Raw genomic sequence first — 57223 nt, forward strand, 5'->3', positions numbered from 1 at the left:
TTCGTTGCCAATCTGCAACGGTTCCCCACCGCCTGAAGCCGGACAAAAGAAACTCCCATTCCGGCCACGAACCGCTCTCACAACGCCGTGAGACCAGCAGGGGAAATACGATGCGTGCACAGCGCGTTTGGAAAGTGAATGGGGCCGCCAGCATCGGGCAGCTCCAGTCGAGACTGGACGAGCTGAACAAGCGGCTCGGCCAGCTCGAAAGCCAGCATCCCGAGAGCTGGAAGATCGAGGAGCTGAGATCGAGCGCGCTCAGCCTGTCGCGCGAGATCGACGACATCCGCTGCGCCGAGGCGACGGCCGCCCTGAGCGAGCTGCTGCGCAAGTAATCAGGGCAAGTCATCAGGCCTTTCGCGATTCGCGCGTGCCGCAAGGAACCAACCTCGCGCACCACCATTTCCATGCTGAACATGGAGCAAGATCATGACCAGGCACCTGACGCGGGCCCATCTTGCGCGCGGCGTCACCGGCGCGATTTCCACGCTGGTCCTATGCGCGGCGGCTGCATTCACCATCGCGCGCCACTTCGCGCCGTGAGGGATTTCGCATGACGTCCGACCCCGAGGAGTCGGTGAGGCTGCAAGGCTATGGCGAGATGACGTTGCGCACCGCGATCGCGACGCTGATGGCGCTCGCGCCGCGCGACCGATCCGACGCCGCCATCTTCCGCGTCCGCGACGGCTCGCGCCTGGCCACACGCGAGATCACCGACCTCGCCTCGGAATGGGGCATGACGCCGCTGGCCGACGTCAGGTCGCCAAGTCTCGTCCCGGCCCCGCACTGGCCCGACATCGTCCGCGGCATGGTGCGCGAGGCGCCGCTGCCGTCGCTGATGGTGGCGTTTTTGGTCGGCGTGCTGGTGGCGCGGCGGTGATCTCGCTGTGTCTTGCGGCCCAGGCCGTTGCCGTGGGCGACGCGGGCCAAATTGCCGAAACAGGCGGCCGGTCAACCAACCCAACCATTGGCGCGCAGCCAGAGCACCGACCTCACGCCGCGGCGCGGCCCGATTTCGCGCGTTGCTCCAGCGCGTTTATCGTCGACACGAGATTCTCACGTCGCGCGCGAAGGTTCATCGCGAGCAACGGATAGGACGGGTCCTTCACGTCAAACACCCCGGCCTTGGCCTCTTCTTCGAGGATATCGGAGTTCATGAGCTGAACGCGCCACCACAGATCCGCAATCAGCGCGCTGAGCCGAAGCTCTCCATTGGAGCCGAAACGGGACACTTCTTTCATTGTTTTGCCTCAACCTGAAACAGTCCCTCCGCTAGGGGCTGCCTTTGGTCATGACTGAGCAAACGGAGTGCCAGGGCTGCGGGCCGGTCAGATGCGCCAACCTGCGCGACCTCGTCGACCGCAATCGGCGTGGACGGAAAACGCCTTGATCCGCGCGAGCCATGCCACGCGCACAGACGTCCCTGCTTGGGCCAAATCGGCCGTGGACCCGCCTCGAAAATCGTTGCAAAAAGGCGCTCCCGAGGCGCCGGCGGCCGGTCTGCCAAGCCTCTGGGAATACGTCGACTTTTGGAAGAATGGTCGGAGTGGCAGGATTCGAACCTGCGACCCCTGCGTCCCGAACGTAAATAGCGGCCGAAAAGATCAACAAAAACAATGAAAATTGCTCGCGATTGACCACCTTTATCGCCGTTTGTTCCCGTCGTTTCGATGGTCAATCGGTGGTCAGATCCCGATCTCCTCTCACGCGACCATCTCGCCCTTGTCGACCGGTCGGGGGTTCGAGTCACAGCGGGGGTATGTCGACGCCCGAGCATCGCAATTTGCTTGGCACGAGCCACGCCGGCCCGCTGTGCGAGCCGGACTTCGACTTCCTGAGCCAATTTGCTCCGGGCGTTCCAATCATTCTGTATCGGCACGCATGAGCCAATCAGTGAGCGTCGAACAGGCAATGCTGGTCGCGAAATCTGCCTAGCCGCCAGGAGCCCCCCAGCCGGCTGCAGGAGCCTGCGACGGGCATAAAGGCAGGCGGCGTTGGGCTGCTGCTTGGCGTCGGGGCGGCGCGGCAGACTCCGATTGAAGCGGAAAGATTCATATACTCTTCGTATCCTTGGAGCTATCGCCGGCAAACCAGCATTCCTTTGACCTTCAACCGCGCGACTTTTGCGGGCGCTTCATAGTCAGAAGGTTCGTCACATCATGCAGATCATCTGCCGATGCGACGGCAATCGTTAGCCATTTTCCGTCGATGTATGTTTTCGCGTCATCGTAGAGTTTGATCAATTGCGGGTGCCAAACATAGCGCCGCTCCTCAAACTTTTCTTGCTCTGCTCTACCCATGACCACCACAGCTGAAACTCGTCGGAATTCCGGCACCAGGTGGCAGAACGCCTTGGTCTTCTTGTAACGCAGGGACCAACCGCGGTTCTTTCCACCGTAGAGCCAATCCGGCGCGAAAACTTCGGGGTAGGATTCATCGATCCAGGACCGCAGCTTGGCCCAGTATTCGAAGCCATCTGCTCCGATCCAGTCGCGAACGCTGCTTTCATCGGGCGATGCTGATTTGTCGGTGATCCTGTCGCCGATTTGCGGAAGCGTACTAATCATCGGAAGACCTCGTGTTGATAGTCCCGCGGGGGCCGGAGGTTAAACGGGCGCTTGTCAAGGCTGGCCATGGGCCCTCAGAATGCCGCTGGTGCGACTTTGTCCAGAGCACGGAGAGCATTGCGATACGGTCTGGCGATACTCGAGAGCACGGCTGATCAAGCAGCGACGTCTCGAAGCTCTCGCACGACTGTCAAGTCGATACCGTCAATTGCCTTCTCGCTCGCTAGCGAAGCTTGGCCCTCTTCAATAAACGCGGTGGCCTGCAGCGGAAGGAATTGCAGCGTCTTTAGCCCAATAGAGTTCAGTGCCAGCGTCAGATAGAGCGCGAGAAAATCAGGCTGATTTCCTCGCGCTGCGGTAAAGACGCCGCCGGAAGCGACGCCGATAAAAACCGGACGATCCGGAAGCATTCCCACCTTCCCGACGGGCGTTGACTCCATTGTGCGGCCGACGCGCAGGACCTGGTCGATCCACGCTTTAAGAACCGAAGGGATAGTGAAGTTGTGCATTGGCGTTCCAATGACAATCACATCAGCCGCCTCGACTTCCCGAATGAGTGTTTCGGCAAGCTGCCTGATGCTCGCATCCGGCGCAACCTGAAGAAGCTTCTTGACGATCGCCGCCGAAAGCTCACGGCTATGAGATTTCGGGCGAGGACTGCTATCAATATGGAGGATATTCATGCGAGGGATCCAAATGGCTAGGAAGCTCTTGCATCAACCGCCTCCATAGCTCCTTGGAGGCGGTTGATACCACTGGCAGGCTCAGATCGAGCCGGCCGGTGCGACTGCGGGGAAGTCCTTGTCGGGATTGAACATGTTGTTGAAGAAGTTCGTCAGCGAGTACATGGCCACGAGCGCGACGATCTCCATGATATTCGCATCCGTGTAGCCAGCATCGCGGACGGCTTGCAGATCGGCGTCTGTGACATGGCCTCGGCTCTCGATGATCTTGCGTGCAAACTGGACGGCGGCATCCCGCTTCGGGTCGGTTGCGTGACCCTTTCGGGCGAGAACAATGTCCTCCGCCGGCAGCTTGGCCATATGCTCCGCCGTGAAGCTATGCACCGTCAGGCAGTAGTTGCAGCCGTTCACTTCGGAGACGGCAAGGCCGATGCTGTCGCGGGTCTTGACGTCGAGTGCCTTGCTCAAGGAGCCGAGCAGAGCGGCCCATGCGTTGAACGCGATCGGGCTTTGCGCGAAGGTCGCAAGCATGTTTGGCGTGAACCCGATGTTCTTGGTGAACATATCGAGGGTCGGTTTCGAATCGGCCGGAACGTGGTCCGGCTTCACAGCGACAGCTCTGGCCATGATATTTCTCCTTGGATAGTTGATTTCAGAGTTGGTTATGCGAAGTGCAGCACGTCGGCCACGGGCAGACGCGGCTTCTGCGGCCAGTTGCCGGGCCGCTCCGGCCCGACGGTCAACAGCATGACCGGGATTTCGTGTTCGGCCAGGCCGAACTCTTTGTGCACGGCTTCTGCATCGAAGCCGATCATCGGTGTCGAACTCAGGCCTAGCGAGCGGGCTGCATAGATGATGGCTGCGGCGCCGAAGGTAGCGGAGCGTACAGCCTCGTCGCGCTGGCGCTGCGGATGATTGTCGTAAAGACCGCGGGCGGGCCCCTCCCATTCCGGGACCATTTGTGCCGGCATGATTCCCGCTTCCACGACTGGCGCCAGACGGTCAGGGACGGTGCTGGCATCGGCCAACTGGCCGACCATGATGAAGGTGACGGCTGCTTCGGTAATTGCGGGCTGATTCCAGGCAATCGGAAGCAGCCGAGCCTTTGCTTCGGGTGAGCGCACGGCGATGAAGCGCCAGTTCTGCAGATGGAAGGATGTCGGCGCTGACGTGCCGATCCGCACGAGGTCGCGGATCTGATCGTCGCTGAGGACGGCCGTCGAGTCGTAATACTTCGCAGCACTGCGGCTCAGAATAGTTTCGATCACGGCGTTTGTCGGCAGCGGCTGCCCAAGTGAACGGCAGGGCTCCGGATCGGCAGCGGCAACAGTTGTAGCGGCTTGGTTCATTGGGTTGCTCCGTTATCAAGTGACGGAGCCCAATTTACCGTGGGACGTGATCTTTTCTAGCCTCTATTGGCTCAAATTGGCGCTCAAAAGGATCATTCTGGCGAAGGTTCGGACTCATCGCCATTGTGCGCCAGTCGGCGCCATTCGCCTGGTGTCATCCCCATCCTCTCCGCAAATACACGCCGGAAGGCCGAAACCGATTGATACCCGACCGTCTCAGCCACAGCCTCCGTACTGATCCTAAGCTTCTTGAGCTCGTTGGCGGCCATGCTCATGCGCAGATCGGTCAACAGGTCGAGGGCGGAGCGACCTAACTTGTCCTGAAACTGGCGCATGAATGTCGCGCGTGACATGCCGCATAGATCGGCCAGATCGGGAAGCTTCCAAGGTCGCGCCGGATCAGCGAACATCGCCGCAATGGCCGGCGCCAATCTCGGATGGCCAGCAAGGGCCAACAAGCCTTCGGTGGATTTTCCAGATTCGCTCGCGGCGCGGAGAACGAGAGTGAACAAGATCGAAGAAAGCGCGTTCAGAATGGCGCGTCCTCCCGCTCTATCCTCAGCGGACTCCATTCGCATTAAGCTGACGAGTCCGGAAAGTTGACTCGATGCCGACGCGATGTCCTCTTCCCCGTGGTTTTTCAGAGCCCGCACGACCAGATTTGCTGGCAGGTAGTTGCGGACTAATCGATCATGGGGTGGCACGACGAAAAATCGTCCGCACAGCAGATCTAGTTGCTCACCCGGTCCATTGTTCTCGCTCAACATCCATCCTGCGGAGCCCCTGCTTTCGTGCGTGTTGATCGGCGCTTGGCCGCTACCGTCGTGCAGCACATGCGCCGAACCGTGAGGGAGCAGCACGATATCCCCGCTCCCAAGCTCCTGCACCGTTCTCGATTCAGGGTCCTCGAAAATGGCACGGCCCTTGACTATGACATGGTAGGGGATCTCGTTCGCCGCCGCCCTCGGCCAGATAATACGCCATGGTGCGCCGTAGGCGCAGCGGACCTCAAGCTGGCCGGTAACGGTGATGATTTGCAGGAGATGACTCAACCAGTCGATTTGAGACATAAAACCTCAAGAACCTGAATTGCCACGCAGCATACTGTATTGCGCCGAGCGCGCTTCTGATTACTACGGCCCGGAGATTAGCTCGTATTTTCCACGATATGTGTTCCTGATCTCTTCCTGGCCCGATAGGAGACGAAGCCAGTGCGCGTCGGAGGCTCCAAACAAGGAGGAGATGGTTGCGTGTCGACCGCCGTGGGAGTCAGCCTTGACCTTTGATCTTTGGAGGTCAGCAAAAATTCTGCTTGGTCAATCGGGGGCGACCGGTAGCTGCAGATCGGACGGAGAACACAGAAGCACCGCTCCACGCCGGCCGAAGATCAACGCTTTCGGTTAACGTAGATGACACAGCCGCGGCTAAGCAACTTGCCTTGATCTAAGAACGGGATTGAGGACTGTCGCCGCACAATTCCCCCCGCTATGGAAACCATAAGTACTGGCTATTGGAAACTTTCGAGCCGCGCTGCGACCTTGACAGCCACTCAGTCGAATAACGACCAGGACAACCGTTTCAGCCAACACGAGCAGGAAACCCCTGATGTCCGGACCCAATCCGCTCGCTTCCAAACCCGAAAACATTCTGACGTCGCTGCTCGAGCGTTTTCACTCCGAAGGTCGGCGCGATGATGCCAATGTATGACCCAAAGCCCGTCTTCATTACGAGTGACGGACGAACTACTACCACCGAAATCGCCGCTCGACTCGAGTGCGATCTCAAGTACGGTTTGCCGCTCAAGGCCAGCGCGCGTCATGTGTACGTTGACGGCGATTTCGCGCTGATCGGGCTGGATCGGTCAATTGATGGCAACGGTCTAAGTCGCAAACCCGTTGAAGGCTCAGCGAGCGGCGTCGTACGCCGCGCGGATCGACGATGGCAGTACCTGATCGACAATATCCAAAGGACGGATGTGGCAGCTCTCAGCGATGGGGCCACTCGTCAGCTTGGCACCAATATCACCGCCACCTAGTGAAGCAAACCAACCGGAGAACTCGGATCTGCGCGCCCGATTTCTTTGGAAGACGATCGATTCGCTACTCGATGCAAAACTTGCCACCAGTGATCAGCAAGTCTTACAGGAGCGGAATGCTCCCGCTGGCATTTTTATCAGCGGTAGTTTCCTTGGTGGTCTCATTCGCCGCTGCGGCCGCTCCGATCCCCCTTTACAACACCTACCGGACAGAAGACGGGTTCACTAACGCCGGTATTTCGATGGCCGTCGTTGCGTACGCCGTCGGCACCATATCCGCACTGTTGGTACTGGGACGGCTGTCCAATCATCTGGGCCGCCGGGTCACTGCGATCACTAGCCTCGGTCTTCTCCTGCTGGGGTGTCTGCTGTTGCTGAATGTGCATGACATCGACACTCTGCTGGCCGGTCGGCTCCTCGTCGGCCTCGGCACCGGGTTGGCTGGCAGCAGTCTGACCTCCTACATCGTCGATGCGGCACCCAGCAGACCGGAATGGTTGGCGTCCGTTGTCACTAGTCAAGGACCGATGCTCGGCGTCGCTATCGGCGCCATAGCATCCGGCGCGCTTGTTGAGTTCGGCCCCTGGCCGCGCGAACTCATCTATCTCGTCTGCGTTTGCTTCCTATTACTGTCTGTTGCACTCGTCGCAATCAGTCCGGAAACAGCAACTCCGACTCCGGGCGCTTGGCGATCGCTGTTACCCCAGGTCAGCGTACCGGCGCGGGTCAGGCATCTGCTCCCTGTCGCGGCGGCGGTGTTTCTGGCTACTTGGGCCAGCGGGGGCTTCTACCAAGCGTTCATGCCTGCGCTTGTACAAGATGAACTCCACACCCGCAGCCCGTTGATCCTCGGGCTAGCGTTCGCTGCCTATATGACCCCCAGCGTTCTCGGCGCTCCCATTGGTGGCTGGTTCACATCCGCGGTAGCCCAACGCGTCGGTATGATCACCTTCGTGGCCGGAATGATCGGCATCAGCACTGCAATCTTAGCCGGCGCACTGGCGTTGTTCATCACCGCGACCATGGTTGCCGGTGCCGGCCAGGGCATCGCCATCAGCGCCGCCACACGCGGCTTGCTGCACGGGAGCACTCTCGCCGAACGGGCACCAATCTTCAGCGCGATCTACCTTCTCTGCTACAGCGGCGCCGCCTTCCCGAGCCTCATCTCCGGGCAACTTTCCAGCCTGTTCTCGCTTCCGCAGATCACGCTCGGATACGGCGGACTTGCCGTCGTCGCCACCCTATTCACCCTTCTCGGTGCGCGCAATCCGCACATCGACAGGACCGGGAAGAGCACGTCCGACGGCTCGACCGCTAGCGGTTCACCAGTACAGGGAACAGTGTCATGAGAATCGTCGCTATTCTGGGCGCCGCTTTATCCGGATTGAAGCGCAGATCATACCCAGCAATGAGACAAATGAGAGGAGATCATTCCCATGAAAGCGATCGTTGTAACGGACCAGGCTGCGGGAACGGCGGGGATGAAGCTGGTGGAGCGACCCGAGCCGCAGGCAGCGATAAATGACGTCGTCGTTCAGGTTCATGCGTCTGGATTCACCTCGGGCGAGCTGACGTGGCCTTCGACCTGGACCGATCGTCTCGACCGTGACCGGTCGCCAACGATTCCCGGCCAGGAGCTGGCAGGTATTGTCACCGCTCTCGGCTATGGCACGACCGGACTGTCGGTAGGACAACGGGTGTTCGGTCTCTCGGACTCGTATCGCGGCGGCACTCTGGCCGAGTATGTGGCAGTGGAGGCACGCAATCTCGCACCGCTGCCAGGAGACGTCGAGTTCTCGGTGGGGGCGGCCGTGGCGATGCCGGGCCTGACTGCTTGGCAGGGACTGTTCGTGCACGGTCGCCTTCAGGCGGGGCAGAGCGTTCTCGTGCACGGCGCGGCCGGCGCGGTCGGCTCGATGGTGACACAGCTCGCACGAGAGGCCGGTGCCTACGTCATCGGCACGGGACGTGCCGCCGACCGTCAGAAAGCGATCGACTTCGGCGCGCAGGAGTTCGTCGACCTCGAGAACGACGATCTCGAAGGCGCCGGCGGTGTCCATCTGGTTTTCGACGTCATCGGGGACGAGATCGGTAAGCGGTCCGCCGGCCTGGTTCGAACCGGAGGAACGTTGGTAACCATCGCCGGGCCGACCGAAGCGCGGCCCGCCGACGGCTTGGCGATCGACTTTGTTCTGGTGTCCGATCGCGCGCAACTGGGTGAGATCGTCCAGCGGGTACGGGACGGACGACTGCGTACAAACATCGGAAACATCGCGCCCCTTGATGAGGCTGTCGCCGCTTTCAATCCGACGCGACGGATCAGCGGGAAAACGATCATCCGAGTTCGTCCGTGAGGAAGCAGCGAAGGCGAGCGGTTATCCCCTCCCCCATGGATTGTCAGCGCTTCCCCGCGGGCCTGTGCGTGGGGCAGGCTGTGCCCATCCATCCCGTCGTCTCTCAGCTGATTTCCAAGGTCGTGCCCGGATACCCATGCCATACCGCGGCCGTATCGTTGCCTGCTTTTCTGGATGCACCAGCGGGCGAGCTCGGCTCGCATCCTGGCGGAGAATTCGCCTTTGCCCCGGCCCGGCGCGGCCCGCTTATCTGGGAGGAAGAAAGTGACCGTCGATCATCCAATTTTTGCGCGCTGGCCGGCGCAGTATCCCGATCGGCTGCAACTCTTTTCCACTTCCACGCCCAACGGAGTGAAAGTCGGCATCATGCTTGAGGAAACGAGCCTTCCTTACGAGCCGCACCGGATCGACATCATGGCGAACGAAACCCACGACCCGGCGTTTCTCGCGCTCAACCCCAACGGAAAGATTCCCGCAATCTACGACCCTGATGGGCCTAGCGGAACACCGCTCGCGCTGTTCGAATCGGGCGCGATTCTCCTCTACCTTGCCGACAAGACCGGACAATTCATCTCGGCCGATCCAAACACCCGCTATGAAACGATCCAGTGGGTGATGTGGCAGATGGGCGGAGTGGGGCCGATGTTCGGCCAGGTCGGGTTCTTCAACAAATTCGCCGGTAAGGCCTATGAAGACAAGCGCCCGCGCGACCGCTACGCGAACGAATCAGCGCGGCTGCTCGGTGTCCTGGACCAACGGCTCGCGGACCGGGACTGGGTGATGGGGGCCGACTACAGCATCGCCGACATTTCGCTGCTCGGCTGGGTGCGCAATTTGATCGGCTTCTACGAAGCACGCGATCTCGTCGGCTTCGACCGCTTTCTTCATGTGCAGGCGTGGCTCACCCGTGGCCTCGCGCGGCCGGCGGTGCAACGCGGGCTGCAAGTGACAGCTGGCTAGAAGCGCTCGCGAAGAGCAAGGAGATGGTATCTATGATTGAAATCACTGCCGACATGGAGGCAATCATCAAACAAGCGATATTGTCGTTTGTGGCGACAGTCAACGAGGATGGAACGCCAAATCTTTCCCCGAAGGCGTCTTTGACGGTGAGAACCGGCATTCTATACTTCGCCGACATCGCCTCGCCTCGGACGATATTGAACTTGAAGCGCAATCCCGCTGTCGAAATTAACGTAGTCGACATCTTCCAGAGGCGCGGCTACCGATTCAAGGGCCGTGCGTTGATACTGCCGCCAGAAGATGGCGAGTCCTTAATGATCGCCGACTGGGTTCGGGCGACGAATGGCCTAGAGTATCCTGTCGATCACGTTGTCAAAATCGAAACCACTTCAATCAGCCCGTTGCTATCTCCAGCCCATGTCTTCGCCCGCCCTCCTCGAAGTCAGGACGAAATCAGGAGTACCTACTATCAAAAGTACGGTGTGAAGCCCATCGGGGCATAAGTGCCGGCTCCGAAAAAAGGCTGGTAGATACCCAGAGGTAGAAAGTCCGCGAAGATCCGAACCATTATCTCGACCGCCGCGTAGCGCAGCCTTTATCGATGGCCGCCCCACGCTGATGTGAGTTCAGGCGCGAGGCTGCTCGCTGTCTACTGCCTCGACACCAATGACAAGGCGCTTACCGCGCTCATCAAATAACCCCCTTAGGACTTAAGAGGAGCGAGGGTCTTTCGTCGTAGGGCGGAAGCGGTCCATGCCATCGAATTTACCCGCGACGCCTCAACCGCGACGGTGGGAGCTTCCATGGGCGCGTTTACGAAGTTTGTTTTCTTTACTTTCTACTGGACGTGCCAGGAAGAGCCTGCAGCTCCTCGGTGGAGTATCGAAACAATGTGAACGTCCCGCGACCGTCGAAGGAAAGTAACCTGTGGAGATAGTGATCGGCGGCACAGGCATCATTAGCTCGAAGATCGTTCCACTCCAGGGGGCATGACATCGTCGCGGCGTCGTGTGCATCAACATCGTCACTGGAGATGGCCAAAGAGCCACGGCCGGCGCACAGGTGGTGATCGACGTCTGTCGCTGACGTGACCGGTTAGCTGCCGCCTACGGCGAATACTTCACTCCGATCAGAAAATTGATCATGACCGCCTTGGTCGAGCTCGGCCGCGCTTATCTCATCCCAGTCCTGGCGGATTTCCTCATGCCCGCCTGGACCCAAGCAAATTGACTCCTCGCTGATCGAGCGCGGAGTCGCGGAACCTATTTGAGGAGCAAAATCGGCCCGGGGACCCTAAGCGCCCCTGCCATCCTTTTTGCCGAGCACGCAGCGCCATGCCGCGAGGCGCTCGGTCGGATGCTGATTCATCCAGTCGGCAAGCTGCGGTGCCCCCATCAGGCAGGACTGCATCGAGATGTCAGCGAAGTTCGAGGTGGTGACGGTCTGCTCGTGGCAATTTGCTGGAGAAGAAAGGCTGCAGAGTACGGCGATGATCGCGATCATGATACGCCCCCATCGCCGCGATCGATGTCTGCGCCCACGCGCATGTGGCTTGCGCATGCATTGTCCGACTGGTCGCAGGCGAATTCAGACGGCGGGAAGACGCTGTCATAGATTGCTCGAGCTTCTCGAACAAGGCGAGCTCGCTCTCGCTCTGACTTTGGTGCAAATCGAATGATCTCACCCACGTTTCACTCCTATCATGGCACATTATCGTACTATTTAGCGATTAAGGTTCGTTGACGTCGATTTGGGCACCCGTGCAGTTAGCAAACGAGGGGGTAAGAACAAGTAACGGATCGGATGTTGTAGGCGTCAGTCGTTCGGCCCGGTCGAGTTAGTACGCTATAGAGCGGCTTCCCACCGTGCGCCCCGAGCGATCGGCATAGATGTAGAGCGGACGCGCCGTGCCTTCCACGACCTCGCGGGAGATCACCACCTCTTCCACGCCTTCCAGGCCCGGCAGGTCGAACATGGTCTCGAGCAGGATCGCCTCGAGGATCGAGCGCAATCCGCGCGCGCCGGTCTTGCACTCGGTCGCCTTGCGGGCGACCGCGCCAAGCGCCTCGTCGGCGAAGGTCAGCTCGATGTTCTCCATCTCGAACAAGCGCTGGTACTGTTTCACCAGCGCGTTCTTCGGCTCGGTCAGGATCTTCTTCAGCGAGGTCTCGTCCAGATCCTCGAGCGTCGCCACGACTGGCAAACGACCGACGAATTCGGGGATGAGGCCGTACTTCAAGAGATCCTCTGGCTCGACGTGACGGAAGATCTCGCCGGTCCGGCGGTCTTCCGGCGCCATCACCTGGGCGGCGAAACCGATCGAGGTGGACCGGCCACGCGCCGAGATGATCTTCTCGAGGCCGGCGAACGCACCGCCGCAGATGAACAGGATGTTGGTGGTATCCACCTGCAGGAATTCCTGCTGGGGATGCTTGCGGCCGCCCTGCGGCGGGACCGAAGCCACCGTGCCTTCCATGATCTTCAGCAGCGCCTGCTGGACGCCCTCACCCGACACGTCGCGCGTGATCGAGGGATTGTCGGACTTGCGGCTGATCTTGTCGATTTCGTCGATATAGACGATGCCGCGCTGGGCGCGCTCGACATTGTAGTCGGCGGCCTGCAGCAGCTTCAGGATGATGTTCTCGACGTCCTCGCCGACATAGCCGGCTTCGGTCAGCGTGGTCGCATCCGCCATCGTGAACGGCACGTCCAGGACGCGGGCGAGCGTCTGCGCGAGCAGCGTCTTGCCCGAACCGGTCGGACCGATCAGCAGGATGTTCGACTTCGCGAGCTCGACGTCGTTGTGCTTGGTCTGGTGGTTGAGGCGCTTGTAGTGGTTGTGCACCGCGACCGACAGGACCTTCTTCGCATGGCTCTGGCCGATGACGTAATCGTCCAGCACCTTGCAGATTTCCTTCGGCGTCGGAATGCCGTCGCGCGACTTGACCAGCGAGGACTTGTTCTCCTCGCGGATGACGTCCCTGCAGAGCTCGACGCACTCGTCGCAGATAAAGATCGTGGGACCTGCGACCAAATTGTGGAGTGTAGTGTTGGAGATTGAGTGAATTGCCATGGCGGTCTCAAACCATATCCAGGTGGTTGTAAACGGGAATACGATCATCTGCGGCCCCGCGCCCATTGGTCATTGTCAGAGAACAGTGAGGGTCAACCGCCGCATTTCGGCGCCAACAGATCGTTGAAAATATTGATCACGGAATCGAGCGCAGTTAACACCCTCGCGCCGTCGACGCCGCCAGCAGCGGCTTGCCGCAGCATCGCGGACTGATAGAATGAGGCGAGGTAGACGCGGCAAGCCTCGTCTTTGTCGGCCGCATTGGCGGGTTTGCTGTGCACCGTCGCCAAGGCCGCGCGAGCGGCGATAACATCCTTGTTTAAGTTGGACTCTGCGGCAGGCCCGGCATTAGTAGATGCAATGATCAGAGCCGAGGCGACGAGAACAGTGATTCTTCTCATGATCAGGCTCCAGAATGGCAGGTGTTGCGAGGGACTTACATTTCGGCCGGGCGATAACGCATCCAGGTCTTTCTTTGATCTCCGTTGCGCCAAGTTAAGGCGATTGTCACGAGCGGCTCAATTGAGCGCCGGTTGAGCTCGGGCACCCAAAAGGGCGTGGGACGACGATCCGAAGGTTTAATGCACTCGAACAAATCGTAGAGTTCGTCCGCTTCGAACCGGCGGACGCCACAATCCCTGCGGGATTTGCTTCGCAATCAGGCTCGCACCTTCACGCGAAACCGATTTTCGGCCCGTACACGATGAGCGGGCGATGCTAGGTTCTATATTTTTCGATGAGGCCGGTTGAAAGAAAACTATATTTCGTCTTGGAGTTGCCGGCCGACCGTCGCTGGGAGGACTGAGGCTCGCCTTGCCGCGGGAAGAGGGCGCACTCGTCGATGAGGATCGGCTCGACGGAACTTTCGGATCAGATTCGTGACGCGGATTTTCGCCCTTGAGCTGCGGTCGCCGTGGTGAGTATGGCGGGCAAATCCCTCATTCTTGCTAAAATGAAGAAGGGTCAATCATACAGCTTCCGAGGGTACTGTGGCCCCTCCGGACTACCTACGAGAGGACGGCGCGCCCGACACGCTCTCGGACCTCGCGCACCACTCGGTGATCGTCAGTCCGGCGCACTCATCGCCGACCTTCTCCTTACGCAAAAGACGGCCGTATCACCTCCGAGCGCGTTGAGAGTCAGCTCGCGATCACCACCAGCGAAGGAGCCACAGCAAGCGCCGTCGCCGGGCTAGGGATTGCCGCGTCGGGCGAAATCAGCGTGCGGGCAGAGCTGGAGACTGGGCAGCTCGTGCGGGTGCTGCCTGAATGGGATTTCGGCTCGATAGAACTGAATGCGCTTTTCGTGAGGGGTTTGCCGATTTCCTCGTCAGGGAGCTCCGCCCACCTCGCTGCGCACTAGCCCAGCTCTCAGAGCCTCCAGAAAGCGTGTCCGTGCGTCCAAACCAATAGACTGAGCCGTTCCAACGTGTGCATGCAAGTGGCATCCATATGCCGTCATTTCGGCGGCCCCCCGTCACGGCGTCAAGTGCATAGACAGGAGCAAGTTATCGGAGACCCATGGAGCTTCATCAAGTTCGCTATTTCCTCGCGGTCGCGTCCACGCTTAACTTCACCCGCGCGGCCGAGCAGTGCAATGTAACACAGCCCGCTTTGACCAAGGGGATCCAGAAGCTGGAGCAGGCACTTGGGGGCCCGTTAATTTATCGTGAGCGCCAGCTGACGCAGCTCACCGACCTCGGGAAGGAGGTTCTTCCGATGCTGGCGCGCACACTGGCCTCGGCAGAAACGGCACGTCGCAGAGCTAAAGAATTTCAACGCAAGGAGATCGCGCCACTCAAGATCGGCCTCGCCCCCTCTATTTCGGCTTCGCTCATTGTCGATCTGATCACTGAGATTGCAAAGTTCGTCGCAGGACTTAATGTCGAGCTGCGCGAGGGCACGGCGGAGAAGCTCATCGACCTGCTGCTTGAGGGGGAGATCAGCGCCGCAATCGTCGGGGACGTGCAGGACATACCCGCCCGCATCGACGACTGGTTGCTCTTCGAAGAGCGCTACGTCGCGGTTCTGGCGCCGACACACCAGCTCGCAAATCGCCCCTCGATCGGAATTGACGACCTCCGCGAGACCGTCTTGCTGGAGCGCGTCGGATGCGACGTCGCCCCAAAGATTCAACGGTCGTATTTCCCCAAGGAACCGCCGCATCTGGGCCACTGCAGCGGTCACGACTTGCACCTCCAGTACCTGGCCGCCGCTGGCTTCGGCGTGGTACTCGCGCCCGAGCACATGCCATGCCTTCCGACGCTCAAGACTATTCCGCTCGAAGGCGACCCGATTTCGCGGGAGGTGCGGCTGCTGGCCGTGCAGGGGCGCCGCTACTCGCCGGCGCTGGACGCTTTTATCAAAGTCGCGCGGTTTCGAGACTGGTCGATCGAAGCCCCCCAGAAGGAAATGCCGCACGAAAGGCTCCCGGAGATGGCGAGCGCGCCCGCGCCGGCGAGCACGCAGAGGGCGAGCGGCTTCCAGCGCATCGATCTCATGGCCCGAGGGCTTACGCGGTGCAAACGAGCTAAGACGCTCGCCTGAATCCGCACCGAGCCTCGACTGGATGCGCGATGCAGCCGTGGCGTCAACTCGTTGAAGGTCGGGATTCCGCAGAATTCGTTCTACGAGATGCCGGAGCCAGCTCCACGAGCAGCGCGCCGCCTGAGATGTCGACGCTTAGCTCGCGCCCCGACCCGAGAGGGCACTGAGTTGATCGAGCTCGGGTGTCATCACAAGGCCGCAATGAGCTCGCCGGCGGCGGCGCCAACGCTCTTGCGGACGAAATTCTCACGCGGCATCGGATTGCTCGATCGCATCCTCAGTTGGAGCAGACCTTGAGGACCGTGCGCTCTGCGCTTTGGAGCGGTATTCTGAAGGGTCGCTGCCGTAGTACCGACGAAAACTGCGCGTAAAGCTGCTCCGGCTCTGGTAGCCGACGTTTAGGGCGACCTGGTCGATCGATAGCGCGTTGGCTGAGAGCAGGTCAGCAGCGAGGCGCATCCTAAGGCGGCGCAGGAGAGACATGGGCGCCTCACCGAAGGCAGTTGAGAAGCGCGCCATGAAAGCTGAGCGGCTGAGACCGACGGCCTGGGATAGACTTTGTACGGTGTGCGGAAAGGAGGGGCGCGAGGCCATCTCGGCGAAAGCTCGTGCGATCGGCGGGTCGCTTAAGATCGCGAAGCGCTCGACCCACGCTTTCGTCGAGACTAGGCAACGTCGAAGCAACGCGAGCAACACGAGCTTCAGCAGCGCCGCCGACATTGGCCCCACACCGACGTCCTGGGCCGCGAGCTCGGCTATTGCGCAGGCTATCACTTGGTCGAGTTGGTCATGTACGTCGAACGTCTCGACAATGGGCGTTGCAAGGGATGCGAACAAGTCCAGTGCTGGGCCGTAGGTGGCTCGAAACATGCCGCACGCAAGCACCAGTGTCGGCTCGCCATCGCCGATGGTGTGCCGGTACGTCGAGCCGGGCACGAAGAGGCAGTCGCCGCCCTTGCCGACCTTCCGTAGTGCGGTCGGGCGCTCCGTGGCGACAATTGTCATTGCTCGTCCAGGCGGGACTATCACCAGTGTATGCGGCGTCAGGCGGATGGGCGTTTCACCCTCCAGGAGAATGAACCCGACGCCTCGAAGACAGTAGTGGATGGTGGTGGCATCCGCGCAGGCGACGGCCAGGTGAGCCCCCGTCGCAAGCACGCATTGCGATAGTCTGACGAAGGTGACGTCCAATGTGGTCATCAACTTGTCGAGGTCTTGTCGCGATATACGCCAGAATGGCTCACCTGCCACGTCCAAAACGCCTCTATGTTACTCAGGTTCATGAGCTCAGCGCGGGCGGCGAGAGGACGCATCTCGCAAGCAGCCAATCTCGCAACCGAGCGAAGGGTCCTTCCGCGCCTTAACTTGATCTGGGATTTTGATTGGTTCGGTCTTCGTTGCCTCCGACTAAACACGCAGGACAAATAGCCACTTGCGGCTGACCCAGTAGTGGTGACAGCCGAATTAGATATATTCAGCTGTAACATGAATGAGCCCGCTGAGCGTCTCAACGACTTGGGAACTTTATGAATTCGCGTGAACGCACGCCGACGCGCGTCAGCAACAGCTGGCTTCGTCACGGACCGATCGTAGGCACGGGTGTCGGACCCGCAGGTCGTGATGTGACCGCGGACTGCTCGCCCCCCTAGCAACTCGTATGCGACGAATCGTAAGGCGGGGGATGGGCACGTTCCAGATCAAAAGCCGCGCGCAGGTGAGTATTACCGCGGTTCAAGCCGCGCACTTGTCGCGATCTCGTCGTTTCGGTCGCGATCGTCACGCCGAAGTCAATCCGGGCCGATTTGGTGCTTCCCTACCTGTTTCCCCGCGAAGCGCTGGAGCCGGATCCAGGCTCGAGCTGGAAGGAGTGCTCGCGCATGACGTTTCGAAGCAACCCAACGGGAAAGAGTGATCACGAATTGCCCTTTTTGTGTCGTCCTACGCCACGCCCACAGGCCTCTTGGACGATATCTCACGCCTATCGAATGCATGTCCAAAAGGAATTTCTCATTTTGTCCCCTGTATCCGATCTTTCGGTGTGGCGGGCGGTCGAGCGCACGCGGCCGTCCCGTTAAGGACTGAAACTATCGCGCGATTCGCCGTGACGCGCGCGGCCAGCGAAGGATGCGCGATGAAAGTACCAATGTAGGGCCCGGCTGTAGCCGCGCGGATCTGGTCTGCTCGGCGCACCCGCCTCGACTCGGAGACGATCTCAACGATTTCGCGCAGCCGCGCCACCTCTGATCCCGATAAAAAAGGATGTTCGTAATGAACAGCGCAGGAACACTTCGTGCGATTCTCGCGGCGCTCTTGTTTGCGGGAGCCGCCGCCAATCCAGGCCACGCGCAGGACGCCGCGCACGGAAAGACCATCTTCCAAGCTTGCGCAACGTGCCACGCTACGGATCAGGCCAATCGTGTGGGGCCTGGCCTGGGAGGAATCGTCGGCAGAAAGGCGGGTACGGCTCCCGGGTTCCCCTACAGTGACGCGATGAAGAAGTCCGATATTGTCTGGGATACGAAGATCCTCGATGCGTATTTGGAATCGCCCCAGAAGGTAGTTCCCGGAAACAAGATGCCCTACGCAGGGCTGAAGAACCCGACGGACCGGGCTGACCTCGATGCCTATCTTGCGACGTTGAAGTAGCGGATCGTTGGGCGAGACCTTGGCAGGGCACGGCTCAGTTGAACGTCTAAGCATCTTTTTACTGCCGCCTCGTCTGCGCAGGCATCCGAATTGCCTGATCCCGTGTCTGATGAGCGAACGTGGAAAGAAAAATCCGGAACAAGCGGCCTGAGCCGCGCAGCCGCCGACATGATCTGGGCGGACTGACAGTAGCCGCACTGCGCCACCTCCAGCTCCAGCCATGCCTTCTGTAAGGCTGCACCCTGCGGCGCCTGGCCGATCGCCTCGATCGTGGTGGCCGCGCTATCGCCAATGCTGTCGACCAGTGTTTGGCAGGAGCGGACCGGCTGGCCGTCGACATGCACGGTGCAGGCGCCGCACAGCGCCTGGCCGCAGCCGAACTTGGTCCCGGTCATACAGAGCACATCGCGGAGCACCACAGCAGCGGGGTGTCGCCGTCGACATCGACCTCATGGGGTGTGCCGTTGATCTTTAACGTGAAAACCATGGATGCCTCGTGGTGGCTAGGGCTGATAAGACGCAGGCGGTCGACCCGGACCGCGCCGGCCGACTGCATGCATCAAGGGGCACGGGTCCCTACGGACGAACGCGGATGATAGTCTTCCCCTTGCGTCGCTCGGTCCGGTTGAAAGAAGCGACGGCATCGTCGAGGGTCGCGATGTTGCCAACGTTCGTCCGCAGTCGCCCGTCCCGTACCCGCTGGACGATCTCACGCAGTTGGGCACGATCGGACTCGACGACGAAATCGACTGCCAAGCCGTTGGCGGGCCGTTCCTCGCTTGGCCCGACGATTGAAACAAGGGTTCCTCCGGCTCGAACCAGCCGCACCGACCGCTTTCCGATGTCGCCGCCGAAGACATCGAAAACCAGATCGATTTGGCCGACGTCTTCCAAAACATCGTTCTCGAGGTCGACGAACTCCTGAGCGCCGAAGTCGAGCGCCTTCTGACGGTCGGCAGCGCGTCCGGTGCCGATGACATAGGCGCCGGCCTCTCGCGCGAGCTGGCTCACCATCGAACCGACTACGCCAGCCGCACCGTGCGCCAGGACGCTCTGCCCCGCCTGAAGGCGGCCGTGCTCGAACAGTCCCTGCCACGCGGTCAGGCCCGGCATCGGCAGGCTCGCACCCACGGTGAAATCGACGTCGCCCGGGAGCGCCGCGAGGTTGCGCGCCTCGACCGCGACATACTCAGCCAGTGTTCCGTCGCGATACCAGTCCGTGAGGCCGAAAACCCGCTGTCCCACCGACAGCCCCGTCGTGCCATAGCCGAGCGCGGTGACCACTCCGGCCAACTCGTGCCCAGGGATCGACGGTGTTCGGTCATGATCGAAGCGATCGGTCCAGGTCGGTGGCCACGTCAGCTCATCCCACGTGAAACCCGACGCACGAACCTGAACGACGACGTCGTTTATCGCTGCCTGTGGCTCGGGCTGCTCCACCAGCTTCATACCGGCCGTTCCCGCAGCCCGGTCCGTCACAATGATCGCCTTCATGGGAATTCTCTCCTCGGTAATTTGCCTCTTCGGCGGCGGCCGTTCTGGCTTCATCTCGGCGTAACCGCGACTCACTCCGCCGCGGCGGCCATCGCGTGGGTCGGCTTGCCCTCATCCGCTCCTTCCGCGAGGTTGCGCACGACCATGTAGAAGATCGGCGTGAAGATTAGGCCGAACAGCGTAACTCCGAGCATACCGAAGAACACGGCGACGCCGACGGCCTGGCGCATCTCCGATCCGGGTCCGGTGGAGACGACGAGCGGCAGCACGCCGAGGATGAAGGCGAACGAGGTCATCAGGATCGGCCGCAGTCGCAACCGGCAAGCCTCGATCACCGCCTCCAGGCGCGGTTTACCCTCAAGCTCGATGTCCCGCGCGAACTCGACGATCAGGATCGCGTTTTTGGCCGCAAGTCCCACCAGCACCACGAAGCCGATCTGGGTCAGGATGTTAATGTCCTCGCCCATGATGCGCACGCCGATGATGGCCGCGAAGAGGCACATCGGCACGATCAGGATCACCGCGAGTGGTAGCGTCCAACTGCCGTACTGCGCCGCCAGCACCAGATAGACGAACAGCACACAGATCGGGAACACATAGAGCCCGGCATTGCCACCCGTCACCTGTTGATAGGACAGATCGGTCCATTCGAAAGAAAAACCGCTCGGTAATGTTTTGTCGGCCAATAGCTTGATGGTGTTGAGCGCGGTCTTCGAGCTCACGCCTGGCGCCGGCTCGCCCTGCAGCTCGGATGCTGAGTAGAGATTGTAGCGCGCGACACGATCGGGCCCGGAGATATCCTTGAAGTCTACTACGCTCCCCAGCATAACCATGTCACCGGCCGCGTTGCGGGTACGCAGCCGCGCCAAATCAGAGGCCTCTCTTCGGAATGGCAGATCGGCCTGCGCGGTGACATGATAGGTGCGCCCAAACAGGTTGAAATCGTTGACATAGGTAGAACCGAAGTAGGTTTGGATCGTATCGTTAATGCTGGCGATGGGAACACCGAGCTTCTGCGCCCTCACGCGATCGATGTCGACGAATAGCTGCGGCGTATTCGCCGTGAACGGCGAGAACACCGACGTTAGGTTTGGCGACTTCCGCGCGGCGGCCACGAGTTCGTCCGTGGCAGCTCCGAGCAACTCGGGACCGCGCCCCTGTCGATCCTGGATGCGGATGGCGAAGCCGCCGCCGGTGCCGATGCCTGGCACCGCAGGCGGTGGGATGACGATGATGAAGGCGCCCTGGATCGCCGACAACCGCTTTCGCAGATCCGCAGTGATCACGCTGGCAGTCAGGCCCTTCCTAACTCGCGCCTCGGGGTCGTCGAAGACGGGGAACAGTGCCGCGGCGTTGCCCGCCTGCGTGCGGGTCGCGCCGGAGAAGCCAGCAAACGCCGCGACACGGATGACCCCTGGCGTATCCAGCGCAATTCGCTCGATCTCCCGCACCACCGCGGTGGTCCGCACCAGCGACGCGGCGCCCGGCAATTGCACCGAGATGATCAGATAACCACGATCCTGCGCCGGGATGAAGCCCTGAGAAGTGGTGGCGAGCAGCCAGCCAGCACCGCCGATCAGCGCGAGGTAGATTGCCAGCATCACCACCGTGTGTCGGATCACGAAGGCGGTGGCGGCCGCGTAGCCATGCGCTAGGCGCTCGAAGATGCAATTGAAAAGCGCGGTGAAGCCGTCCCAACCCCGTGCAACGATGTTCCAGCGCGCCGTTGGACGTTTCTGCTCATGCGGAGTAAGAATTCGGGAGGCCAGTGCTGGCGACAGCGTTAGCGAACAGAAGCAAGAGATCGCGGTCGCGACCGCGATTGTGACGGCGAATTGCTGGAAGAATCGCCCGGAAATGCCGCCGAGGAACGCGGTCGGCACGAACACCGCGCAGAGCACGAGGGCGATCGAGACCAGCGCGCCGCCGACCTCCTCCATCGTCTTGAGAGCCGCCTCGCGCCGGCTCATACCTGCCTGGAGATGTCGCTCGACATTCTCCACAACCACGATGGCGTCGTCTACCACGATGCCGACCGCAAGTACGAGGCCGAATAGCGTAAGGTTATTGATGCCGAAGCCGAGCACCGCCATCGCTGCAAATGTGCCGACCAGCGACACCGGGATCGCAACAATTGGGATGATCGCAGGCCGCCAACCTTGAAGGAACGCCAGCACCACGATGACCACGAGCGCCATCGCCTCGTAAATCGTCTTGATCAGCTCATGAACCGACTGGGCGATGAATTCGGTCGGATTGTAGCCGATATTGTAGTCGAGCCCCTTTGGGAAGCTCGTCTTGAGCTGCACCATCGTGTCGGAGATATGTTTCGCGGTGGCGAGCGCGTTCGATCCGGGCCGCTGCGTCACCACCATCGCAACGGCTGACTTTCGTAGTATGAAGCTGTTGGTAGTGTAGGCCAGCGCGCCAAGCTCGATCCGCGCAACGTCGCGCAGCCGTACGGTACGGCCGTCGGAACCAGCCTTCACCACGATGTCCTCGAATTGCCTGATATCCTTGAGGCGCCCAGTGAAGACCAGGTTCGGCTGGAATGCGCGATCCGCAATCGGTGGCTCTGCGATCTGGCCGCCCGCGATCTGCAGGTTTTGGGCCCGGACCGCGGCAATGACGTCGCTTGAGGTCATACCGAGATTGGCGATCCGGTCAGGATCGAGCCACAACCGCATCGAATAGTCGCGCGCGCCAAACATCTGGATGTCGCCAATGCCATCGAGCCGCAGAAGCTGGTCGCGCACCTGCAACAGCGTATAATTCGATATGTAGAGCTGGTCGAAGCTATCGTCGGGCGACAGCATGAACACGACCATCAGGATGTCGGGTGAGTTCTTACGGGTGACTACGCCGTTGCGCTGCACCTCCTCCGGCAGCCGCGGCTGCGCGATCGCGACGCGGTTCTGCACCAGCACTTGGGCCTTGTCGAGATCGGTGCCAAGCTTGAAAGTCACGGTTATCGTGAGCTGGCCGTTGGAGGTCGCCTGGCTGTACAAGTACAGCATGTCCTCGACCCCATTGATCTCCTGCTCGATGGGAGCTGCGACCGTATCGGACACAGTCTGTGCCGAGGCGCCGGGGTATTGCGTGGTGACCGTAACCGTAGGCGGCACTACCTGCGGATATTCAGAGACGGGCAGCGTCTGGTACGCGATCGCGCCCACAATCAAGAGCACGATCGACAGCACCATCGCCAGAATGGGCTGATTGACGGAATGACGTCCGAGATTCATGACTTACTGCCGCTGATCTCGACGCTGCGCGGGCTCACCTTAGCGCCAACGCGTGCTCGCTGGAGGCCGTCGATGATGACACGATCCTCCGGCTTCAGGCCTGTGCGAACAACGCGCAGTCCCTGATCCAACGGACCGAGTTCAACCGCACGCGCTTCCACAGTGTTGTCATCCTTGACCACGAACACGATCTTGCGCGACTGATCGGTCGCGATCGCTACATCTGGCAAAAGAAGCGCTTCATAGGGCGAGGAGCCAATTAGCCGCACGCGGCCGAACTGGCCGGGCAGGATGGATAGATCGTGGTTCGGGATGATCGCGCGGCTGCGAAGCGTGCCGGTGGAGACGTCGAGCCGGTTGTCGATGAAATCCATATGGCCGTCGTGCGATGGTTTGGTCTCGCCGGTCAGCGCCACCTGCACTGGATTAGGCGTATCGCGTGAGCTCGGCCGCTTACCCTCGAACCACAGTTTGTTGTTCTTAAGATAGGTCGCCTCGTCAACGTCGAAATATACGTACATTGGGTCCATTGAAACAATCGTGGTAAGTAGCGTCGAGCCGCCGTTGTCGCTCCCCTGCACGAGGTTGCCGACGCTCACAAAATGGCGGCTGACGCGGCCGGTTATCGGTGCCACCACATGCGTGAATTCGACATTAAGCTGGGCGGCCTTTAGCGCGCCTTCGGCAATAGTCTCAGCGGCGTGAGCGGCCTCCAATGCCGCGCGACGCTGGTCGACGACTTGCTCGGAGACAGCACTGGTCTTTACGAGGGTGAGCCCGCGCTCAAGCTCGCGCTTGGCCAGCTCTGTCTTGGCGCGCGCATCGGCGAGCTGACCGTCCGCTTGGGTCGCCACCGCCTCGAACGGGCGAGGGTCGATGATGTAGAGCAGATCGCCGGCGTGCACCATGTCGCCGTCTTTGAACTCGACACTGGTGACAAAGCCACCGACGCGGGCACGGACTTGCACCTCCTGGATCGCTTCGAACCTGCCGGTGAACTCGTCCCAGTCGGTGACGGTGCGTTTGACCGGTTGCGCCACCGTAACGGACGGCGGAGGCGCGACCACCTGCGATTGCGCCTTCTCGTTGCAGCCCGCGAGCGTAAGCGCAAGTAGCATGCAGATCGATGCGCCAACGCATCTGCGAAAGCGACGAAACGGACGTCCGATGAACTGGATCGCCACAGCCATTCTTTCAGCTGCGCTCACTTCCGGCTCTCCCAAGCGAGCTAGAACGCCGCATTGACTGAGACAGGTATCTTGCGGCCTTGCGAAGTTTGCGGTCATGTTCGATCGATACAAAGGCAATTACCGCACGAACGGCAGCAATGTCTTGGAAGTAGATAACTTGGCTGACGGCACCGCCAAGAGACGCGACAGCCTCAATTGCGCCGCTGCATTGCATGTCGACTCTCCAATAGCATCGTGTTCCGCGTGTCGGTTCAGCGTTGAACGTTACGACACGAAGATGCTTTAGAGAGTGACCCTGCAGCACGGCGAAGGGAAATTACAATTCGACATCGACTTGATAAACGATGGTTATTGCTGCTTTCCGATTAGCATGATTATGTAGTCGAAATGCACGACCACACCGCACGCTGAGCCCGGCGCTTCGTTTCAGCAAAGACTCCTGAGCCGCGTTGAGGCGCAATGAACGGCGTCACGACACGCACACCGTTGCCGCGACTTCGGTCGCGAGCTCGAAGAGACGCTCATCAGTAACCTGCGCGAGCGACACGCACTACGAACAGTAAAGGTGAGCCATTCATGATGCGCATGAATAACTCAAATACATTTTAGCCGGCTAGCGGCTCATAGGCGAATTGGGCAGCTGGTGTGCTAAGATCCGCCATTCTATCAGGACATTACTTGCCTTCGGCGGAAGCTTCGACTGACGCTACCTTGTCTTGCTATGACACCGGTCGAACATTCAAAAGCACAATGAAGACGGTGATTGATCGAAAGAGACACTCCACCCAGCAATGAACGATTGATCGGAACACCGATGCGCGACGCAGACAATACTCGAAGGCCCGCCTATCTCGGAAGTCGTCTCGAACCCGGTTTCTTAACCGTGACTCTGTAGGGTGGATGATGGACGCAATTGTTCACGGGCAAAATCGCAGTAGGCGTCTCGAGAAGCGCGATGGCTATGTCGCTCTTGCGCCGGCGGCGGCGGCGATTTGTTATCCATTTCTGCTCAATGCTTTCCATGCTATCGTCGGCACGCAAGCCGCAAGCCTGCCACCCGTCGCAATCGCCTGCGCGACCAGTGTTTTGGTCGTTGCGTTCGTGGTGCCGTTCCTCGGAATCGCTCTAGCTTGTCGACCAACGTCCGATCCCGGTTCAAGACGCCTCGCCTATGCGAGCGTTGTGTCGCCGACGCTCTATGTTTTTCTCGGCGTTGTGCAAGCCCTAATCAAGAGCCCTATTCCCGATGAGGTGATCTGGTGCGCGATCTGGCTCGCAATCGCGAAATGGTCGCAGTCTGCACGAGGTCCGGCTGAATCAGCTGAGCCTGTGGTCGGAGGTTGGCGGGTTGTCCATGGAGTAACGGCCGTGGTCCTGAGCCTATATGTGGTGTTTCATCTAGCGAACCATCTGTTCGGCTTGATAGGTCCTGATGCGCACGCCGCAGTGATGAAGATCGGACGCGTGGTTTATCGCTCTGCCGTAGGTGAACCCTTGTTGGTTGCAACCATGCTTTTCCAGATAGGGACCGGCCTCCTTCTGGCGTGGCGGTGGAGCGCCTCGGCGCATGACTTCCAGAGGACCTATCAGGTCGCTTCGGGCGCCTATCTCTCAGTCTTCATTCTCGGCCACATGAATTCGGTCTTCGTCTACGCACGAAGCTTTCTCGGCATACCCACGGATTGGAACTTCGCGATCGGAGCTCCGACTGGGCTCATTCATGACGCTTGGAACATCCGTCTGCTCCCTCACTACGCGCTCGGCGTCTTCTTTGTCTTGAGCCACCTCGCTTCAGGATTAAGGGTGGTGCTGATCGCACACGGTGTCGATCAACGTACTGCCGGTCGACTTTGGGGTGTCTGCATCGCTATAAGCGCCGTCGTAGCATCAGCGATAATCGCCGGAATGTCTGGAATCAGAATCGGTGCATTCGCTTCGTGAGTTTCGACCACAAAACTGCCTGGCATACGCCTTTTTCAGCGAGGCCCGTGGAAACCATACGTCTCATCGTATGGCGCTGCCAAGCGATGACTACGATCCGGCGATCGCCGATGGGACCTGGCGGAGAAGTCCCGACCCGCTTCCGTTTACGCTCCATCGCCCAGGTCATCGGCACTTGCGGTGCTGCAGCTATCCTATAGCCAATCTAAGGCGTGCTCTCGCATTCTCCTACTGACGAGACGACCCGCTTCGGAAGATAGTGAAGAAAGGCAGTCGGTGGTATTTTCATTAACTGCCGGAAGGCAAACGAGAACGCGGCAACGCTGCTGAAGCCGACATCTGCCGCGGCGCGCGAGATTGAACGCCCGACCGAGAGTTGATCGATCGCAAAAGCTATTCTTGCTCTTTGTCGCCAAGCCTTGAGGATCAATCCAGTTTCCATTGAGAAAATGCCGCTCATCCTGCTCAAGAAGGATCAATCGAACGACAAGCTCGGCTTTCTCGGACGGTATATCGGGCGTAAGGCGGTGAGCATCAATTATGAGTTAGCCCTTTGTGGGTGTCGGCTTCGGCCTTTTCTAGACCCCGAACAAACACTGCGATGATGACGGCTGGATCCATAGAACGTAGCGCAGCTGCAAGTGGGATGAATGCTGCGGCTCGCTACGTCGGATGGTCGCTGGGTTCCGCCTTGGTTTCGCTGATCTTCGGCCTAGCTAGGCGGAGATCATAGCGCGATCTTTTGTTTGGTTGCAGGAATGACCTTCGGCCTGATGGGAGCTGCTACCAGCAACGTTCGCCAACTTAGATAGCTTGCAAAACCGGAATGCCAGCACTTAGTCGAAAGTGTTGCGGTTATCTGACTAGGTGAGCCGCTGCAGACGTCGTGGCCGAACCCTAGCCAACCACGCAAAACATTCCTGAATCATGTCCTTGGCCAAGCGCCATCCAGACACGTGCGCCATCCATCGATCTCCCAGCTAATCCCCCGCTGCTTTGCTGCTTTCAATTTCTTGCAAAAAATTTGAGGTGGCGGACAAAACCGAGCACATCGTCGGGCATCAGACGGCCGATCGCGCGGGTCGAATAGACGGCCGTCACCACTTGGCCTTCGGGGTTCAGGACGAAACCGGTTGCCTGGAGACAGACGGGATCGTCATTAACGAAGGCGCCGGTCACCGCGGAAACCGCTCGCGCGTCAGCACCGTAAGCGACGGGGAAACCGATTTTGTGCTTTTCGACGAGCATCTCCGACTTTTCCCGGTCGTCTACCGATACCGAGACGACCTTGATGCCTTCATCGACAAATTTGTCTGCCGCTCGCGCGAAAGCGGCGAGCTGAGCGTTGCAGTACGGGCACCAGGAGCCACGATGGAATAAAACCACGCCGAACCAACCTGCAAGATCGGCAGGCAGGCTGATTTTTCCGCCCCCGACGCGAGCGAAAGTAAGAGATGGAAAGGTGTCGCCGTTTTGCAGCATCATAATCGGCCTCACTGTTTGAACCGCAAGGCGCTCAAACCGCCCGCGGCTTCCTCAAGAATGGCCCCGCATCCGGTGACCAGGTCTCCTCGCTGATCCCCATCTCCGGAAGGCGCGCCGATACGATGAGGTCGTTGCTTCGCATTATCGAGCCGCCTAGCTTCTCAAGCCGACATTGTATGTCGGTCGCAGGATCGAATTATACGACGTTAGCTCGGAGATTGACCAAAGGACGTCGGCAACGCAAAATTGATTGTCGCCATAAAATCAATAAACGATAGTTATAGTCACTCGCGCAGTGCGCCCCCGAGCCAGATGCCAGTGGCCGCGTCTGCAGAAACCCGCCGCCTCGGCAATCGATCAACGTCCCAGCCTGCGGCAAACGGCCGCCTATCCACTCCTGGACTGACATTGCATGGCGCCAATGACGTCATGTGTAGCGTTGACGTGGCACACCTAATTCTCCAGGTGCGTGCGGCACGCGGGCTCGTCTCGCGTCGGACCTCATCAGCACAATGGACGCGTTGGAATAAAAACCATAACAGTCAGACATTTTCCCGTGAGGTGACGTCAGCTTAGCATCGCTCAAGCGAGCCCAACGTTCCACCACGAGTTTCAGATAACATTTGAAATAGCCAGTCTCGTGACGACCTCTTCCCGCCCGTTATAACGGATATGATCGTGATTTTCCCATCGAGGATCATCATCTTTCCGACTTGTTTCTCAAAAGGACAAAGCCCATGAAGATCCAAACCATTATCGTCCTCAGCGCCGCTCTCGCCTTCTCGATGACCGGCCCTATTTGCGCCCATGATAGCGGGGCGGAAACCGTCACGAAGAACTTCGAGGCGGCTATTCCCAATATCCCTGGCAAGTCGCTGATTGCTGTGGAAGTCGATTACGCACCGGGCGCGGCCTCTCCGCCCCACACCCACGCGAACTCTGCTTTTATCTATGCATATGTGATCTCTGGCGCGATCGAGTCGAAGGTAAATGATAGCGAGACGCGCATCTATCGGGCCGGCGAGAGCTGGTCTGAATCTCCGGGTTCGCTCCACTCGATCAGCCGCAACGCGAGCAAGACCGAGCCGGCGAAGCTGCTCGCCCTGTTCGTCCTTGACACCAATGACAGCCCGCTCACCACTCCTGCCAACTGACGCTTCAGACGCAGTGAGCAACGAACGTCCTCAAGGAGCTAACGATAGACGAGTACAATGCGTTCACTCGGTTCGCCGGGCCTGCACCGCATCGAACGGATCTTAACCACGCTCGCTAGCACATTCTACGACAAGCCAACTGCCCGCGCCGTCGAGGCTGTTTGCGGCAGGATCGGCAACCCCAACGCAGATCTTCACGCGCTACGATTGCGCAAACTACTTGCGCGACGTCGAACAAACGCGCCTCAATGTCGCTAGACTTGATTGGGTAATCGGCAATTCGGCGACTCAAATTGCACCAGCTAAAACCGGTCGAGGGCGACCTCGGCTTCCTGCAGGAGGCACGGACTTTGACACCATCTACCGTATTTGTGTCAGTGCGCTGTCGCGACGAACTCCTGTCAGTTGGAGCGGCAGCGCATGAGATTCAGTGAATTTTGCAAGCAAACATCGCCAATTTCAGAGGGAATACGGCTCTTCGCGGTACTCGGGCTGATCATTCATGCGCCGGGAATCATCGACTGAAACACTTCATCACGCAGATAAAAGTAGTGGAAGAGGGCCGCGGCTGTATGCACGCCGGCAACCCAGAGGATGGCGTTACCTAGCGTGGCATGTATTTCCATCATCAGATGACCCAGACCATGCGCTTTCGTGATCTGCGGAGCGATGTCGAATCCGGGAAGAGTGACGGGAATCCCCTCGAGCCAGGTACCAAGCACGGCCGTTGTTGGAATCGCAATGAGGAACACATAAAGCACGAAGTGGACGAGCTGCGCGATCAGGGTCATCCATCGCGGCGTCGGCTGCTTCGCTGGCGCGCTGTCGATCAGCCTCCATACCAACCGCAGTACGACGACACTGAAAACAAAAATTCCGAGCGTCTCGTGAATCCTCCGGAGCCCGTCCGCGGAGGCGGAATAGAGAGAGTAGCCATCGCCACTGCTCAGCACATAAGCGACAAGAACCAGCATGACCGTCAGCCAATGGAACAATCGGGCGCCGGCGCCGTAGCGAGAAGAAGTGCTGCGCAAAGCGATTACCTAACTTGGAAATTCACCACCGCCGCTTCGCCTCTGGCTCCGGGCAGCGTCACCCTGAAGGTGATTTCGACGAGCTGTTCAGGAAAGGCCAGTCTCGCCACACCGACCAGGTTGCTGGCGCATCGAGGCGTGCCGCACGCCTGCCTGCGCACGTTGCCCGCCGCGGCGAGTGCGGCGACGACGAGGACATGAAGCCTCTCCTGAACGGCGGTGTCCAACGTTGCTCCGAAGCGCGCTGAACTCCTGACGGCATTGGCGTCGGTCGCCCACATCTGTCGTTCCATCATCGAGATCTCCGCGAGCCGACCGAATTCATCGAGAAGCAGGCGCTATCAGGTTGCGATTTTCGTGCCGGCTGAGTTGGCCCGAGACACGGGTCGCATCACCGACCTCAAACTGTTGTCTTTCATATTGCCCCTCGTTGCTTTTCACGCTGGTCGCGTCTCGTTGGCGGCATTTAGTATTTGAATGACGATAGTTGAAGAATGACCATGCAACTGCACCGAGTGAAATCACCTTTCGCCATAGAGTCGATAGACGATCGTTATTGCCGCCTCCGCGGTGTGACGACGCCATAGCATGGAATGCCTGCAGGCGCATATCCAAGCGACTGGCGCTCGCGCCTTTGGACAGATCGAGTTTTGCTCGTTCCATAGCGACGTCCGCTTACCCTTGTCGCAACCTAGGCGATCAGCGTAGGGCAACCTGGATCTCTGGAGATGCGACGGGTGGCATTCCTCACTACGACGCTGTTGGTCGGCGATAACGATCGTATATCGACTCTATGTCGAAAGGTGATTTCCCTTGGCGGGCCTTGCAAGCTCATTCTCCAACGCGTCGTCATACCGCAGCTTTCAAATGACGTCACCAACACGCGATCAGATCGAGAAGCCAGGAGGCTCGATATGCAAAGCAACGGCGTAAACCCGGCCTCAGTAAGTGGTAAAGCCGCCGATTTCGGTGAACCATGGGAAGATGGCTACCGGTACGTAACGGCGGACAGGATTGGCGAAACGATCCATGTTTCCGACCAGCTCAGCTACAAAAATAAGGACAACGTGATCGCGCCGGATTCTCCCGATAAAGCCGGCCCGGTTGCAATGCCGCTGACGTCACGCTTTTGGCGCGCCTCAGGGCAACGCTGAACAACGTCGTCGAGGAGACGGATGATGTCCGATAGCGCTGCAGCCATTCCACTTCGCGCGCTCCCTCCGGATGACCGTGTTTTGGCGCGAGTGCTCGCGGCGTACGTGGCGTCGGCAACAATCTGGCTTGTATTCGCCACGGCCGTGGGGCTCTTCGTCAGCTTCAAATTCGCTTACCCGGATTTCGCGACCACGCCGGCGCTCTCGTTCGGTCGGCTGCGCGCGATACACACCAGCGGAACATTTTATGCCTGGGCGAGCCAGGCGCTGATTGGGCTTGCGCTGTTTGTCGCCGCGCGCAGTTCTGGCGCAAGGCTCTACAGCGAGCGCCTCGCATGGATCAGTCTTGCGCTTCTCAATCTCGCCGCCGTGCTGGGCACGGTCACACTCGATCTCGGCTTCACCTACGGCCAGGAGTATCGCGAATGGCTGTGGTGGATTCGCGCAATCCTTGGACTCGGCTTGATCACCGCGGTCTGGAATATGATCGCCACTGTCGAGCGCCGGGATGACGAGCATATCTATATTTCTAACTGGTATACTATCGGGGGCACGCTGTGGACGATTGTTATGGTCGTGGTGTCGATGTTGCCCTGGTATCAGTACGGACTGGGTCAGGTCGCGGTGCAGGCCTTCTTCATGCATAACGCCGTCGGACTATGGTTCACGCCTCTATCGCTCGGTGTGTCCTACTATGCGCTGCCGAAGCTCCTGAACCGGCCGATCTATTCATATTCTCTCGGCGTCTTTGCATTCTGGACCAATCTCATCTTCTATCCGATCATCGGCGCTCATCATTTTGAATTCAGTCCACTGCCATGGTGGCTGCAGACTACGGCCATCGTCTTCAGTGTGGCCATGCTGGTTCCAGTGCTGAGCGGCACCGCAAACTTCCTTCTCACCTTCCGGGGGACTCACGAATGGATATATCGCTCGCCCGCGGTTTTCATCCTCGTCGGCGTCTACGGCTATCTACTGGGTTCGATACAAGGCACATTCGAGGCGTTTCGCTCGCTGCAGCAGCTTTGGCATCTGACCAATTACACGGTAGGGCACTCGCACCTGACGATGTATGGCTTCGTCACTTTCGCGATCTGGGGTGGCATCTATGCGCTGTTGCCGCGCGCCACCGGCAAGTATCCCTACAACCTGAGCATGGGTATACATTTCTGGCTGTCCGCCGTCGGCGTTGTCATATACGTTGCGGCGCTTTCGGCCGCCGGCACCATTCAGGGGCTCGATTGGCTTCGAGGACTCACTTTCATCCAGTCGGTCGAAGATGCCGCGCCATACTGGCTGTGGCGCTCCGTCGGCGGCTCGCTGATGTTCGCCGGCCATCTTGTCTTCGCTTTCAACGTCTGGACAATGACCTACGGTAGGTCCTGCACCGAGCTTGCGGCAGCCAAGACGGTGCCGGCATGAACAGGACATTGGCCATTTCTGGCGGTTCGACGCTGATCTACACTGGACTAGCGATTCTTATGGGCGTGCTGCCGGGGATCTGGCTGTCAAAGGTGCCACCGACGCCGGGCCTTAAGCCACTAACCTCGATGGAGGCGCGGGGTCGGGATGTCTATGTCTCCGAAGGCTGCTTCTATTGCCATACCCAGCAAGTACGCCCGCTCTCCGGAGATAAGCCGTTTGGCCGCCCGTCTGCGCCGGGCGATTATGCCTACCAGACTACGGAATTACTAGGTTCGGAGCGCACTGGTCCAGACTTGAGCAATATCGGCGCGCGGCAGTCGAGCAGCATATGGCAGTACATCCATCTCTATCAACCGCGTGCAGTTGTGCCGCAATCGATCATGCCGGCCTTCCCCTGGCTGTTCAGGATTGTGGACAAACTACCTCCAGGAGAAACAGCGGTGCCATTGCCGCCCCAGTTCGCGCCAGGCGGTACCGTCATCCCCAACGACGACGGCAAGGCGCTCGTAGCCTATTTGTTGTCGCTGAAGCAGCCCCCGCTCGTTCCGAAGCAGTCCCGCGCCGCGACTGAGAGTCCTTCGAGCGGGTCCCTGGGGTTTGACGCCACCAAGGGTGCCGCATTGTTCGCCGACAACTGCGCATCCTGCCATGGTGCGGAAGGCAAGGGTGTGCCGGGAACGTTTCCGCCGCTCGCCGGAGATCCGGTGGTTAACGACGCCGATCCCACGGCACATATTGGCGCTGTGCTGCATGGACTTGGCGGGCGGGTAATCAATGGCCAGAGCTATGAAGCGCAAATGCCGGCGTTTGCCGATCAATTGTCTGATCAGCAGATTGCTGACATCATCGATTACGAGCGATCCTCGTGGGGCAATCGTGGTGCCTTAATCAGTGCGGCTGATGTCGTCGCGGCTCGCGCCAACGAACCACTGCAGAAGCAGGCAACGACGCCGAAACAGGTCTCGCCGGTAGCGCCCCCGGCACGGACGTTCGATGCTGCGGAAGGATCGAAGCTCTTCGCCGACAACTGCGGCGTCTGCCACGGCGCCGAGGGCAAAGGCGTTCCTGGCACATTTCCGCCGCTTGCAGGCGATCCGGTCGTTAATGCCACTGACCCTGCCGAACATATCACCACCATGCTGCGCGGCCTTAGCGGTAAGGCAATCGACGGCCAGAAGTACGAAGTAGAGATGCCGCCGTTCGCTGACCGACTGTCCGATCAGCAGATCGCCGATATCATCAATCACGAGCGCACGTCATGGGGTAACCACGGGCCGTTGGTGACGCCTGCCGAGATCACGAAGCTCCGTGCTGAAAAATAGGAGGCGACGATGACCGATACGATTACCACCTGGATTCTCTCGGCGCTTGGCTACCTCTGCACTGCGTCTTCGATCGCTGGTGGCGCTGGCGGTTCTAGTCTTGGCGGACCACTACTCGGCAACGCGCTGGTGGCGGGCGGGGCCGGGCTCGTGACACTTAGCTGCATCGTGGCGGCGGTGTGGATGCTGGTCGCCCCCGGCGAACGGGATCCCTATCATCCAAAATATCGCGTCCTGCATGCCGACCGTTAGAGGATTGCAACACGTGTCCGATCCGCGCATCCGCATCTATCTCGACGAAGCGACCGATCCCGTCACCGATCAGCGGCCACCGGCGCAGATAGCGCTCGACACCAAGAGCCTTGCCGACGGCGAACACGGCCTGCGCATCGAAGCCCAGGACGCCACTGGCCAAGTCGGCGTCCGACGCCTTCGGTTCCAGGTCCGCAATGGGCCCGGGATCACACTCAGCGGGCTCGGTGATGGGGCCGTCGTTCACGGTACGCTGCGCTTCATGGTCAACGCCTTTGGAGCCGAAGAACCATTCGAGCCGCACCGGGCAGAATCGCCCTCGCCAATCCCTGTTTGGGTTTGGGTGCTAAGCCTGCTGATCGTTGCTTGGACCGCCTGGTATGTCGCGACGCTTTGGAACGTTCCCGCGAACTACGCCAAAACTCCGACCTATTCCACGTCAATGAATCCATTCAAATAGCGCGCCGCTAGAAAAGCGAGCTTAACAATGAGGGGCTTCGCCCCAGCATCAGGGATCAAGCTCACATGCCACGCACCATAGTCAACAAACACGGCTTCCCCGGCGTCAGGAAGCGGTCGGACTGTGCTAGGCGGCGAAAACCCTACTATGCACGCATCAGCAATGGTTGCGAAAACTTCATCTATAGCAAGAACTTCGCGACGGCCGAGGAGGCCGCTGCGGAATATCAGCGAATGAGGGCTGAAAAGTCATCGCCCCTATCGTCAAAGGATTGCCGGTGAGCATCCTGCCCGAAGTGACCACCCCGGCGCCACCGATCCATCCGGATTTCCGCGACTCCGAGCGAATATGCGCGTTCACGACACAGTGCGTGGAGGCGACTAGAAAGCGACGCGATCCAATCGAGCGGCTTCGGCTCTTGATCATGGAGGCTCCCCCTTGGCTTGGCATAATGACCACAGGATTTTACGATCACCGTTCCTACCTTTATCGCTTCGTTATGAACACAAGTGACGGCAGCCCAGATGACGCCTTACAGGTCGATCCCTTCGACTTGGAAGGATGCGGGGAATCAATCGATGCACTCGTATCTAAAGGCTCAAATTCCATTCTCGTCGAACCGGCATCCTCGTTCTCGACTTGGTCCAGCAACTTTCGAAGTTGCGATCCTAGGCTGCTATCCGTTTCGGGCGGCGTGAATTGATGAAATACGGACCGAGGAAAGATACTCACGCACCAGAGTTCTGTCGTGCGGCTGAAACGAGCAGGTGCCGACCTTATTGCTACTTACGCAGCGCTAGAAGTCGGCGCGCTACACAACAATCAGAGTCTTGATCATGGAAATTCGCCTCGGCACCAGGCGAAGTGATTTGGCCCGCTGGCAAGCCAGTCACGTCGCCGATCTTATTCATGGCATCGAGCCGGCCGCTGAGGTAAGACTCGTTTTCACAAGTTCGGTTGGCGATAGAGATCGACGGTCGTCCTTTCAACAGTTTGGCGGCCTCGGAGCATTCACGAAGGAGAGCGAAGACGCGCTTACGCGCAAAGAAGTTGACTTGGTCGTTCACTCTCTCAAGGATCTTCCGACCAGATTGCAGCCCGGTTTGGTATTGGCGGCCGTTCCCAAAAGAGCGGATCCTCGTGACGCAATTTGTGGCGTTACACTAGATCAGCTACGACCGGGGCTGCGCGTCGGCACTGGATCAATTCGCCGCAAAGCGCAACTTCTCGCTCTTTGCGGTGGTTTGGATGTTCGACCCATCCGTGGAAACGTTTATCCAAGGCTTTGTAAGGCAAAGAACCGAGAGGGAATAGACGCTACTCTTTTGGCAGCGGCGGGATTGTCACGGCTAGGATTGCTACTTGAGGCCTCACAGATTCTAGACTCGAATGTTTTCCCGTATGCAGTCGGCCAAGGCGCCCTCGCGGTCGAAGCTCGCGAAGAAGATACGGCACTCATGGCACTGCTTCAAAAGATTGAAGATCGGAAATCGCGTACCGAAGTAGACGCAGAGCGCGCATTGATGAGAAGTCTCGATGCGGGTTGCAGCTTACCGCTCGGGGTTTCTGTCAGATGGGTCGCCGGGACATTAACGCTTCGAGGACAGGTGACTCATCCAGATGGCCACACGAAGATTGCTGATGAATGCGTCGGTACGGCCGATCAAGCCGACGCAATAGGCACACGTCTAGGAGACAAACTTCTTCAGCGAGGTGCGGAGGAGATATTGAAGGCTGTGCCTCGCATCATGGAAGAGCAAAGGCCAATCTGAATTCGATACCTGGCATGACGAAGGACTTCGGTCTTTGGTCACCGCATGCGATTTCGGCGCGACCAGTTGCAAAGCCTGAAACCTGGCCCACCACCGAAACGCAAGGCTGGCGGCCACGTTAGCTGCCCAGCGCGCGCAAGCACTCCTCCGCAATTCGTGCCGGCGCGTTGCGGCGCTGACGCTAAAGATAGTCTTCGTTAGGGCACCAGCGGCCTGCTTTTCAAGTGGGACATATGCGCGTTGGTTCAAAGGAGCGCTTGGAACACGGCGACCTCAATTCGGCTCCCCGAGCACGAAAGTGAAGGGCACAACGAAGAGCTCATCGCCCTGATCATCGCTGACATGCAGAACCCAGTCACGCCAATCCTCAAGGCTGCGCTCTTTGGTGAGGGACTGCACGATGCGGTTCGCATGATCCCGCGCTTCAGCAAGATCATCCACGACGGCGCCGCGGCGATCGACGAAAACCTTCTTGGTGTTCGCGCAGTGGAAATATACGTGCGTCATTTCGACTCCTTCGAATGCGACGGTTCGCCGCGATAACTCTGCGTTGCTGGTGTCCTCGACGGCGGGATACCAGGAGATCACGACCAAATGCCCCTAAGTTTCACGCCTGCGATGTGGAAGAGGCGGACCGCCTCGTCGCAGGTGGAATCATCTCCTTTCACGGTCAGGCATAAGCGGCGGCAAGCTACGATGATTTCATGCCGGAGCCCTGCGGCACATCTCCGATAAGCTCCTGACGCGAAGCTCCCCAGAGCAGGCCAGTCCCGACGACGGCAGAAAGACTCGAGGCGGCGAACACAGCGATTTTTGCGGCCGAGAAGTCGGTGGCGCTTGGAAATGCCTGTCCGGCGATGAAGAGCGACATCGTGAAGCCAATGCCAGCGAGGGCTCCCGCCCCGCCCAGCTGCCGCCACGTGTATTCGGCCGGCTTGACGGCTATGCCTGTGCGCACTGCCGCTGCGGCCGCGAGGAAGACGCCGAGCGGTTTTCCTATAGCGAGACCAGCGACGATCGCAGCCGTGAGACGGCCATGGCCAGCGAGGACGCCTGGGTTGATCGTCACTCCGGCATTCGCCAATGCGAAGATAGGGAGGACGGCGTAGCTCGATCGCGCGCCGGCGTGTCGTAGCAGTCGATCGGCGGGCGATTCAATCCTATCGTAGATTGCGTCGAGCGCCTGCAGGGCTGGAGTGGAGGGGCCGCGCCTGAGAACTTCGCCCTCATGCCGAGCCTCGGACGCGATGATGGTGCTCGCCTGCGTCATCAGGGCTGCCAGATTGGCGGGCGGTCGCGTCGGAATGAACAAGGCAAGTAACACGCCGGCCAATGTAGCGTGGAGACCGCTCGCGTATACGAGGGCCCACAGCGCAGCGCCCATCAGGATGTAGGGCGAGAGATGGTACACCCCAGATCGGCTCAGCAGCACTAGCGCAACTATAACCATCGCCACAGCAGCAAGGTAGACCAGATGGATTTCGCCGGAGTAAAACACGGCGACGACGACGATCGCACCGATGTCGTCAACGATGGCCGCCGCGGTGAGGAAGATACGCAGCTCGACGGGGACGCGGGAGCCCATCACTGCAATCAAGGCAATCGCGAACGCGGTGTCGGTCGCCATCGGAACGCCCCACCCGTACGACCACGGCCCCACGGGGAGAACCAGCGAATACAGACACGCCGGCACAACCATGCCGCCGAGCGCGGCCGCGATCGGAAGCGCCGCGGAGCGACGGCTTGCGAGGTGTCCGACTGTCATCTCGCGCTTCACTTCCAATCCAACAACGAGGAAGAACAGCGTCAACAGCCCGTCGTTGACCCAATGGAGGATGGACATCCGAAAGGCTGCGCTGCCCAAGCTCACGCCGAACTCCCAGCGCCAGAGCGCCTCGAATGCCGGCCCGATCGGCGAGTTCGTCAAGACAATCGCCGCCACAGTAGCGACGACGAGCAAAATGCCGGCGGACGGGCCCCAGCTCGCGAAGTCTAGGGCAGCCGTACGGACGCGGTGGCCAAGCGTGCCAAGCATTGCATCAACGAGAGAACTTTCGTCCCAGGGCCCGTCGTAGCGCCGGCGGTTAATGTAAAATGTCGGCGTGAATCTCACGCCGCTCGCGCGTGCACTCGCGATGTCCGACTCCACCCTCGCCTTCGCGCGCCGAACCGCGTCGCCATCGCGAAGCGTGGGGTTGGCATGCACACTTAGGTCAGCGGCCACCGCCGAAAGGTCGTCCTCTGTGAGCTGCATCGACCTCGTCATCAGCTTGATGTGCGCGGACCAGAACGTCTCTGGCGTCTGAGCAAGCTCAGCGAGCTCCGCAGCACGGAAGGAAAGACTGTTGTCCGTGAGCGGCCTGTGGCGGAAGGCATAGCAAACGCGGTCGCCAAGTTGATCGCGCGCCTGCGCGATGCGCTCGTTGGCAGCCCTGCAGTGCGGACAGGCGTAGCTGCCGTACTCAACCAGCGAGATCTCGGCATCGGCGGGGCCGAGCACGTGCTCTGTCTTGTGATCGACTGCACGATCGAGGCGGCCGGGCGGGATCATAAGCTTCATCGCTGAACGGAGCCCAAGTGTTTGCGCGCCATTCTCACAGGGGGCCGCTCGCCAGCAGCGACCGCGGCTCGCGCATCGAACAGATTGGTATGGCACAAGACGCCCGACACCTCGCCGTTGGATCCGACGACTGGGATCTCCATACATCTCGACGCAATGCAGCCGGTATCGTCATCGCGCACGCAACTCACACTTGTGCTGAACGCACGCTCCAATCCGTTCGCAACACTCGCCGCCTCCACGAGCACCACGGCATTCTCCAACGGCGGGTGTTCGACAGAGCGGGGCAAGGAAATGCGGGCCGTCTCTTCGATGTGCATGTCGGGCCTCTTGTGATCGACTTCGGCCGCAGCCGCGAGCGGGCGATGACTGATTAAGATTGGGTCAGCGACGGTGGAAAAGAAAATCACCTCTCGCCATGAAGTCGATAGCCAGCCGTTATCGGAACAGCAAAAGTAGTGCGTCACGTGCTGCGGCCCGGAGCGGAACTCTCGGCTGGCGCGAAGAGGTGCTCACGCGGTCATACTTTCGGCGGAGCTGATCTCTCGGCAAAAACACTAGTGCTGCGAGCGCGGTCGTAAAGCCCAAGCGCCCGTACACCCCGCCGCAATCGGAGCTGCGAGTAAACCGTGACCCAGAGCATTGCAGAAAGACCGGCCCCTCACCTCGCCGTCTCCCACCGCATCGATGCGGAGAGAAGAACCGCCTGTCCCTCTGAAGGCACACGGCCCGACATGGCTTTGCGCCTTCCCCCCTAGTGCGGTGTCCGCCACTCGCACGGATTTCTAACACTCGAGGCGTCGGTTTAAGCAAGCTCCGCGCACCGAGGACGTCGGGGGCGCGGCCGTCCCGACCGGGTTCGAGGGTACCAACCGTCAATCCGCGCAAAACCAGCGTCGCGATGCGCCGGGGTTCCTTCGGCCACAAGAGCCCGTCGTCCACTGGTGTCCTTTACCACGACGGAAACTTTGGTTCTTCGAATGCGTATCACTCGAAGTTGGTGTCATCACGCTCTAGCGCATGAGTTCGCCGCGCCATGGGTGGTTACATGATTGTCTGCTCGCCACGTCCGCAGAGGCTCCTAACTCGTCGTCGCCTTGAACTGCCTCCTCACTGTAGTTTCGCCCAGCAAAGCGGCAATAATGGTCGTCTATCGACTCCATGGCGAGAGGTGATTTCCCTCGACCGAGTTGCAAGGTCATTCTCGTTGCGTGGTTTAAAGCGAACAGGAGCTTCCATGAGGATTCAGGTCTGCAAGCTCGCGAGTGCGCTCGCAATTGCTGTTCCTATCGCGATCGCCGCCACGGCCAAATCGTCAGCCTCACCGATCAATGGCGCGTCGATCAGGGCGACGATACCGGATTTGACGACAGACGTGCACTTATTGGCTCGGCGGAGTCACCACTCTGCACCGGCAGCATACGGTTCATCGTCCTACGACGGCTCCTGGGACCTCGTCTTCGTGACGCAAAGAGGAACCTGCGATTCCACCTACAGCTTCACTGTCGATGTGACCAACGGAATTGTCACGCATCCCAATCTCGTGAAGTTTCGAGGATACGTTGCAAAAACGGGCGCGGTTCGCGCTTCCGTGACGGTCCAAGACAAATATGCCGCGGGCGCGGGCAAACTGTTTGCGACGTCCGGTCGGGGGACCTGGAGCGGCCACTCAGGATCAGCGCGCTGTTCAGGCTACTGGACGGCGCGACGGAATTGACAGCAAACGGAAACGCGCGTTTCGTCGGAGACCATAATGGAATGAGATCTCCCAGACTAGTCGGCGTCGCAGTCTCGCTCAGCTTGCTCTTAACCAGTCTCGACGGGACAAGGCAACGGGAGACGCCTCGGCCCATCAGCGATCCCATCTGGTCAGGCAAATCCGCGCCCCCCGATACTAGTCGACTGGCGCTGGTGATTGGCAATTCGGCCTATCCCGATGCTGACTCTCCTCTTCCCATAATAACACGCAACGCGGAAGGCCTGACAAATGCTCTTCGCGAGCACGGCTTTCTGGTCGATGCCATTGAAAATGCCACGGGCTCGGACATGACACACGCAGTCGATCATCTAAGGGCAAGAGTACATTCGAACTCGACTGTGTTAGTTTATTTCGGAGGTTACGGAATCCAGTCTGACGGACACAATTATCTAATCCCAGTCGATGCGAAGATTTGGAGTGAAGAAGATATCCGTCTACAAGGGCTAAGCATTGACCATCTCCTCTCGCAACTCCAGACTTCAGGAGCACGCGTCAGGCTCCTAGTTATGAGGCTTCGCGCCGCAACCCTTACGAGCGACGCTTCAGGACTTATTCACATGGGCTTGCGCCCATTCAAGGAGGTGAGAATGCGCTGACCCTGAGCTCAGCCGCGCCTGGTGCAATCGTCGAAGACCCTGATGAACTACATAGCCGGCTGATGACCGCTCTTCTTACGCAGATGGATTCTTCGAGGGGGATAGAGGAGGTCTTCAACAATACTCAGAATGCAGTGGTGACTGCATCTCAGGGCCAGCAGACTCCCGTTGTGTCATCTACGCTAACCGAGAGTGTCGATCTTTGGGCGGAACGGAGCGGCGTTCCCGTGTTCTCGGCCGGATCTGCGGTTAGCGGTCGCAGCGAGTGAACATACAAAGTTCTGCTGATCTGCAAGGAACAAAGGTCAGGGAAAGACTTCCAAGGGCGGGTCACCACTCAATCATCTCCGTGCTCTTTGGACCATTCTACGCGCCCGACCGCCGTCCAATATCGATCTCAACCGCCTTGCTGAGACGTCCTTTTAGGGTTTCATGATCGTTTGCTCCTGCAATGTCCTCACCGACCGCGATGTTCGCCACGCCGTGAACACGGCCGAGGATGCGCTGCGCAATGCCAAACAGATCTATGACTGTCTCGGCTGCAGCGCTGAGTGTGGCCGCTGCGCGCGCACCATCAAGACGATCATCGACGAGGCGTATAGGGAATGTGCGCTAGCCTGTCAGGCCGACTGTCCGCATCGCCGGATCAAGGATGACGCGCAGAACGAGCCCAGCGTTGGAGCCGCAGCGACCAACTTCCTTGGTTTTTCTCGGTAGGTGGCTCTCGGTTTCGTCTCGGGGATGCTTGGTAGTTTTTCTCAGAAGTGTTCTAAACTAAGAAGGGCAAAGGCCCAACCTCAAGCCTTGGAGTTCATCATGAAGGGCGACCCCAGAGTCATCGAGTATCTTAACAAGGGACTGCGTCACGAGCTCACCGCAATCAAACAATACTGGCTGCACTACCGGTTCTTGGCCAACTGGGGCCTGCTGGAAATGGCCAAGGCTTGGCGCAGGGAGTCGATCGAGGAGATGAAGCACGCTGACCGCTTCACCGATGTTGGGCCTGTCGGAGGATCGCTCGCTAGCCACGTACGCGTTTGATTATCTGTTCGACATGGGCGATCGGCGTCTCCGGCTGGATGCCGTGACCGAGATTGAAGATGAAGCGCCCTTGCGAAAAATTCGCCAAGGTGTTGTCGATCGCGCGGTCGAGTGCCGCACCGCCCGTGATCAGCACCAGCGGATCGAGATTGCCCTGTACGGCGACCTTGCTCTGCACGCGCTCGCGGATGAAGACGGGCTCGGCGGTCCAGTCCATGCTGACTGCATTGACGCCGGTGGCCTCGACGTAACCAGGCAGCTGCGCGCCCGCGCCGCGCGGGAAGCCGATGATCTTCGCATCGGGCACCTTGGCGCGCACGCCTTCGACGATGCGCCGGGTCGGCTCGGTTGACCAGCGCACGAATTCGGCGGGCGGCAGCACGCCGGCCCAGGTGTCGAAGATCTGCAAGGCGTTGGCGCCGGCCTCGAGTTGCGCCAGCAGATATTGGATCGAGCTGACGACCAGCACGTCGATAATTTTCGCGAACGCCTCGGGATGACGGTAGGCCATGATCCGCGCCGGCGCCTGATCGAGCGTGCCCTGGCCCGCGACCATATAGGTCGCAACCGTCCACGGCGCACCGCAGAAGCCGATCAGCGCCACCTCAGGATCGAGCGCGCCGCGCGCGATCCTGAGCGCCTCGAACACCGGCGCGAGCGTGCCGAAGTCGGCCTGCGCGGCGAGCGCTCCGACCTTGACGGGATCATCCAGCGGATCGAGCCGCGGACCTTCGCCGACCTCGAACCGCACCGAGCGGCCGAGCGCATGGGGGATCACCAGGATGTCCGAGAAGATGATGGCCGCATCGAAGCCAAACCTGCGGATCGGCTGCAGCGTGACTTCGGCGGCAAGCTCCGGACTGAAGCAGAGATCGAGGAAGCCGCCAGCCTTGGCGCGCACCTCGCGATATTCAGGCAAGTAGCGGCCGGCCTGCCGCATCATCCACAGGGGCGGGATGCTTTGCCGCTGGCCGGAGAGCACGTCGATGAGGGGCTTTGTCGCAGACTGGGGCACGAATGGTCCTGATGCAGAGTTGAGGTTCTTGATACACCGCCGCGCGCAGAAGCGGAGCATGGCAACCTGCTCAAATGCGCCGCGTTGGCTCAGTCAATGAAGGAGAACTCCATGGCTCAGACCTTCAATCCCGCGCCGCACGACAAGCACGTCGAGGACTTAGGCGAAGCGCTCGCGGCCGATCGCCACGCCAAGCTCGACACCGGGTTGGAAGATAGCTTCCCCGCCTCCGATCCTGTCAGCGCCGCGCAGCCGACGCCATCGAAGGCCGACCGCAGATGCCGACAATATCAATTCGATCTTCAAGCTAGCGGCCGCCGGTTTCCGATAGGCTTGCTAAGACCTTGTTAGTGATCTGCGGAAACCCCGGTCCGTAGAGTACCAAGCATCTTATCAAGTTGTCGAGGATCGGCTTGGAGCCCGCAGGAGCGTCCTCGCGCTTCAGAATGGCAATATGGGATTCTCCTGCTGCGAACCGCAAATGATTATTCGATGCCCGTGGTCGCCACTGGACTGGCTCGAAACCTAGGGCCGATCGCGCCACGCCACTGAAGTGGACGGCAACCTGTCCTTCCATCGCCGCAGCATCGGTCGCGATAGCCCGGCAGATTATCAAGGCCTACAAACAGTAGCGTCGGGTCCTAGCGCGTGCTCATCAAATTCGCATCGACGTGAGAGGGAAGCGTCGGTGGTTAAGAGACCGATTGCGCTTCCCGCATGAACGAGGGAAGCGCAGCTATGTGGCCAGGAGATTATTCATTGGTGAAGCCTACAACCGGACAATTCACTAGATTGCCCGTCGTCTTCACCGGCCCTCCCGCAGGGCTCACCAGTAAGCCCGCCGCACTTTTGGATTCAAGATCGTCGCCGTCAGTGATCAGTTTCCTTTGATCCTTCACGATAGCTTCCTTGGTCCACTCGGCTAGTCGTACGTCCCACATCGGGGAGTATCCGGCGCTGATCTCAGTGAAGTGCGCGAGGATGTCGAGCGAAGGCCCCTCTCCCTTGATAGCACTGTTGAGTCCCTGGCGATTCGGATCGTTCGCCCCCATGTTGCCATTCACAATCGTATAGATCACCTCGATCGCGCCGCTCTGAAGAATGTCGCTTTCCGCAGGCGCAAAGGTGGACGCCTCAAGGGTCGCCGACTCCTCGGAATTTGCGTCAAAGCTAAGATAACGCAGGTGTCTTCCGTTCGCGAATCCAGACCGGAGTTTCAAGTCGACAGTGCCCTTATCAGGACAGATGCTTGCTACGGAGTCCGTCACCACGGAGTAGTCAGGGCTGCCGTTGCAGAATGAAATTTTGTCCGGCCCGACGTCGAACGCGATGATCGGCGCATTGAAAACGATATTCATACTATTGGACACCCGCACCAGTGGGCTGTAGTGCGCATCCCCAATAGATCCGGCTCGGGCTGTCTTAGGAGGAAAGAAACTGGGCGCGTCCCCTCCGACCAACTTCTGCGAAGGTGAGAAATCGACCCGCCCTGATTTAAAGGTGAAGTTACCCGAGTCGTCCATTTCCGCAACCCGTGTGCTCTTCAGGTTCTTGGCATCAGTGAGACTCGGCGCCCACGTAAGTCCCATCTTTTGCGAAGCATCGTAATCGCTTACGTCGGTGAGAACGAACCAAACGGTCTCTCCCGAGGCAAGACGGCCGCGATGGAGCGGTAGCGTCACCACCTCTCGTACTAGGTCCACCTGGCCCGACGTAAGAAATTGCTTCGTGATCTTTTTGCCAGCAGCTGGATCGGCCGCTAGACTTACATGAGGTGTCGAAAACGACACCACAAACATCACCATCGATCCGCAAATGCATCTGGCGAGCTTTCCGCTGGGCTTCATGACGTTACCTTCTTTGCATCCAGTCTGGTTTTGCACACGTGACATTAAAGCTAGTTCGCCGAGGGCCTGTCACTTTTTGAGTCCGGGATAGCCTTGAACATAGATCCAGTCAGTCGCTTTGGCAGGGATGTGGCAACCTAGACAATCTGAGCGGAAGTCGGTTGAGGTCGTTTTCACCGGGTCACCCGCGTCAAACCAGGACCAGCCCCAACCGTTGCCCCACAATTTATTATCGGGGTGACTGTTTTTGCCGTCCTTCACCATCATGAACCAGCCTTTGAGGCTTTGTTGATGGCTGACGGTCCCAGTCGTCATTTCCGAGGTCGCCGCGGCGTACACTTCTTTCACCAGGATCGAACCCTCGGGAAATTCGCCAGTCGTCCGATAAGCTGCCGCAGTTCCGGGCGACCCATAGACCACGTGCATCTCCTTAGCACCTTTGTCACCTGCAACAGACCAGCTCCCAAGGAATTCGTAGGTCGTTCGGTACTCTTTCGGGACATGCATGTTGCCTGCCCCGTCGACGAGTTGTTCTTGCGCAGAGGCGGCCTGGCTAGGTACGACCTGTGATACTAGGCAGCCGACGCTCACAGCGATAAACGATGCGGACGCTATGGCCGCACTTCTCAGAATCTTCATCACGGTTATCCCTACTTTTTGATAGACGGATTCTCGCTGGGCGGCATTTTCTTGGAGCCACTCTGGCCGGGCGGTAGCGGCACCTGGTCGAGCAGCGCGTAGAACTGCGTCCATACGTCATCCCGTTTCGCGCTTGCGATGTGGCAGTAGCCGCATTCCTCGACCGGCCGGACTTTGGCAGTGGCCGCTTTCGGTTCGTGGTGATTGAAGTTGAAATAACCCCAACCGTCGCTTGCCTTATATCTCTCGGTGTCCTTGACGGTTACATCCGCTCCGTTGAACGCCCCCGGGAAAAATCCTTTTCCCGATGGCGCGGTACTCGAACCGTCCGGATTGGTGGCAGGCTGCATAAGCTGCAATTCCTTCACGAAGATTGTTCCTTCAGGGAAGACGCCCGTTTTCTTGTAAATATCGTAAGAACCGGGCTCGATATACACGTTGTGAAATTCCGGGAAATTTGCTTGAGGCGGGTTCAAAAAGTTGGGCGTCAGTGGCGATCCAACGTAAACCCATTCGTGAAAGTTTTTTGGCAGAATAAGGTCCCCGTCTTTCGTGTATTCAGGAAGATAGCGGCCGGTGGCGTGCCAATCGTCGGGTGGCGGAAGCTGTGGTTGCTGCGCGAAGGCTGCGGTTGCTAGAGCGCCAACGCCAAGGACCGCGGAAAGTGCCAGTACGGTGCGTCTCATAATCTCTCTCCTATGACAGCTCGATATTGCCGATGAGGCAATGACTGCATTCTTGCGCAGGTGGTCTCATTAACTGCGCGCAGATCAGACTAGGCGTGGATGCCCAAGTGCGAAAGCAACAAGGGGGCATGAAATCGATGCCCGATGGAAATGACGCACTCTCGAACTATTGCTGTTTGATCATCGGATCTTTCTGTTCCCTCGCAACCCGGCGCAGTGAGTTGCGACTAATGGCCATGTCCAGTCCTTGCTGATGAGCTAGACTCTTTGCTCATCTGCAGATTGGGCCATTGAGTGTCCAATTCTTGTTGTTCCAAATGTCGCACGCGATCCCAGGGAGGGGCCAGTGCAGTTTCTCGGCCGATACCGAGCCCCGATCACTCAATCCCTTTTAGCGTCGTCCACTCGCTCGCGGCTTGCCTCTGCCTACTCCGAGCGATTGTCGCGTCACCGCAGCTTACGAGCTAATGTCCAGCGTGTCGGTGGAGGCACTTCGCGAGAAGGCATAGTGTCTCGATTGGCGACACCTCACCGCGCCAGCGCTGAAGAGGCCTCCTAGATCAAACAATGGGTGCATGACACTACCAGTCGGCAGGCGCTCTTTGTTCACTTCGACCCGGCTGCCGATCCGGATCGCCCAGCTCTTCGCTGGTGAACAGCCACGAGCGGCTTGGACTATGATCTGGGCGGCATCTTAGAATGCGATGAGCGACGAACCATCTCGCTGATCTGGTCGTACAGTTGACTTAGCGTCCGGTACCAAGTCGCGACCAGGGGGATTTTGCGTCCGGGCGGCGTGCGCACCATGCAAAAAGGACAGGAGGCTAGCCTAGGTCTGAGCTGCCTCAGGCAGCGACGCTCGATCATAACCGGAGGATTTAGAAATCATAACTGAGACGAGTGCGAAGTGCTCTGCGTGATGGGCTATGGTCGACCTATGCTCGAGCGACGGATAGGGAAGGTTGACATGGAAGATCTCGACATATCAGCTGAGCGTCAAGCGAAGCATCCAGCGCACGGAAGCTCCGGTAATGGACATTCGTGTGCGAACACACATTCGTGTGCGGACATGTTGTGCATGAAACGAGCGTTGACGACGTCCACCGCAACCTTCGTTAGGGGCGCCGTCAATTGTGCGGCCGAAACATACGAACACCATTTTCGTGGCTCTCTTGAGCGCCTGCGCGAAGAACAACGTTATCGCGTCTTCGCTAACATCGAACGCGTCTCCGGTCGCTTCCCTACCGCCAAATGGCGCCGCCTCGACGGATCCGTTACTGAAATCACGGTTTGGTGCTCGAATGATTATCTGGGCATGGGACAACATCCGGAGGTTGTGAGCGCGCTGACAGCGACGGCACACCGCTGCGGTGCAGGAGCAGGTGGAACTCGCAACATCGCGGGAAATAGTTCGCCCTTGGTTGATTTAGAGGGCGAACTTGCTGATTTGCACGGCAAGGAGGCCAGTCTCGTCTTCACCTCCGGCTACGTATCGAACCAGGCCAGCATCTCCACGATCGGTAAGCTGATCCCAGAGTGCGTAATCTTTTCTGATGCATTCAACCACAATTCGATTATCGAAGGCATCCGTCAATCAGGTTGCGAAAAGCGAATTTTCCGCCACAACGATCTTGGTCACCTTGAGGCCTTGCTTCGCGAGGCGGGAAGCCGCCCTAAGCTCGTCGTGTTCGAATCGGTCTACTCAATGGACGGCGATGTGGCGCCGATCGGCGCAATCTGCGACCTTGCCGAGCGGTATGGGGCGATGACCTACCTTGATGAGGTTCACGCCGTCGGCCTCTACGGCGCTCGCGGCGGCGGAATTAGCGAGCGCGAGGGTGTGATGCACCGCTTGACGGTGATCGAGGGTACTCTCGCCAAGGGATTTGGCTGCATTGGCGGCTATATCTCGGCGTCGCGATCTATTTGCGATGCGGTGCGCAGCTTCGCGCCCGGATTCATCTTCACGACCGCCCTCCCTCCACCGATTGCCGCCGCAGCGCGTGCATCTGTTCGCTATCTGAAACACTCGTCTGCCGAGCGCGAAGCACACCAACGACAGGCCGCTGCAACGAAAGAGGCGCTCCAAGCCGCCGGGCTTCCGGTTCTCCGGACCGGAACCCACATCGTCCCTGTGATCGTCGGCGATGCGGAATTGTGCAAGGCGGCAGCCGATCGCCTTCTACAGCGCCACGCCATCTATATCCAGCCGATCAACTATCCTACGGTCCCGCGTGGGACAGAGCGGCTGCGCATCACGCCATCGCCATACCACGTGGATACCCATATAGCTGAACTCGCGGCTGCGCTCGCTGAGACCTGGGAGGCCCTTTCTCTTTACTGAGAGCCGTGATTGGGAACACTCCCGCGACCGCCTGCGGCTTCGTCGGCAGGGCGTCGGCTAACCGACGGCGCAGCGTACAAGGGAAGGGCGTCGGGCGTTCCCGGTGGTGCAGCGAGGCAGCAAGCTGGGCAATGCAACATCGCTTTCACGTTTGTAGGGGCGATCGCGTGACCCACCCTGCCCTCAGCGTTCAAGATCTGGCTCGCATCCGTTTAATGGGCAGCCCCGAAGAGCGAACCTCCTCGGCCTCCTGGGCTGTTCTCCCCCACGTCGCCGCTCGAACACGTTTGTCCCGAACCATCGTTCATTTCGATAATCCCTCCAAATGAGGGTTCGTTGAAAACGATCACAACGAAACAACGGACAACGAGGACTGAACATGGATATTAGGCAGCGATCCCATCTGCTGATCGAAGATCTGTCCGTCGCGCGCGGCGAGCGCATCCTGCTCGACGGGATGTCTTTGCGACTAAGCGCGGGCCAAATCGCCGAAGTGACCGGTCCCAACGGAGTGGGCAAATCTACACTCTTGCGGGCGATCGCCGGCTTTTTTCCACTAGGATCCGGCCGCATGTCATGGGTGGAGTCCGAAGCCACGGATCCGGCGCCCCTGGCAGAACGCCTCCACTACGTGGGCCATCTCGACGGGTTGAAATCGTCGTTGACCGCCCGCGAGAACCTCGACATCGGCCTGGGATTTTTGGGGCGAGACCGCCGAACCCCGTTAGAGGCGCTGGACCGCATGGAGTTGGCCCACGTTCTCGATCTGCCTGTCGGCTATCTTTCCGCGGGGCAGCGTCGCCGTGTCGCATTGGCCCGGCTCTTAATCGTCGATCGTCCTCTATGGTTACTCGACGAACCGCTAACAGCGCTCGACCGGCACGCGCGCGCCTTGCTGAAGACTATCGTCGCCAGCCATCTCGAAGGCGGAGGATTGACACTGGCCGCGACCCACGAACCTCTTGGTCTGCGAGGGACAGTCCAAGTCAGACTTGGAACCAAATGATGGCCATTTCGCTGAAGTGCGGTCGCACCCTACATAGCGGTCTGTCTCGAGGTCGGGAGAGAAGAGATCACTCTGCTTTTCCGATTTCAGCGGCGCGGTCTCGACGCAATGGCGATGCCGGATGGGCACCATGACCCGTATTCTCCTCGTCGTTTTTCTTCGCGACCTCATGCTAGCCCGCCGCATCGGTGGAGGTGGGATTCTCGGTCTGGTCTTTTTCCTCAGCCTTGTGACGGTCGTACCTTTCGCGATCGGACCTGACCTACGCTTGCTGTCGCGGATCGGCCCAGCAATTCTATGGATAGCAGCACTTCTCGCGAGTCTATTAGGCCTTGATCGTCTATTTCAGGCGGATCAAGAGGACGGTTCGCTGGACCAGATGTTCCTGTCGCCGGCGCCCCTAGAACTCATTGTTCTTGTGAAGTGCATCGCCCACTGGTTTGTGACGGGGCTACCGCTCGTTATGCTCTCGCCTCTGTTTGGCCTGATGTTGGATTTGGATGGTTCCGCCCTCCGATCGGTTGCCGCAACGTTGTTGGTTGGTACGCCGGCCTTCACCTTTCTGGGGGCGATCGGGGCGTCTCTTACTGTCACCCTGCGGCGCGGCGGTCTATTGCTATCGATCCTCGTCGTACCACTAGCCGTGCCGGTGCTGATCTTCGGTGTCTCCGCGGCGCAAAGTGCCACAACGCCCTTTTTGACACCGTTCTTGGTCCTCTGCGCGCTCGGACTCGCGTCCATCGCGCTCGCTCCGATAGCTGCGGCCGCAGCACTTCGTAGCGCGGGAGAGTAATGAGCGCGTGCGACGACAGAGTTTTCTTTCGGGCGCCACCTATGTGGAACGACTTCGGCCTTACCCGAAGCTAAGGCCGCTTGACCTCAGAACGAGCCTATAGCGGAGTATCGGAGTCAAACACAGCGGCAAGCCGATCCCGCTCGGCTTGGCTCAATGGTGCCGCTGGCGTGGATTGTTGGCGGCGCAATCCGAACAGGAGAGCGATCGCGCCCGCCGCGAGCACGAAAGCCGGCATTCCCCAAAGGAGAGCGGTTTCCAAGTCGAGTGGCGGTTTCAGCAGGATAAAGTTTCCGTAACGCTTAACCAGAAAATCGCGGACCTGCTCGTCACTCTCTCCGAGCTTAAGGCGCTCGCGCACCAGCAGGCGAAGGTCCCGCGCGAGCTCTGCTTTGGAATCGTCGATCGACTGGTTTTGACAGACCAGACAGCGCAGTCCGGCGGAAATAGCGCGCGCGCGTGCCTCAAGTTTCGGATTAGTCAGAATTTCATCCGGCTGAACCGCCCTTGCCAAGCTAGGGGCGACGCTTGCGAGCACGATCGAAAGCAGAAGAATGCGACGAAGCCACGTCATTCGGCGGGCTCCGGCGCTGCGCCGCTGTCGGCGGCGCGGAGGCGAGCCGCGCGGCGCGCGAAGCCAATTCGGAGGCGTCTATCGGACAACGACACAATCCCACCGAACGCCATGATGACCGCACCGAACCAGATGCTCGTCACGAGCGGCTTCCAGAACAGGCGCGCATCGATCGAACCATCCGCGTGGCGGTCCCCAAGCGAAATGTAGATCTGCCCAAAACTCAGCGTTACGATGCCAGCCTCGGTGACGGTTGTCTGTCGCGTGGGAAAGCTCCGCTTGGCTGGATCGACGGCGGCCACGTATGCGCCGCCCTGGCTGATGACCGTATGGCCGATGAGTTCAGAATAGTTCGGGCCCTGCCGCGATCGAAAATTCTCGATGGTGGCTTGATAAGGGCCGAGATCGATCCTCTGGCCTAACTTGACGGTCGCGATACGTTCCACACCCCAACCCGTCGCCGCCAAGCCCATGAGTGTCAAGCCGAGGCCCGCGTGAGCGATCGCCGTACCCCAGGCGGAGCGCGGCAACCCGACCGCGCGTGCTAGCATCACCCGGCCGCCTTGCCCACGTGCCCAGATACGCGACGCCACATCGGTGAACGCACCAACGATGAGGTAGACGGCAAGGCCGAGACCGGCTGCAGCGAAGACGGAGCCACCGCGGACGGTGGCAACGAGCAAAATGGAGACTACAAGACCTCCCAACGCTGCGACCGTCACCCGTTGCGCTGCGCCGAGCAGGTCGCCGCGCTTCCAGGCGATCGACTGACCGAGCGGCATCAGCAGAACGATAGGCACTACGAGCGGGCCGAGCGTTAAATTGAAAAACGGCGCGCCGACTGAGATCTTGTCCCCCGTCAGAGCCTCAAGCGCGAGCGGATAGAGCGTCCCGGTCAGAACCGTAGCGCAGCAGGTGGTCAGCAGCAGATTATTGACTGCCAGCGTGCTCTCGCGTGAGAAGGGTGCGAACACGCTACGCTGGCTCAGGGAAGGTGCGCGCCATGCGTAGAGCGCGAGTGGCCCGCCGATGAATACGGACAGTATGACCAAGATGAAGACGCCGCGAGCCGGATCGCTGGCGAAGGAATGGACGGAGGTCAGTACTCCCGAGCGCACGAGGAACGTACCCAGCAACGACAGCGAGAACGTAAGTATCGCCAGCAACAGTGTCCAAATCTTGAGGGCTTCACGTTTCTCCATGACAGCAGCCGAATGGAGGAGCGCCGTGCCCGCAAGCCAGGGCATCAATGACGCGTTTTCGACCGGATCCCAGAACCAGAATCCGCCCCAACCAAGGGTGTAATAAGCCCAGTACGACCCCATGGCGATGCCAAGCGTCAAAAAGATCCAGGCGATCAGTATCCAAGGCCGAACGTAGCGGGCCCAAGCGGCGTCTAGTCGGCCACTGATCAGCGCGGCTACCGCGAAGGAGAACACGATCGAAGAACCGACATAGCCGACGTAAAGGAGCGGCGGGTGTATGGCAAGGCCCGGGTCTTGAAGCAGCGGATTAAGGTCCTGGCCCTCAAACGGCGCAGGAAATCGTCGCAAGAAGGGATCGGAGGTGAACAGAATGAAACAGAGGAAGGCAAGGGAGATCCAGCCCTGGACCGCTAGCGTATTCGCGCGTAGTTCGTTCGACATGCCGCGCTCGAAAATCGCCACCGCCGCTCCAAAAACCGCGAGAATCAGAACCCAAAGCAGCATCGATCCTTCGTGATTGCCCCAGACCCCTGCGATTTTGTATATAAGTGGTTTGGTGGTGAGTGAGTTCTCGGCGACCGTCACGAGACTGAAATCGGACACCACGTGAGCGTAAGTCAGTGCTGCGAAGGCATAACCCAAGAGCAGGAACTGGGTGATTGCGGCAGGGACCGCGATTGAAGTAAGTGCCGAATCGCCAGTACGGGTTCCCCAGAGCGGCAGAATTGATTGAAGCAGCGCGACGGCAAGAGCCAAAGCGAGCGCGTAATGTCCGGTTTCGATGATCATCTTGTCGGTCCCATCAGCTGGGATGTTTCGTGGCGCGCGGCGCTATTGCGCTCGCGCAGATCTTTCGTTGCGCCAAGTGCCTTCTTGCTTGAGCTTGTCAGCCAGGTCCTTGGGCATATATCGCTCGTCGTGTTTTGCTAGCACGGTGTCGGCATGAAAACGGCTCGGTCCTTCCACGGTGCCCTCGGCGACGACGCCCTGTCCTTCACGGAAGAGATCCGGCAACAATCCGGTGTAGCTGACCTCGATGTCGTGCTTTAGGTCTGTCACCGCGAAGACGACAGTCGACGATCCCTCGTGAGTAAGTGAGCCACGTTTCACTAGGCCGCCGATGCGCAGCCGGGTGCCTGGTGGCGGCGCCTTTGCGGCCAGTTCGCTCGGCCCATAAAAGAAGACAATACTGTCTCGCAACGCGAACAGGATGAGCCCTATCGCGATCGTCAAAGTGACGCCAGCTGCGCTGATGATGGCGAGGCGCCTGCCCTTTCGCGTCAAGATCTACTCCTCTAAACGAAGCTGTCTGACGAGTTCATCCACGCTGGCCGACGCTTGCTCATCGCCTGCTAGCTGAGCACGTGCGCTTGCGACAGCCGCCTCGGCCTTCTCGCGCTCACCCAACGCCGCGTAAGACCTAATAAGTTGTAGCCATCCTTGAAGGTGATGGCCGTCCTTCGAGAGTTTCTCGGCGAGCTCCGCTACCATCCCCCGGATCGCGTTGCTCCGTTGTTCTGGAGGAAGCCCTGCAATGTTAGCTCCGGCTTGGCCGGCGTGGATGTCAGGAACCGCGGCAGCGAGGCTAAAATCTCCATTGGACGGCCTCGATGCGATCGGCATGTCAGGTTGGCTGGGAGCGCCGACCTTGAGGTACGACGCGAGCGCGACGAGCGGCAGCATTAAGACGATCGCCAAAGCCGCCGCCCCGCGTCGCTCACCTCCACGACGGGACGCATGCGGCCGGCCCTCGCATGCCGAGTTGAGTGACGCGAGCAGCCGGCGCTCGATCTCGGCGCGAGTCGTCACGGCATCTTCAGATGCTAGCAGTCCGCAGCGCACGTCTTCATCCGCTTCAGTCAGAAGATCGCGATAGAACGTCACATTCGGATCGTGAGCGCGAACGACCGCACGCCGCTCGGAAAGCGACCTCGCCAGCGCCAGCGCGACTGAAGACGTCATCATTGCAAAAATGGCCCACAGCACGTTTCAAGACCTCCGTTTGTCCTCGCCACCGCATATCGCATCATCCGCCGGTATCTGCCGCCGTTGAAGCTCGGGCTAACCGACTGTGCCGTCTTCATTGTCCGGTCGGACTTTGCGAACAATGTAAGCGGACGGAGCCCTACGACGCCGAGACAAGAACCGATCCTTCTTGCATCCATCGCGGAGTGCAATGGAGTCGTCATGGACGCGCCGCCTCGGCAATCGCCGCCATCAAACCAGGCCGACTTGCGTCCGAGATGCCACCAACCAGCTTGTAAGCGATTGTGCCATCGCCCTTGATCACGTAGGTCTCGGGAACGCCATAGACGCCGAAATCGATTCCCGTTCGGCCCGAGCGGTCAGTGCCGACCTGTGCAAACGGGTTGCCGTGAGCGACGAGATAGGCCAACGCATTTTTAGGATCGTCCTTGTACACAATGCCGGTGAGTTTCACGCCCCGTCGCCGCAGAGTCGGGTCGCTCGCCAACGCCATTAGGGCCCCTTCTTCTTCCCGACACTCAACACACCATGATGCAAACACGTTCAAGATTGTCACGTGCCCTCTCCGCAAATCTGCACTCGACAAGCCGGGTGGACCGGATGTTGAAAGCCCTTCGAGCGGCTTCAGCGCAAATTGCGGTACTGACCTGCCTATTAGAGCAGAGGGCACGAGTGAGGGGTCTCCGGCCCCGAGCCGCACTAGAAGTAGTGCCGCAATTCCGCAGAAAACCAATAAAGGGATAACCACCCACAAGCGGGCCACTCGGCGTCGAGGCGGCGTGGCACTCGACGATAGGTGAATTGAGGCCGGGATATTGCTCATGCGCGACCGCGCCGATCCGAGTGATTAATAAGACGAGACAGGGTACGGCGCTGAAAGCGATAGTCGATAAGCACTGCTACAATCATTCCCGCTAGAACAGTGCCCGTCACCAGAAACGCCGCCATGATGAATCCGTCATGCCGCAACATGGTCTGCTCAGGAAGCTATTTCGGCAGACAGCAGACGAGTCGTCGCCGCCTCGCCATTTACCGCCAGCGTGATCGCAAGCCGCCGGGCTCGGCGGCGCATGATCTCGTTGCGAACCGCCATAACGTGGAGAGTCACGAACAAAAGTGTGTATGCGAGCGCCATAACGATCAGCGGCCATAGCATCGAGCCAGCAATCGCCGAGCCCTCCATCCGGAACACCGACGCCGGTTGGTGGAGCGTGTTCCACCAATCAACCGAGAACTTCACAATCGGAATATCGATAAAACCCACCAGGGTCATAATCGAAACTGCTCGTGCCGCTCTACTCGGGTCCTCGATTGTCTGCCAGAGCGCGATGAGACCGAGATAAATGAGAAGCAGAACCAGCATGGAAGTGAGCCGTGCGTCCCAGACCCAATATGTGCCCCACATTGGTTTGCCCCACAACGAGCCCGTGACCAGGCAGATGAAAGTGAAAGCTGCGCCTAGGGGTGCGGCCGCTTTTTGAGCCGCATCGGCGAGTGGATGACGCCATACCAACGATCCAAGCGCAGACGCCACCATCGACGTGTAGGCGAGCATCGCTATCCAGGCGGCGGGGACGTGGACGAACATTATTCGCGCCGTCTCACCTTGCTGATAGTCGGGGGGCGCGTCGAACGTTCCAAATAGACCAAGCGCGAACGCGACGGCTGTCGAACCCCAAAGCAACGGCAGCAGCTTTGCGGTAATGCGCACGAAGTTGCCCGGATTGCCATAGGCGCTAAAGCTGAGCTTCAAATTTCGCTCTCCTCGAAGCCAGGGGAATTCACTCGCTTCCGAACGCGGCTCGCGAAAGGACTCTGCTCTCGGGTCGCCTGCAAGCAGATGAGTATTGCATCACAGGAGACACGGGTTCGCAAATTACCCTCAGTTATCATTTCGATGCCCAAAGGTCAGAGTTTAGACAAATCTATCGAGACGTCCGCCCGATGAGGTTTGATTCCTTGACGCTGATTTTGCACGAAGAAAATTTGGCTACGCTTTGAGGCTCGGTGTTGTGCAGTCACGTAGTTGGCATTGAGGATGTGGAAAGCGTCTGGGGGTGCGCGATCACTTGGATAAGCGGCCTCGCGTCTGACGCATGCCTGTCGTGGTAACGGTCGAAGCACTCAAAGGCTATCGGTGCTCCTGGCTCGCCGCTTGATCCGGCGGCGGCCCTTATGACCATGTCGATGGTGGAGTGCGGTAAGCTAACGGCTTCGGTCAATAGAAGCGGTTCGCCGAGCGGCGAGCGTCTTGACCTTTCGTATAGGACCCTTGCTGCATTTGGATGGCTGACCTGTACCGGGGTTCAATTGAGCCGGCCATCGCGATCATCGTATGTGTGAGGCTGCGATGGTCCTCTCCCCCCGCCATCGCTGCCCACCTTGGGCGCCTCCCTAGACTTGGGCCGCTTGTGGCAACACAGGCGGCCTTCTTTTGTCTACGCCCATTCGGAATTAGACCGGCGTTGATTCAACCAATACCTCTGTACTGTCACTCGATACCCGCGCCCAATGGCGTCAATCACAAGACCCGTGCTAGCTGTTGATACGGAATGAAAAGCAACGGAACCGGCCCGCGAGCAGGCAGTTGCAGGATAGGGTCGGCGGCGTAGCGCCCGACCGACCTTTCCCCTGATTGAAACGTGCGTCGCCGATCCCGCAAGTGTCTCTAGTTCGACGGTTCGCTGCGGAGAGCCGGCCATGAAAAACATCGTGGATCTCCTAATCTGGTTTTGGCGAGGGAGCCCGCCCGCGCCCAACACACAACTTGGGGCTACGGCCGAAAATCCAGACCAATCCAGCATGGCCGATTTTGTCCGCATCTTGCAGGCCTACGATCAAGACCAGTACGGAGGGAGTTAGGGGTGTCCGCGTAGCAATCGGTTTGGCGGGTCTCAGGGGCCGGGATAGAAAATGCGGGCCACGGGACCGCTATCAAGGGTACTTTTCTAAACGGCCATCGCGGTACCAGTGCATCCTTCGAGAATCGGCCACGCATCTTCAAAATCAAACCCGTGACCGAACTCGTGAG

General features: G+C 59.4%; 56 protein-coding genes and 3 pseudogenes. 26 read left to right on the plus strand and 33 right to left on the minus strand.

Annotated features, from left to right (window positions below; all coding sequences use genetic code 11):
• Positions 1-110: 110 nt before the first annotated feature.
• Both XH85_RS33920 and XH85_RS33925 read left to right on the plus strand, forming a co-directional pair.
• Positions 111-335, plus strand: coding sequence for a hypothetical protein (locus tag XH85_RS33920; RefSeq protein ID WP_091892541.1), 225 nt, complete (start codon positions 111-113; stop codon positions 333-335).
• Positions 336-553: 218 nt separating this feature from the next.
• Positions 554-880, plus strand: coding sequence for a hypothetical protein (locus XH85_RS33925; protein WP_128935365.1), 327 nt, complete (start codon positions 554-556; stop codon positions 878-880).
• Positions 881-992: 112 nt separating this feature from the next.
• On the opposite strand, the gene XH85_RS33930 is transcribed toward XH85_RS33925, so the two are convergent.
• The 6 genes and pseudogenes from XH85_RS33930 to XH85_RS33960 all read right to left on the minus strand — a co-directional run bounded on the left by XH85_RS33930 (position 993) and on the right by XH85_RS33960 (position 5669).
• Complete coding sequence (locus XH85_RS33930) at positions 993-1241, minus strand: hypothetical protein (protein ID WP_128935366.1); 249 nt, start codon at positions 1239-1241, stop codon at positions 993-995.
• A gap of 867 nt (positions 1242-2108) precedes the next feature.
• Positions 2109-2567: a DUF3788 domain-containing protein gene (locus XH85_RS33940; protein WP_128935367.1), complete on the minus strand. Its 459-nt coding sequence runs from the start codon at positions 2565-2567 to the stop codon at positions 2109-2111.
• Positions 2564-3250 (minus strand): annotated as a pseudogene (locus tag XH85_RS33945) (FMN-dependent NADH-azoreductase). The gene XH85_RS33940 and the pseudogene XH85_RS33945 overlap by 4 nt, the downstream one beginning before the upstream one ends.
• An 81-nt stretch (positions 3251-3331) precedes the next feature.
• Complete coding sequence (locus XH85_RS33950) at positions 3332-3877, minus strand: carboxymuconolactone decarboxylase family protein (RefSeq protein WP_128935369.1); 546 nt, start codon at positions 3875-3877, stop codon at positions 3332-3334.
• A 35-nt stretch (positions 3878-3912) separates the two neighbouring features.
• Positions 3913-4599, minus strand: coding sequence for a nitroreductase family protein (locus XH85_RS33955; RefSeq protein WP_128935370.1), 687 nt, complete (start codon positions 4597-4599; stop codon positions 3913-3915).
• 92 nt (positions 4600-4691) lie between these two features.
• Positions 4692-5669, minus strand: a complete 978-nt coding sequence (locus tag XH85_RS33960; protein WP_128935371.1) for an AraC family transcriptional regulator — start codon at positions 5667-5669, stop codon at positions 4692-4694.
• A 629-nt stretch (positions 5670-6298) separates the two neighbouring features.
• On the opposite strand from XH85_RS33960, the gene XH85_RS33965 reads away from it, so the two are divergent.
• The 5 genes from XH85_RS33965 to XH85_RS33985 all read left to right on the plus strand — a co-directional run bounded on the left by XH85_RS33965 (position 6299) and on the right by XH85_RS33985 (position 10451).
• Positions 6299-6634, plus strand: a complete 336-nt coding sequence (locus XH85_RS33965; RefSeq protein WP_128935372.1) for a DUF4440 domain-containing protein — start codon at positions 6299-6301, stop codon at positions 6632-6634.
• Between the two features lie 116 nt (positions 6635-6750).
• Positions 6751-7983: an MFS transporter gene (locus XH85_RS33970; protein ID WP_208758064.1), complete on the plus strand. Its 1233-nt coding sequence runs from the start codon at positions 6751-6753 to the stop codon at positions 7981-7983.
• Positions 7984-8070: 87 nt separating this feature from the next.
• Positions 8071-8988 carry an NADP-dependent oxidoreductase gene (locus tag XH85_RS33975; protein ID WP_128935373.1) on the plus strand — a complete coding sequence of 306 codons (918 nt, stop codon included), beginning with the start codon at positions 8071-8073 and terminating at the stop codon, positions 8986-8988.
• A gap of 264 nt (positions 8989-9252) precedes the next feature.
• Positions 9253-9948: a glutathione S-transferase N-terminal domain-containing protein gene (locus tag XH85_RS33980; RefSeq protein ID WP_128935374.1), complete on the plus strand. Its 696-nt coding sequence runs from the start codon at positions 9253-9255 to the stop codon at positions 9946-9948.
• 32 nt (positions 9949-9980) lie between these two features.
• The gene (locus XH85_RS33985; protein WP_128935375.1) at positions 9981-10451 is read left to right on the plus strand and encodes a pyridoxamine 5'-phosphate oxidase family protein; all 471 of its coding nucleotides are present in this window, start codon (positions 9981-9983) and stop codon (positions 10449-10451) included.
• A gap of 790 nt (positions 10452-11241) precedes the next feature.
• Here XH85_RS33985 and XH85_RS33990 read toward each other — a convergent pair.
• The 4 genes from XH85_RS33990 to XH85_RS34005 form a co-directional block, all read right to left on the minus strand.
• A complete protein-coding gene (locus XH85_RS33990; protein WP_128935376.1) occupies positions 11242-11451 on the minus strand; it encodes a hypothetical protein in 210 nt (69 codons plus the stop codon).
• Positions 11448-11636 carry a hypothetical protein gene (locus tag XH85_RS46990; protein WP_128935377.1) on the minus strand — a complete coding sequence of 63 codons (189 nt, stop codon included), beginning with the start codon at positions 11634-11636 and terminating at the stop codon, positions 11448-11450. Before XH85_RS46990 ends, XH85_RS33990 begins: the two co-directional genes overlap by 4 nt.
• Before the next feature lie 149 nt (positions 11637-11785).
• Positions 11786-13021, minus strand: coding sequence for an ATP-dependent Clp protease ATP-binding subunit ClpX (gene clpX / locus XH85_RS34000; RefSeq protein ID WP_128935378.1), 1236 nt, complete (start codon positions 13019-13021; stop codon positions 11786-11788).
• A 92-nt stretch (positions 13022-13113) separates the two neighbouring features.
• Positions 13114-13422, minus strand: coding sequence for a hypothetical protein (locus XH85_RS34005; protein ID WP_128935379.1), 309 nt, complete (start codon positions 13420-13422; stop codon positions 13114-13116).
• A gap of 1119 nt (positions 13423-14541) precedes the next feature.
• Between XH85_RS34005 and XH85_RS34015 the strand changes: the two genes are divergently transcribed.
• Positions 14542-15567 carry a LysR family transcriptional regulator gene (locus tag XH85_RS34015; protein WP_128935380.1) on the plus strand — a complete coding sequence of 342 codons (1026 nt, stop codon included), beginning with the start codon at positions 14542-14544 and terminating at the stop codon, positions 15565-15567.
• 246 nt (positions 15568-15813) lie between these two features.
• Here the strand turns inward: XH85_RS34015 and XH85_RS34020 are convergent, their stop codons facing one another.
• On the minus strand, positions 15814-16767 hold the full coding sequence (locus XH85_RS34020) for an AraC family transcriptional regulator (protein WP_208758065.1): 954 nt from the start codon (positions 16765-16767) through the stop codon (positions 15814-15816).
• Between the two features lie 1068 nt (positions 16768-17835).
• Here XH85_RS34020 and XH85_RS34025 point away from each other — a divergent pair.
• Positions 17836-18213 carry a c-type cytochrome gene (locus XH85_RS34025; protein ID WP_128935382.1) on the plus strand — a complete coding sequence of 126 codons (378 nt, stop codon included), beginning with the start codon at positions 17836-17838 and terminating at the stop codon, positions 18211-18213.
• On the opposite strand, the pseudogene XH85_RS34030 reads toward XH85_RS34025, so the two are convergent.
• From XH85_RS34030 to XH85_RS34045, 4 genes and pseudogenes are all read right to left on the minus strand, one after another.
• A pseudogene (locus XH85_RS34030) lies at positions 18192-18700 on the minus strand ((2Fe-2S)-binding protein). The gene XH85_RS34025 and the pseudogene XH85_RS34030 sit on opposite strands and share 22 nt — an antisense overlap.
• An 89-nt stretch (positions 18701-18789) precedes the next feature.
• Entirely contained in the window at positions 18790-19707 is a 918-nt protein-coding gene (locus tag XH85_RS34035; RefSeq protein ID WP_128935383.1) for an NADP-dependent oxidoreductase, read from the minus strand.
• 71 nt (positions 19708-19778) lie between these two features.
• Positions 19779-22952: an efflux RND transporter permease subunit gene (locus XH85_RS34040; RefSeq protein WP_128935384.1), complete on the minus strand. Its 3174-nt coding sequence runs from the start codon at positions 22950-22952 to the stop codon at positions 19779-19781.
• Positions 22949-24142 (minus strand): efflux RND transporter periplasmic adaptor subunit, encoded by a 1194-nt coding sequence (locus tag XH85_RS34045; RefSeq protein ID WP_128937519.1) that lies wholly within the window; start codon positions 24140-24142, stop codon positions 22949-22951. Before XH85_RS34045 ends, XH85_RS34040 begins: the two co-directional genes overlap by 4 nt.
• A gap of 900 nt (positions 24143-25042) precedes the next feature.
• Here XH85_RS34045 and XH85_RS34050 point away from each other — a divergent pair.
• Positions 25043-26083, plus strand: coding sequence for a hypothetical protein (locus XH85_RS34050; protein ID WP_245473817.1), 1041 nt, complete (start codon positions 25043-25045; stop codon positions 26081-26083).
• Between the two features lie 205 nt (positions 26084-26288).
• Here XH85_RS34050 and XH85_RS34055 read toward each other — a convergent pair whose 3' ends face one another.
• Both XH85_RS34055 and XH85_RS34060 read right to left on the minus strand, forming a co-directional pair.
• Entirely contained in the window at positions 26289-26543 is a 255-nt protein-coding gene (locus XH85_RS34055) for a helix-turn-helix domain-containing protein (protein WP_128935385.1), read from the minus strand.
• 545 nt (positions 26544-27088) lie between these two features.
• On the minus strand, positions 27089-27568 hold the full coding sequence (locus XH85_RS34060; RefSeq protein ID WP_245473818.1) for a redoxin domain-containing protein: 480 nt from the start codon (positions 27566-27568) through the stop codon (positions 27089-27091).
• Between the two features lie 737 nt (positions 27569-28305).
• Between XH85_RS34060 and XH85_RS34065 the strand changes: the two genes are divergently transcribed.
• On the plus strand, positions 28306-28722 hold the full coding sequence (locus tag XH85_RS34065) for a cupin domain-containing protein (protein ID WP_128935386.1): 417 nt from the start codon (positions 28306-28308) through the stop codon (positions 28720-28722).
• Between the two features lie 500 nt (positions 28723-29222).
• Here the strand turns inward: XH85_RS34065 and XH85_RS34070 are convergent, their stop codons facing one another.
• Positions 29223-29696 carry a cytochrome b gene (locus XH85_RS34070; protein ID WP_245473819.1) on the minus strand — a complete coding sequence of 158 codons (474 nt, stop codon included), beginning with the start codon at positions 29694-29696 and terminating at the stop codon, positions 29223-29225.
• A gap of 65 nt (positions 29697-29761) precedes the next feature.
• A complete protein-coding gene (locus XH85_RS34075; RefSeq protein ID WP_128935388.1) occupies positions 29762-30052 on the minus strand; it encodes a hypothetical protein in 291 nt (96 codons plus the stop codon).
• A 618-nt stretch (positions 30053-30670) separates the two neighbouring features.
• Here XH85_RS34075 and XH85_RS34080 point away from each other — a divergent pair.
• The 6 genes from XH85_RS34080 to hemC all read left to right on the plus strand — a co-directional run bounded on the left by XH85_RS34080 (position 30671) and on the right by hemC (position 36141).
• Entirely contained in the window at positions 30671-30910 is a 240-nt protein-coding gene (locus XH85_RS34080; protein ID WP_128935389.1) for a hypothetical protein, read from the plus strand.
• Between the two features lie 21 nt (positions 30911-30931).
• Positions 30932-32332, plus strand: coding sequence for a cbb3-type cytochrome c oxidase subunit I (locus XH85_RS34085; RefSeq protein WP_128935390.1), 1401 nt, complete (start codon positions 30932-30934; stop codon positions 32330-32332).
• Positions 32329-33657, plus strand: a complete 1329-nt coding sequence (locus tag XH85_RS34090; RefSeq protein WP_164940869.1) for a c-type cytochrome — start codon at positions 32329-32331, stop codon at positions 33655-33657. Before XH85_RS34085 ends, XH85_RS34090 begins: the two co-directional genes overlap by 4 nt.
• Before the next feature lie 9 nt (positions 33658-33666).
• A complete protein-coding gene (locus XH85_RS34095) occupies positions 33667-33909 on the plus strand; it encodes a hypothetical protein (protein WP_128935391.1) in 243 nt (80 codons plus the stop codon).
• 13 nt (positions 33910-33922) lie between these two features.
• The gene (locus XH85_RS34100) at positions 33923-34369 is read left to right on the plus strand and encodes a cytochrome C (RefSeq protein WP_128935392.1); all 447 of its coding nucleotides are present in this window, start codon (positions 33923-33925) and stop codon (positions 34367-34369) included.
• Positions 34370-35205: 836 nt separating this feature from the next.
• Entirely contained in the window at positions 35206-36141 is a 936-nt protein-coding gene (gene hemC / locus XH85_RS34105) for a hydroxymethylbilane synthase (protein ID WP_128935393.1), read from the plus strand.
• A gap of 273 nt (positions 36142-36414) precedes the next feature.
• Here the strand turns inward: hemC and XH85_RS34110 are convergent, their stop codons facing one another.
• The 3 genes from XH85_RS34110 to XH85_RS34120 all read right to left on the minus strand — a co-directional run bounded on the left by XH85_RS34110 (position 36415) and on the right by XH85_RS34120 (position 39021).
• Entirely contained in the window at positions 36415-36729 is a 315-nt protein-coding gene (locus XH85_RS34110; RefSeq protein WP_420837855.1) for a DUF6894 family protein, read from the minus strand.
• A gap of 103 nt (positions 36730-36832) precedes the next feature.
• Positions 36833-38641 (minus strand): Na+/H+ antiporter NhaA, encoded by a 1809-nt coding sequence (gene nhaA / locus XH85_RS34115; RefSeq protein ID WP_245473820.1) that lies wholly within the window; start codon positions 38639-38641, stop codon positions 36833-36835.
• A gap of 56 nt (positions 38642-38697) precedes the next feature.
• On the minus strand, positions 38698-39021 hold the full coding sequence (locus XH85_RS34120) for a hypothetical protein (protein WP_128935395.1): 324 nt from the start codon (positions 39019-39021) through the stop codon (positions 38698-38700).
• A 917-nt stretch (positions 39022-39938) separates the two neighbouring features.
• Between XH85_RS34120 and XH85_RS34125 the strand changes: the two genes are divergently transcribed.
• The 5 genes and pseudogenes from XH85_RS34125 to XH85_RS34140 all read left to right on the plus strand — a co-directional run.
• Complete coding sequence (locus tag XH85_RS34125) at positions 39939-40418, plus strand: hypothetical protein (RefSeq protein WP_245473821.1); 480 nt, start codon at positions 39939-39941, stop codon at positions 40416-40418.
• Between the two features lie 41 nt (positions 40419-40459).
• Complete coding sequence (locus XH85_RS48140) at positions 40460-41056, plus strand: caspase family protein (protein WP_128935396.1); 597 nt, start codon at positions 40460-40462, stop codon at positions 41054-41056.
• A gap of 26 nt (positions 41057-41082) precedes the next feature.
• A complete protein-coding gene (locus XH85_RS48145; protein ID WP_420837921.1) occupies positions 41083-41325 on the plus strand; it encodes a hypothetical protein in 243 nt (80 codons plus the stop codon).
• Positions 41326-41488: 163 nt separating this feature from the next.
• Positions 41489-41773 (plus strand): (2Fe-2S)-binding protein, encoded by a 285-nt coding sequence (locus tag XH85_RS34135; RefSeq protein WP_128935397.1) that lies wholly within the window; start codon positions 41489-41491, stop codon positions 41771-41773.
• 99 nt (positions 41774-41872) lie between these two features.
• Positions 41873-42052 (plus strand): annotated as a pseudogene (locus XH85_RS34140) (ferritin-like domain-containing protein); the annotation flags it as partial.
• A 25-nt stretch (positions 42053-42077) separates the two neighbouring features.
• Here the strand turns inward: XH85_RS34140 and hemE are convergent.
• Positions 42078-43112 carry a uroporphyrinogen decarboxylase gene (hemE, locus tag XH85_RS34145; protein ID WP_128935398.1) on the minus strand — a complete coding sequence of 345 codons (1035 nt, stop codon included), beginning with the start codon at positions 43110-43112 and terminating at the stop codon, positions 42078-42080.
• A gap of 111 nt (positions 43113-43223) precedes the next feature.
• On the opposite strand from hemE, the gene XH85_RS34150 reads away from it, so the two are divergent.
• On the plus strand, positions 43224-43463 hold the full coding sequence (locus XH85_RS34150) for a hypothetical protein (RefSeq protein ID WP_128935399.1): 240 nt from the start codon (positions 43224-43226) through the stop codon (positions 43461-43463).
• Between the two features lie 401 nt (positions 43464-43864).
• On the opposite strand, the gene XH85_RS34155 is transcribed toward XH85_RS34150, so the two are convergent.
• The 3 genes from XH85_RS34155 to XH85_RS34165 all read right to left on the minus strand — a co-directional run bounded on the left by XH85_RS34155 (position 43865) and on the right by XH85_RS34165 (position 46284).
• Positions 43865-44959, minus strand: a complete 1095-nt coding sequence (locus XH85_RS34155; protein ID WP_128935400.1) for a DUF7482 domain-containing protein — start codon at positions 44957-44959, stop codon at positions 43865-43867.
• A gap of 69 nt (positions 44960-45028) precedes the next feature.
• Positions 45029-45598, minus strand: coding sequence for a cytochrome P460 family protein (locus tag XH85_RS34160; protein WP_128935401.1), 570 nt, complete (start codon positions 45596-45598; stop codon positions 45029-45031).
• Between the two features lie 11 nt (positions 45599-45609).
• A complete protein-coding gene (locus XH85_RS34165) occupies positions 45610-46284 on the minus strand; it encodes a cytochrome P460 family protein (protein WP_128935402.1) in 675 nt (224 codons plus the stop codon).
• Positions 46285-47362: 1078 nt separating this feature from the next.
• Between XH85_RS34165 and hemA the strand changes: the two genes are divergently transcribed.
• The 3 genes from hemA to ccmB all read left to right on the plus strand — a co-directional run bounded on the left by hemA (position 47363) and on the right by ccmB (position 50427).
• A complete protein-coding gene (gene hemA, locus XH85_RS34170) occupies positions 47363-48628 on the plus strand; it encodes a 5-aminolevulinate synthase (protein WP_128935403.1) in 1266 nt (421 codons plus the stop codon).
• Positions 48629-49007: 379 nt separating this feature from the next.
• The gene (gene ccmA / locus XH85_RS34175) at positions 49008-49634 is read left to right on the plus strand and encodes a heme ABC exporter ATP-binding protein CcmA (RefSeq protein ID WP_128935404.1); all 627 of its coding nucleotides are present in this window, start codon (positions 49008-49010) and stop codon (positions 49632-49634) included.
• Between the two features lie 130 nt (positions 49635-49764).
• Positions 49765-50427 (plus strand): heme exporter protein CcmB, encoded by a 663-nt coding sequence (gene ccmB, locus XH85_RS34180; protein WP_128935405.1) that lies wholly within the window; start codon positions 49765-49767, stop codon positions 50425-50427.
• A 97-nt stretch (positions 50428-50524) separates the two neighbouring features.
• Here the strand turns inward: ccmB and XH85_RS34185 are convergent, their stop codons facing one another.
• The 7 genes from XH85_RS34185 to XH85_RS34215 form a co-directional block, all read right to left on the minus strand.
• Complete coding sequence (locus XH85_RS34185; RefSeq protein ID WP_128935406.1) at positions 50525-51001, minus strand: cytochrome c-type biogenesis protein; 477 nt, start codon at positions 50999-51001, stop codon at positions 50525-50527.
• On the minus strand, positions 50998-52995 hold the full coding sequence (locus XH85_RS34190; RefSeq protein WP_128935407.1) for a heme lyase CcmF/NrfE family subunit: 1998 nt from the start codon (positions 52993-52995) through the stop codon (positions 50998-51000). The genes XH85_RS34185 and XH85_RS34190 overlap by 4 nt, the downstream gene beginning before the upstream one ends.
• A 42-nt stretch (positions 52996-53037) precedes the next feature.
• Positions 53038-53490, minus strand: a complete 453-nt coding sequence (gene ccmE, locus XH85_RS34195) for a cytochrome c maturation protein CcmE (RefSeq protein ID WP_128935408.1) — start codon at positions 53488-53490, stop codon at positions 53038-53040.
• Positions 53491-53493: 3 nt separating this feature from the next.
• The gene (gene ccmI / locus XH85_RS34200) at positions 53494-54192 is read right to left on the minus strand and encodes a c-type cytochrome biogenesis protein CcmI (protein ID WP_128935409.1); all 699 of its coding nucleotides are present in this window, start codon (positions 54190-54192) and stop codon (positions 53494-53496) included.
• Positions 54193-54391: 199 nt separating this feature from the next.
• Complete coding sequence (locus tag XH85_RS34205) at positions 54392-55015, minus strand: DsbE family thiol:disulfide interchange protein (RefSeq protein WP_128935410.1); 624 nt, start codon at positions 55013-55015, stop codon at positions 54392-54394.
• Positions 55012-55164, minus strand: a complete 153-nt coding sequence (gene ccmD / locus XH85_RS47485) for a heme exporter protein CcmD (RefSeq protein WP_128935411.1) — start codon at positions 55162-55164, stop codon at positions 55012-55014. The genes XH85_RS34205 and ccmD overlap by 4 nt, the downstream gene beginning before the upstream one ends.
• Before the next feature lie 7 nt (positions 55165-55171).
• Positions 55172-55945, minus strand: coding sequence for a heme ABC transporter permease (locus XH85_RS34215; protein WP_128935412.1), 774 nt, complete (start codon positions 55943-55945; stop codon positions 55172-55174).
• Positions 55946-57223: the final 1278 nt, after the last annotated feature.

Origin of the sequence: Bradyrhizobium zhanjiangense (assembly GCF_004114935.1) — a bacterium.
GTDB lineage: Bacteria > Pseudomonadota > Alphaproteobacteria > Rhizobiales > Xanthobacteraceae > Bradyrhizobium > Bradyrhizobium zhanjiangense.

Bases quoted from the DNA above. Each gene is read 5' to 3' on its own strand.
- XH85_RS34090 (WP_164940869.1), top strand. From the start codon at position 32,329: ATGAACAGGACATTGGCCATTTCTGGCGGTTCGACGCTGATCTACACT.
- XH85_RS33925 (WP_128935365.1), top strand. From the start codon at position 554: ATGACGTCCGACCCCGAGGAGTCGGTGAGGCTGCAAGGCTATGGCGAG.
- ccmA (WP_128935404.1), top strand. From the start codon at position 49,008: ATGGATATTAGGCAGCGATCCCATCTGCTGATCGAAGATCTGTCCGTC.
- XH85_RS34060 (WP_245473818.1), bottom strand. From the start codon at position 27,568: ATGATGCTGCAAAACGGCGACACCTTTCCATCTCTTACTTTCGCTCGC.
- XH85_RS48140 (WP_128935396.1), top strand. From the start codon at position 40,460: ATGAGATCTCCCAGACTAGTCGGCGTCGCAGTCTCGCTCAGCTTGCTC.
- XH85_RS34075 (WP_128935388.1), bottom strand. From the start codon at position 30,052: ATGATGGAACGACAGATGTGGGCGACCGACGCCAATGCCGTCAGGAGT.
- ccmB (WP_128935405.1), top strand. From the start codon at position 49,765: ATGACCCGTATTCTCCTCGTCGTTTTTCTTCGCGACCTCATGCTAGCC.
- XH85_RS34095 (WP_128935391.1), top strand. From the start codon at position 33,667: ATGACCGATACGATTACCACCTGGATTCTCTCGGCGCTTGGCTACCTC.
- XH85_RS34190 (WP_128935407.1), bottom strand. From the start codon at position 52,995: ATGATCATCGAAACCGGACATTACGCGCTCGCTTTGGCTCTTGCCGTC.
- XH85_RS34125 (WP_245473821.1), top strand. From the start codon at position 39,939: ATGAGGATTCAGGTCTGCAAGCTCGCGAGTGCGCTCGCAATTGCTGTT.
- XH85_RS33975 (WP_128935373.1), top strand. From the start codon at position 8,071: ATGAAAGCGATCGTTGTAACGGACCAGGCTGCGGGAACGGCGGGGATG.
- XH85_RS34020 (WP_208758065.1), bottom strand. From the start codon at position 16,767: ATGACCACATTGGACGTCACCTTCGTCAGACTATCGCAATGCGTGCTT.
- hemA (WP_128935403.1), top strand. From the start codon at position 47,363: ATGAAACGAGCGTTGACGACGTCCACCGCAACCTTCGTTAGGGGCGCC.
- XH85_RS33965 (WP_128935372.1), top strand. From the start codon at position 6,299: ATGTATGACCCAAAGCCCGTCTTCATTACGAGTGACGGACGAACTACT.
- XH85_RS33990 (WP_128935376.1), bottom strand. From the start codon at position 11,451: ATGATCGCGATCATCGCCGTACTCTGCAGCCTTTCTTCTCCAGCAAAT.
- XH85_RS34065 (WP_128935386.1), top strand. From the start codon at position 28,306: ATGAAGATCCAAACCATTATCGTCCTCAGCGCCGCTCTCGCCTTCTCG.
- XH85_RS34050 (WP_245473817.1), top strand. From the start codon at position 25,043: ATGATGGACGCAATTGTTCACGGGCAAAATCGCAGTAGGCGTCTCGAG.
- XH85_RS34155 (WP_128935400.1), bottom strand. From the start codon at position 44,959: ATGAAGCCCAGCGGAAAGCTCGCCAGATGCATTTGCGGATCGATGGTG.
- XH85_RS33940 (WP_128935367.1), bottom strand. From the start codon at position 2,567: ATGATTAGTACGCTTCCGCAAATCGGCGACAGGATCACCGACAAATCA.
- clpX (WP_128935378.1), bottom strand. From the start codon at position 13,021: ATGGCAATTCACTCAATCTCCAACACTACACTCCACAATTTGGTCGCA.
- XH85_RS34040 (WP_128935384.1), bottom strand. From the start codon at position 22,952: ATGAATCTCGGACGTCATTCCGTCAATCAGCCCATTCTGGCGATGGTG.
- XH85_RS33955 (WP_128935370.1), bottom strand. From the start codon at position 4,599: ATGAACCAAGCCGCTACAACTGTTGCCGCTGCCGATCCGGAGCCCTGC.
- XH85_RS34165 (WP_128935402.1), bottom strand. From the start codon at position 46,284: ATGAGACGCACCGTACTGGCACTTTCCGCGGTCCTTGGCGTTGGCGCT.
- XH85_RS34015 (WP_128935380.1), top strand. From the start codon at position 14,542: ATGGAGCTTCATCAAGTTCGCTATTTCCTCGCGGTCGCGTCCACGCTT.
- XH85_RS34035 (WP_128935383.1), bottom strand. From the start codon at position 19,707: ATGAAGGCGATCATTGTGACGGACCGGGCTGCGGGAACGGCCGGTATG.
- XH85_RS34070 (WP_245473819.1), bottom strand. From the start codon at position 29,696: ATGCTGGTTCTTGTCGCTTATGTGCTGAGCAGTGGCGATGGCTACTCT.
- XH85_RS34185 (WP_128935406.1), bottom strand. From the start codon at position 51,001: ATGACGTGGCTTCGTCGCATTCTTCTGCTTTCGATCGTGCTCGCAAGC.
- XH85_RS34005 (WP_128935379.1), bottom strand. From the start codon at position 13,422: ATGAGAAGAATCACTGTTCTCGTCGCCTCGGCTCTGATCATTGCATCT.
- XH85_RS33970 (WP_208758064.1), top strand. From the start codon at position 6,751: ATGCTCCCGCTGGCATTTTTATCAGCGGTAGTTTCCTTGGTGGTCTCA.
- XH85_RS33985 (WP_128935375.1), top strand. From the start codon at position 9,981: ATGATTGAAATCACTGCCGACATGGAGGCAATCATCAAACAAGCGATA.
- ccmD (WP_128935411.1), bottom strand. From the start codon at position 55,164: ATGTTGCGGCATGACGGATTCATCATGGCGGCGTTTCTGGTGACGGGC.
- XH85_RS33960 (WP_128935371.1), bottom strand. From the start codon at position 5,669: ATGTCTCAAATCGACTGGTTGAGTCATCTCCTGCAAATCATCACCGTT.
- XH85_RS34135 (WP_128935397.1), top strand. From the start codon at position 41,489: ATGATCGTTTGCTCCTGCAATGTCCTCACCGACCGCGATGTTCGCCAC.
- XH85_RS33920 (WP_091892541.1), top strand. From the start codon at position 111: ATGCGTGCACAGCGCGTTTGGAAAGTGAATGGGGCCGCCAGCATCGGG.
- XH85_RS34120 (WP_128935395.1), bottom strand. From the start codon at position 39,021: ATGCACATCGAAGAGACGGCCCGCATTTCCTTGCCCCGCTCTGTCGAA.
- XH85_RS34085 (WP_128935390.1), top strand. From the start codon at position 30,932: ATGATGTCCGATAGCGCTGCAGCCATTCCACTTCGCGCGCTCCCTCCG.
- XH85_RS34205 (WP_128935410.1), bottom strand. From the start codon at position 55,015: ATGAGCAATATCCCGGCCTCAATTCACCTATCGTCGAGTGCCACGCCG.
- XH85_RS34045 (WP_128937519.1), bottom strand. From the start codon at position 24,142: ATGGCTGTGGCGATCCAGTTCATCGGACGTCCGTTTCGTCGCTTTCGC.
- XH85_RS34025 (WP_128935382.1), top strand. From the start codon at position 17,836: ATGAACAGCGCAGGAACACTTCGTGCGATTCTCGCGGCGCTCTTGTTT.
- XH85_RS34150 (WP_128935399.1), top strand. From the start codon at position 43,224: ATGGCTCAGACCTTCAATCCCGCGCCGCACGACAAGCACGTCGAGGAC.
- XH85_RS33950 (WP_128935369.1), bottom strand. From the start codon at position 3,877: ATGGCCAGAGCTGTCGCTGTGAAGCCGGACCACGTTCCGGCCGATTCG.
- XH85_RS33930 (WP_128935366.1), bottom strand. From the start codon at position 1,241: ATGAAAGAAGTGTCCCGTTTCGGCTCCAATGGAGAGCTTCGGCTCAGC.
- XH85_RS34080 (WP_128935389.1), top strand. From the start codon at position 30,671: ATGCAAAGCAACGGCGTAAACCCGGCCTCAGTAAGTGGTAAAGCCGCC.
- XH85_RS34055 (WP_128935385.1), bottom strand. From the start codon at position 26,543: ATGAGCGGCATTTTCTCAATGGAAACTGGATTGATCCTCAAGGCTTGG.
- hemC (WP_128935393.1), top strand. From the start codon at position 35,206: ATGGAAATTCGCCTCGGCACCAGGCGAAGTGATTTGGCCCGCTGGCAA.
- XH85_RS34160 (WP_128935401.1), bottom strand. From the start codon at position 45,598: ATGAAGATTCTGAGAAGTGCGGCCATAGCGTCCGCATCGTTTATCGCT.